This is a genomic window from Streptomyces sp. NPDC002809 (genome assembly GCF_040295435.1).
Lineage (GTDB): Bacteria > Actinomycetota > Actinomycetes > Streptomycetales > Streptomycetaceae > Streptomyces.
The window spans coordinates 1-57671 of sequence record NZ_JBEOVJ010000045.1 but is presented as its reverse complement, the minus strand read 5'-3'; the positions used below and the strand labels follow the sequence as shown (position 1 = coordinate 57671).

Annotated in this window: 48 protein-coding genes and 7 pseudogenes (1 of these 55 running past the window's edge); 26 read left to right on the top strand and 29 right to left on the bottom strand. The window is 70.1% G+C overall.

All coding sequences use genetic code 11. From position 1 onward, the window contains the following. Positions 1-288 carry the 3' portion of a Hint domain-containing protein gene (locus ABT025_RS24715; RefSeq protein WP_350998420.1) on the top strand. Its footprint begins 1800 nt before the window's first position, so 288 of the gene's 2088 nt are visible here — the last part of the coding sequence; its start codon lies beyond the left edge, outside the window; its stop codon occupies positions 286-288. A 224-nt stretch (positions 289-512) separates the two neighbouring features. Here ABT025_RS24715 and ABT025_RS24710 read toward each other — a convergent pair whose 3' ends face one another. Further along, positions 513-1145: a TetR/AcrR family transcriptional regulator gene (locus ABT025_RS24710; RefSeq protein ID WP_350998418.1), complete on the bottom strand. Its 633-nt coding sequence runs from the start codon at positions 1143-1145 to the stop codon at positions 513-515. 101 nt (positions 1146-1246) lie between these two features. Here ABT025_RS24710 and ABT025_RS24705 point away from each other — a divergent pair, with 101 nt between their 5' ends. Beyond that, positions 1247-2161, top strand: a complete 915-nt coding sequence (locus ABT025_RS24705; RefSeq protein WP_350998415.1) for an NmrA family NAD(P)-binding protein — start codon at positions 1247-1249, stop codon at positions 2159-2161. 200 nt (positions 2162-2361) lie between these two features. Here the strand turns inward: ABT025_RS24705 and tpg are convergent, their stop codons facing one another. The 6 genes from tpg to ABT025_RS24675 form a co-directional block, all read right to left on the bottom strand. Further along, on the bottom strand, positions 2362-2916 hold the full coding sequence (gene tpg / locus ABT025_RS24700) for a telomere-protecting terminal protein Tpg (RefSeq protein ID WP_350998412.1): 555 nt from the start codon (positions 2914-2916) through the stop codon (positions 2362-2364). A gap of 3 nt (positions 2917-2919) precedes the next feature. Continuing rightward, on the bottom strand, positions 2920-5151 hold the full coding sequence (gene tap / locus ABT025_RS24695; protein ID WP_350998410.1) for a telomere-associated protein Tap: 2232 nt from the start codon (positions 5149-5151) through the stop codon (positions 2920-2922). Between the two features lie 15 nt (positions 5152-5166). Beyond that, complete coding sequence (locus tag ABT025_RS24690; protein ID WP_350998407.1) at positions 5167-5553, bottom strand: hypothetical protein; 387 nt, start codon at positions 5551-5553, stop codon at positions 5167-5169. 792 nt (positions 5554-6345) lie between these two features. Further along, positions 6346-7431, bottom strand: a complete 1086-nt coding sequence (locus ABT025_RS24685) for a hypothetical protein (protein WP_350998404.1) — start codon at positions 7429-7431, stop codon at positions 6346-6348. Positions 7432-8515: 1084 nt separating this feature from the next. Beyond that, positions 8516-9019: an NUDIX hydrolase gene (locus ABT025_RS24680; protein ID WP_350998402.1), complete on the bottom strand. Its 504-nt coding sequence runs from the start codon at positions 9017-9019 to the stop codon at positions 8516-8518. A gap of 523 nt (positions 9020-9542) precedes the next feature. Beyond that, positions 9543-9758, bottom strand: coding sequence for a DUF6243 family protein (locus ABT025_RS24675; RefSeq protein ID WP_350998399.1), 216 nt, complete (start codon positions 9756-9758; stop codon positions 9543-9545). An 811-nt stretch (positions 9759-10569) separates the two neighbouring features. On the opposite strand from ABT025_RS24675, the gene ABT025_RS24670 reads away from it, so the two are divergent. From ABT025_RS24670 to ABT025_RS24645, 6 genes are all read left to right on the top strand, one after another. After that, complete coding sequence (locus tag ABT025_RS24670; RefSeq protein WP_350998396.1) at positions 10570-10923, top strand: hypothetical protein; 354 nt, start codon at positions 10570-10572, stop codon at positions 10921-10923. A gap of 199 nt (positions 10924-11122) precedes the next feature. After that, positions 11123-11566: a transposase gene (locus ABT025_RS24665; RefSeq protein ID WP_350998394.1), complete on the top strand. Its 444-nt coding sequence runs from the start codon at positions 11123-11125 to the stop codon at positions 11564-11566. A gap of 248 nt (positions 11567-11814) precedes the next feature. After that, a complete protein-coding gene (locus tag ABT025_RS24660) occupies positions 11815-12189 on the top strand; it encodes a transposase (RefSeq protein ID WP_350998391.1) in 375 nt (124 codons plus the stop codon). 248 nt (positions 12190-12437) lie between these two features. Next, entirely contained in the window at positions 12438-12725 is a 288-nt protein-coding gene (locus tag ABT025_RS24655) for a hypothetical protein (RefSeq protein ID WP_350998389.1), read from the top strand. A 662-nt stretch (positions 12726-13387) separates the two neighbouring features. Beyond that, positions 13388-13978: an ATP-binding protein gene (locus ABT025_RS24650; RefSeq protein WP_350998386.1), complete on the top strand. Its 591-nt coding sequence runs from the start codon at positions 13388-13390 to the stop codon at positions 13976-13978. A gap of 541 nt (positions 13979-14519) precedes the next feature. After that, a complete protein-coding gene (locus ABT025_RS24645; protein WP_350998438.1) occupies positions 14520-16256 on the top strand; it encodes an immunity 49 family protein in 1737 nt (578 codons plus the stop codon). A 336-nt stretch (positions 16257-16592) separates the two neighbouring features. Here ABT025_RS24645 and ABT025_RS24640 read toward each other — a convergent pair. Next, positions 16593-16880: pseudogene (locus ABT025_RS24640) on the bottom strand (alpha/beta hydrolase domain-containing protein); the annotation flags it as partial. 339 nt (positions 16881-17219) lie between these two features. Between ABT025_RS24640 and ABT025_RS24635 the strand changes: the two are divergent. Further along, on the top strand, positions 17220-17783 hold the full coding sequence (locus tag ABT025_RS24635; RefSeq protein ID WP_502972015.1) for a potassium channel family protein: 564 nt from the start codon (positions 17220-17222) through the stop codon (positions 17781-17783). Positions 17784-18238: 455 nt separating this feature from the next. Next, complete coding sequence (locus tag ABT025_RS24630; protein ID WP_350998383.1) at positions 18239-18601, top strand: DUF1330 domain-containing protein; 363 nt, start codon at positions 18239-18241, stop codon at positions 18599-18601. A gap of 173 nt (positions 18602-18774) precedes the next feature. On the opposite strand, the gene ABT025_RS24625 is transcribed toward ABT025_RS24630, so the two are convergent. Further along, positions 18775-20598 carry a CASTOR/POLLUX-related putative ion channel gene (locus tag ABT025_RS24625; protein ID WP_350998380.1) on the bottom strand — a complete coding sequence of 608 codons (1824 nt, stop codon included), beginning with the start codon at positions 20596-20598 and terminating at the stop codon, positions 18775-18777. A gap of 763 nt (positions 20599-21361) precedes the next feature. On the opposite strand from ABT025_RS24625, the gene ABT025_RS24620 reads away from it, so the two are divergent. From ABT025_RS24620 to ABT025_RS24610, 3 genes are all read left to right on the top strand, one after another. Beyond that, complete coding sequence (locus tag ABT025_RS24620; protein WP_350998377.1) at positions 21362-23158, top strand: cellulase family glycosylhydrolase; 1797 nt, start codon at positions 21362-21364, stop codon at positions 23156-23158. 87 nt (positions 23159-23245) lie between these two features. Then, positions 23246-23938 (top strand): hypothetical protein, encoded by a 693-nt coding sequence (locus ABT025_RS24615; protein WP_350998374.1) that lies wholly within the window; start codon positions 23246-23248, stop codon positions 23936-23938. Positions 23939-24183: 245 nt separating this feature from the next. Then, entirely contained in the window at positions 24184-25089 is a 906-nt protein-coding gene (locus ABT025_RS24610; protein ID WP_350998371.1) for an NAD-dependent protein deacetylase, read from the top strand. A 322-nt stretch (positions 25090-25411) separates the two neighbouring features. Here ABT025_RS24610 and ABT025_RS24605 read toward each other — a convergent pair whose 3' ends face one another. Together ABT025_RS24605 and ABT025_RS24600 are read right to left on the bottom strand one after the other, a co-directional pair. Continuing rightward, positions 25412-25492 (bottom strand): rhamnogalacturonan lyase family protein, encoded by an 81-nt coding sequence (locus ABT025_RS24605; protein WP_350998432.1) that lies wholly within the window; start codon positions 25490-25492, stop codon positions 25412-25414. Positions 25493-25496: 4 nt separating this feature from the next. Continuing rightward, the gene (locus tag ABT025_RS24600) at positions 25497-26531 is read right to left on the bottom strand and encodes a rhamnogalacturonan lyase family protein (protein ID WP_350998368.1); all 1035 of its coding nucleotides are present in this window, start codon (positions 26529-26531) and stop codon (positions 25497-25499) included. 742 nt (positions 26532-27273) lie between these two features. Between ABT025_RS24600 and ABT025_RS24595 the strand changes: the two are divergent. Further along, positions 27274-27978 (top strand): annotated as a pseudogene (locus ABT025_RS24595) (HEAT repeat domain-containing protein); the annotation flags it as partial. Between the two features lie 9 nt (positions 27979-27987). After that, complete coding sequence (locus tag ABT025_RS24590) at positions 27988-28992, top strand: MerR family transcriptional regulator (protein WP_350998429.1); 1005 nt, start codon at positions 27988-27990, stop codon at positions 28990-28992. Positions 28993-29110: 118 nt separating this feature from the next. On the opposite strand, the pseudogene ABT025_RS24585 reads toward ABT025_RS24590, so the two are convergent. Together ABT025_RS24585 and ABT025_RS24580 are read right to left on the bottom strand one after the other, a co-directional pair. Beyond that, a pseudogene (locus tag ABT025_RS24585) lies at positions 29111-29566 on the bottom strand (thioredoxin domain-containing protein). Between the two features lie 473 nt (positions 29567-30039). Continuing rightward, positions 30040-31563 (bottom strand): catalase, encoded by a 1524-nt coding sequence (locus ABT025_RS24580; RefSeq protein WP_350998365.1) that lies wholly within the window; start codon positions 31561-31563, stop codon positions 30040-30042. 526 nt (positions 31564-32089) lie between these two features. On the opposite strand from ABT025_RS24580, the gene ABT025_RS24575 reads away from it, so the two are divergent. Next, positions 32090-32692 carry a gamma carbonic anhydrase family protein gene (locus tag ABT025_RS24575; protein ID WP_350998363.1) on the top strand — a complete coding sequence of 201 codons (603 nt, stop codon included), beginning with the start codon at positions 32090-32092 and terminating at the stop codon, positions 32690-32692. A 270-nt stretch (positions 32693-32962) separates the two neighbouring features. Here the strand turns inward: ABT025_RS24575 and ABT025_RS24570 are convergent, their stop codons facing one another. After that, the gene (locus ABT025_RS24570; RefSeq protein WP_326734156.1) at positions 32963-33133 is read right to left on the bottom strand and encodes a hydrophobic protein; all 171 of its coding nucleotides are present in this window, start codon (positions 33131-33133) and stop codon (positions 32963-32965) included. Between the two features lie 262 nt (positions 33134-33395). Between ABT025_RS24570 and ABT025_RS24565 the strand changes: the two genes are divergently transcribed. Both ABT025_RS24565 and ABT025_RS24560 read left to right on the top strand, forming a co-directional pair. Continuing rightward, complete coding sequence (locus tag ABT025_RS24565; RefSeq protein ID WP_350998360.1) at positions 33396-34058, top strand: class I SAM-dependent methyltransferase; 663 nt, start codon at positions 33396-33398, stop codon at positions 34056-34058. A gap of 71 nt (positions 34059-34129) precedes the next feature. Beyond that, the gene (locus tag ABT025_RS24560) at positions 34130-35020 is read left to right on the top strand and encodes an LLM class F420-dependent oxidoreductase (RefSeq protein ID WP_350998357.1); all 891 of its coding nucleotides are present in this window, start codon (positions 34130-34132) and stop codon (positions 35018-35020) included. A gap of 179 nt (positions 35021-35199) precedes the next feature. Here ABT025_RS24560 and ABT025_RS24555 read toward each other — a convergent pair whose 3' ends face one another. The 4 genes from ABT025_RS24555 to ABT025_RS24540 all read right to left on the bottom strand — a co-directional run bounded on the left by ABT025_RS24555 (position 35200) and on the right by ABT025_RS24540 (position 39848). Next, positions 35200-35649 carry a spore-associated protein gene (locus ABT025_RS24555; RefSeq protein WP_350998354.1) on the bottom strand — a complete coding sequence of 150 codons (450 nt, stop codon included), beginning with the start codon at positions 35647-35649 and terminating at the stop codon, positions 35200-35202. 252 nt (positions 35650-35901) lie between these two features. Further along, entirely contained in the window at positions 35902-37068 is a 1167-nt protein-coding gene (locus tag ABT025_RS24550) for a serine hydrolase domain-containing protein (RefSeq protein WP_502972016.1), read from the bottom strand. A 419-nt stretch (positions 37069-37487) separates the two neighbouring features. Continuing rightward, positions 37488-38372, bottom strand: coding sequence for a PepSY domain-containing protein (locus ABT025_RS24545; protein WP_350998348.1), 885 nt, complete (start codon positions 38370-38372; stop codon positions 37488-37490). 78 nt (positions 38373-38450) lie between these two features. Further along, positions 38451-39848 (bottom strand): APC family permease, encoded by a 1398-nt coding sequence (locus ABT025_RS24540; protein WP_350998345.1) that lies wholly within the window; start codon positions 39846-39848, stop codon positions 38451-38453. A gap of 368 nt (positions 39849-40216) precedes the next feature. Between ABT025_RS24540 and ABT025_RS24535 the strand changes: the two genes are divergently transcribed. Then, positions 40217-40534, top strand: a complete 318-nt coding sequence (locus tag ABT025_RS24535) for a hypothetical protein (protein WP_350998343.1) — start codon at positions 40217-40219, stop codon at positions 40532-40534. A gap of 25 nt (positions 40535-40559) precedes the next feature. Continuing rightward, positions 40560-40933, top strand: a pseudogene (locus ABT025_RS24530) (helix-turn-helix domain-containing protein); the annotation flags it as partial. Positions 40934-40958: 25 nt separating this feature from the next. Here the strand turns inward: ABT025_RS24530 and ABT025_RS24525 are convergent. Both ABT025_RS24525 and ABT025_RS24520 read right to left on the bottom strand, forming a co-directional pair. After that, entirely contained in the window at positions 40959-42548 is a 1590-nt protein-coding gene (locus ABT025_RS24525; protein ID WP_502972014.1) for a hypothetical protein, read from the bottom strand. Between the two features lie 141 nt (positions 42549-42689). Continuing rightward, a complete protein-coding gene (locus ABT025_RS24520) occupies positions 42690-43418 on the bottom strand; it encodes a hypothetical protein (RefSeq protein ID WP_350998341.1) in 729 nt (242 codons plus the stop codon). A 251-nt stretch (positions 43419-43669) separates the two neighbouring features. On the opposite strand from ABT025_RS24520, the gene ABT025_RS24515 reads away from it, so the two are divergent. After that, positions 43670-44431, top strand: coding sequence for an SDR family NAD(P)-dependent oxidoreductase (locus ABT025_RS24515; protein ID WP_350998338.1), 762 nt, complete (start codon positions 43670-43672; stop codon positions 44429-44431). 26 nt (positions 44432-44457) lie between these two features. After that, a pseudogene (locus ABT025_RS24510) lies at positions 44458-44805 on the top strand (MerR family transcriptional regulator); the annotation flags it as partial. A gap of 42 nt (positions 44806-44847) precedes the next feature. Here ABT025_RS24510 and ABT025_RS24505 read toward each other — a convergent pair. From ABT025_RS24505 to ABT025_RS24480, 6 genes are all read right to left on the bottom strand, one after another. Beyond that, positions 44848-45042 (bottom strand): hypothetical protein, encoded by a 195-nt coding sequence (locus ABT025_RS24505; RefSeq protein WP_350998335.1) that lies wholly within the window; start codon positions 45040-45042, stop codon positions 44848-44850. Positions 45043-45201: 159 nt separating this feature from the next. Then, entirely contained in the window at positions 45202-46077 is an 876-nt protein-coding gene (locus tag ABT025_RS24500) for a phosphatidylinositol-specific phospholipase C/glycerophosphodiester phosphodiesterase family protein (protein WP_350998332.1), read from the bottom strand. A gap of 240 nt (positions 46078-46317) precedes the next feature. Further along, a complete protein-coding gene (locus tag ABT025_RS24495; RefSeq protein WP_350998318.1) occupies positions 46318-47436 on the bottom strand; it encodes an acyl-CoA dehydrogenase family protein in 1119 nt (372 codons plus the stop codon). Next, complete coding sequence (locus ABT025_RS24490) at positions 47433-48620, bottom strand: acyl-CoA dehydrogenase family protein (RefSeq protein ID WP_350998316.1); 1188 nt, start codon at positions 48618-48620, stop codon at positions 47433-47435. Before ABT025_RS24490 ends, ABT025_RS24495 begins: the two co-directional genes overlap by 4 nt. Further along, positions 48617-49585, bottom strand: a complete 969-nt coding sequence (locus ABT025_RS24485; protein WP_350998313.1) for an NADPH:quinone oxidoreductase family protein — start codon at positions 49583-49585, stop codon at positions 48617-48619. Before ABT025_RS24485 ends, ABT025_RS24490 begins: the two co-directional genes overlap by 4 nt. A gap of 176 nt (positions 49586-49761) precedes the next feature. Beyond that, a complete protein-coding gene (locus ABT025_RS24480) occupies positions 49762-52431 on the bottom strand; it encodes a glycoside hydrolase family 84 protein (protein ID WP_350998310.1) in 2670 nt (889 codons plus the stop codon). Positions 52432-52697: 266 nt separating this feature from the next. Between ABT025_RS24480 and ABT025_RS24475 the strand changes: the two genes are divergently transcribed. After that, on the top strand, positions 52698-53633 hold the full coding sequence (locus ABT025_RS24475; RefSeq protein WP_350998307.1) for an SDR family oxidoreductase: 936 nt from the start codon (positions 52698-52700) through the stop codon (positions 53631-53633). Between the two features lie 34 nt (positions 53634-53667). Here the strand turns inward: ABT025_RS24475 and ABT025_RS24470 are convergent, their stop codons facing one another. Together ABT025_RS24470 and ABT025_RS24465 are read right to left on the bottom strand one after the other, a co-directional pair. Further along, a complete protein-coding gene (locus tag ABT025_RS24470) occupies positions 53668-54501 on the bottom strand; it encodes an enoyl-CoA hydratase/isomerase family protein (RefSeq protein ID WP_350998306.1) in 834 nt (277 codons plus the stop codon). 94 nt (positions 54502-54595) lie between these two features. Continuing rightward, positions 54596-55327: a PIG-L deacetylase family protein gene (locus ABT025_RS24465; RefSeq protein ID WP_350998303.1), complete on the bottom strand. Its 732-nt coding sequence runs from the start codon at positions 55325-55327 to the stop codon at positions 54596-54598. Between the two features lie 139 nt (positions 55328-55466). Between ABT025_RS24465 and ABT025_RS24460 the strand changes: the two are divergent. Both ABT025_RS24460 and ABT025_RS24455 read left to right on the top strand, forming a co-directional pair. Beyond that, a pseudogene (locus ABT025_RS24460) lies at positions 55467-56204 on the top strand (MBL fold metallo-hydrolase); the annotation flags it as partial. After that, positions 56195-56576, top strand: a pseudogene (locus ABT025_RS24455) (TSUP family transporter); the annotation flags it as partial. The pseudogenes ABT025_RS24460 and ABT025_RS24455, both read left to right, overlap by 10 nt. 26 nt (positions 56577-56602) lie before the next feature. Here the strand turns inward: ABT025_RS24455 and ABT025_RS24450 are convergent. After that, a complete protein-coding gene (locus ABT025_RS24450; RefSeq protein ID WP_148015298.1) occupies positions 56603-56881 on the bottom strand; it encodes a metal-sensitive transcriptional regulator in 279 nt (92 codons plus the stop codon). A gap of 100 nt (positions 56882-56981) precedes the next feature. On the opposite strand from ABT025_RS24450, the gene ABT025_RS24445 reads away from it, so the two are divergent. Further along, positions 56982-57554 (top strand): rhodanese-like domain-containing protein, encoded by a 573-nt coding sequence (locus tag ABT025_RS24445; RefSeq protein ID WP_350998299.1) that lies wholly within the window; start codon positions 56982-56984, stop codon positions 57552-57554. Positions 57555-57671 lie beyond the last annotated feature (117 nt).

The following is a 57671-nucleotide window of genomic DNA, read 5'->3' as shown; positions in this document are numbered from 1 at the left end:
GTGGCGGGACGTGCCCTGGAGAAGCACGTCAACAAGAATGGGGGCGGGAACCCGCACGGATGGCCCATCCCGTCGGGCAAGAAGGACCCTGCTGCGTGGAACGCCGTTGGGCAGGAGATGCTCGTAAAGATACTGACCCACCCGGGCGCCCGCGTGAACCCTGGTCGCGGGAATGTCAACGGCAAGTATCAGGACGTCATCGACATCCGGATGCCGGACGAACGCGGGGCACGGTTCGACGTGAACGGTAATTTCTCTGGGTTCCTCGACCCGTACGCTGCGCCTTGATGAGGGGACGAGCGGTGCCGAGAAGGCTACGTCCTCCTCAAGGACTGCTCGACGCCCACGCCGACCGGCTCGTCGGCTCTTCCGACCGCCGGCGTTCAACTCGCCAAACGCAACGCTCACTCGCCTGAGCCGAAGCTCAGGAGTTGTCACCGGCGACGCCGGATGAGCTGGCGGAGAGGACCGGTCGGGGCACGTTGGCTGTCACCGATTAGGCATCCCACCTGTCACAACCGCCCGTTCGGCAGACTTTCTGTCGACAGTACCGAAGAGCCTGAGTTCCCGGATACCCCAGCGATGCCGTGCTCAGGGCTGAGCCCTTCCACAGCGAGGCGGAAGAGGCGGTCGGCCTGGGTGTCGGGGTCCTTGTGGTGCTCGGTGGCCAGTGCGATGCCGACGGAGAGGGTCAGCAGGTCGTGAAAGGTGACGTGCGGCGCAACCGCCTTGTCTCGAATGGCCCGCTGGAGCAGGGGAGTTCCAGCCGCTTCGATTCTGCTGCCGCAGCTGCTCGGGGAGGGCTCTTCGGTGGGGGGCTCGTAGCTGAGGATATGGGCGAACCCGCGGGCTGAGACGGCGTACTGGACGAAGGCGTGGAGCCACTCCAAGAGCGCGGTGCGGCTGTTCTCGGTCGTGCTCAGTCGGCGGGCGCGCTCGCATAGGCCCTCGATGCGCTCCTGGAAGACGGCTTCGAGAAGGGCGCGGCGGGTGGGGAAGTGGCGGCGCACGGTCGCCGAACCGACGCCTGCGCTGCGGGCGATCTGCTCCTGGGATGCCTCGGCGCCGTGTGCGGCGACCTCGGCTTCGGCGACGGCGAGGATGCGCTGGTAGTTGCGTCGGGCGTCCGAGCGCTGACCGGTCATGATCTCCTCATTGCTAAACGGCGGGCCCCGCCATATCTTAGCGGCATGCAAAACGGCGGGCCCCGCCGTTTCCTCTCTCCCGTCCGCGAGGAGCAGCGATCATGCCCAGCAACAGCGAAATCGTCCTGGTCACCGGCGCCACCGGCCAGCAAGGCGGGGCCACGGCTCGCGCACTTCTGGCCGCCGAGGTGCCCGTACGTGCACTCGTACGCGATCCGTGGTCGAAGCCCGCCCGGGCGCTCGATGCGCTGGGCGCCGAACTGGTGCGGGCGGATCTTTCCGACCGGGCCTCCCTCGGTCCGGCGGTCGAGGGGGTCCGCGCGGTGTTCTCTGTGCAGATGCCGCCCATGACCGAGACCAGCGTGGACTTCGCGGGCGAGCTCGCCCAGGCCGCCAACCTGGTGGACGCGGCGCAGGTCGCAGGGGTGCGGCAGTTCGTGCAGTCCTCGACCAGTGGAGTCGGTGAGCACACCCGGGTCGCCGGCTGGGCCGAGGGCCGCTGGGCGGCGATGGCGGACTACTTCCACACCAAGCAGGCGATCATGGAGACGGTGCGTGGTGCGGGTTTTGCCCGCTGGACGGTGATCAAGCCCGCCTTCTTCATGGAGAACCTGCCCATGCTGGCGCCCAGGGGTCCGCGAGGCGGACTGCTGACGGTACTGAAGCCGGAGACAGAACTGGCCCTGGTCGCCGTGCGGGACATCGGCACGGCTGCGGCGCACACTCTCCGGGATCCTGACCGGTTCCACCAGGTGGAACTGGAACTGGCCGGTGATCTGCGCACGATGGAGCAGATCGCGCAGACCTTGTCCGCCGCCTGGGGCGTGCCCGTGACCGCACCCTCCATGAGCCTGGAAGAGGCCCTTGATGCGGGCATGCCCGCGTGGGGAGCCGGACACGAGTGGAACAACGCGGTCCTTCAGCCCGCCCGGCCCGAGTTCGCCCGGGAGTTGGGCATCCCGGTCACCACCTTCGCCGCGTGGGCGGATGAGCAGCTGACACCCGTGTCCGGCTAGGGCATATCCGGGACTGTGACGCTCGGCAGCGCCCGCCGGGGCGGACTGGGGCGAAAAGTTGGAGTGGCCTTGCCCCGGCATCCCTGCCGCGGTGGTTGCCGAATCCGCCGGGGCACCTGTTGGCCGGCCTGCCGTTCTTCACTCCGGAGACGCGCTTCGGCTCATCGCCACCGGCGAGTGCTCGCGCGCCACGCCCTGAATCAGTAGTCCAGGTCGAGGTAGTCGATGTCGTTGATGGCGACGTCCGAGATTCCTGTGGCGCGGCTGCCACCGTCTTGGAAGTACACCTCCTTGAATCCTTCGGCGATGATGCCGCGCATCTGCTGGTCGTCGGCTCCGGCGTTGCCTGCGTCGAAGAGGCGTTGTGCGTAGGCCGGGGGGAGGTGGACGGTGAGCCGGCGGAAGCGTCCGTCGTCGGTGGTGCCGATGGGCGCGGTGTAGCCGAAACGGGCTCGGGTCTCCACGGTGATGCCAGTGGTGGCGGCCCGTTTGCGTCGGCGTTTGCGTACCTGGGGCTGCCAGCGGGTGCGGACGGCGTCGTCGATCTTCGCGGCGATGTCCGGAGGCGGGTTCTTGCGGGCACCTCGACGGTAGCGGTTGACGGAGTCGGCGGTGACGCCTAGTTCCGCCGCGACGGCCCTCGCGCTGCCCAGTTGTCTGAGCAGATAGCTGATCCGGCCTTTGAGGGTTCTGGGTGGCTGGCGGGTGAACGCTTCGCGGTCGGCGCGCTCGATGGCGTCCTGGATCTCCCCCACGGGTCATTCTCCTTCGTCCAGGACGGCGTCGCCGCCCTTGATGTGGCGGGCGGGGTTGAGGCCCTTCTCCATGAGGTCGACCGTCCAGAGCATCGTCTGGACACCCTCCAGTTTGGCCAGGCCGGGGCCTGGGCCGAGGCGGAAGCCGCCGAGCCGGGGCTTGCCGGTGGTGGTGTCGTAGGGCAGCAGGTCAAGGGGGCTGTCGCCTGGGCTGGGGTAGACAACGCAGTCGGAGAGCACCGCGAGTGGGTACAGGCCTGTCATCTTGGCCATGTTGCGAAGTTTGCGGTGCATGTTGACGCGTGCTTTGGAGATGACGGCGGCGCGGATGTCGGGGCGCCAGGTGGGGCGCTGAAGGGCCGGCCACGCGTCGCCTTGTTTGTAGCTCTTGCCTTGTGGGCGCTCGCGTAGTTTGCCGACGCCGCCTTTGACGGTGGCTTTGATCGCGGTGAGGACGGCGGCGAGGGCCGGGTCGGCGTCCTTGTGCTGTTCCATCGCCGTCAGGAACTCGGCGTCTGTGAGGTCTTTGGTGACGCCGAGGTCGGCGAGGGTGTCGACGTAGGCGTTCTTGAGGCGGTCGTGCCACGGGTCGAGGTACGCACCGGTCTCGCGGCGCAGGAACGCTCGGGTCGGGGTGATCTGGTGGCCGAGCTCCTGTGCGTAGGCGAGGGTGTGTGTCTGGTACCAGGCAGGTCCGGTCGGGCGGGTGCCGTCCGGGGTGAACGGAGACGGCAGGCGGGGATCCAGCTCGATGTGCGAGAGGTCGACCAGCCAGGAGCCGGGGATCTTCGGGTTGAAGGCCGGGTGGTGGAAGTGGTCCGGGGCGGACAGGCCCACCACGAGGCGGGCGGATGCGGCGAGGAAGGCAGTGTTCAGGTCCAGGCCGACCGCGTACGGCAGGGTGCACTCCTCGTCGGTCAGCAGTTCGACGTCTCGGACCCACTGATAGGCCTCTTCGTCGAGGAACCCGCCGTCCCAGCCGGAGTTCACGACTACGGGATGCTCCGCGGTGGCCTCCGGCGGTGCCGGGTCCACCGCCTCCGGGCCCAGCGAGCCGGGGTTGTAGCCGGACACCCAGTTGCCGGTTGCCTTGTCCTGCACGGCCCGGGTGGGCGGGCGCAACGCGGTCATCAGTTCGAGGCCGCAGACGGCGGTGGAGCCGCGGGGGGTGATGACGCGTCGGGCGTAGATACCGAGGACGCGGGCGATGTCGGCCGGATGCATGTCGGTGACGCCGGGCCAGGAGCGTTCGTCCAGGGCGTCCCAGGACAGGACGGCGAGCTGCACGCACTGTCGCCGGTCCGCGGTGGCTTTGCGGTAGATGCGGGCCCAGGGGCCGAATCCGCGCTGGGTGAGCTGCCACTTGTCTTTGGTGACCTGCTTGATCACGGAGTGGTCGGCGGGCAGACGCAGGGAGCGGCGCTGCTCATGACCCTCCAGGCGCTCGGGCAGTCCGAACTTCACGGCGGCCGTGGCGGTGAGCACGATCAGCGGGTCGGAGTCCCTGCCGCTGCGGTGCAGACGCGGTGCGCCGAGCCCGGACTCGGTGAGTGTCCACTGCACGAGGCCCGGGATCGTGGTCGCCGGACAGTCCAGGACGATGCCGTCGGTGCCGTAGGCGGATCCGTCGCCATCCACAACGGCGAGCGGGCCATGGGGGAAACGCGGATCCGGGGCGGGTGCCGTGGCCGTAGCGCTCTTCGTCGCCGAGCCGTGGCGCGGCGCTGCGGCGCGGGTGGCGGGGCGAGGCGGGGCGGCGGAGGGGCGGGCCGGGCCCTGCCGAGCCGGGACACCGGGCGCAGCGGGTTCGGTGAGTGCAGCGGGTGCGGCAGGTTCGGTGGGTTCGGTGGGTAGCGCAGACGCAGAAGGTTCGGTGTGTGCAGCGCGTTCGGTGGGTGCAGCGGGCGCAGCCGTGGTGGCGGCCCGGTCGGCTGGTGCGGGAGGCGCTTGGGCGGCGGGCGGTGGAGTGGTGGCCGGGTAGCGGTGGGCGAGGCCCTCGAGGAGGCGCCGGTAGGCCTGAAGGCGCTCCCCCTTGGGTTCGGCACGGCCGGCTTCCCAGGCAGTGATGCTCGGCACGCGCACGCCCAGTGCCTGGGCGACGGCAGCCGGTGTCAGCCCGGCCGCCTCGCGCAGGCGCACGCGTTCGGCCGGGGCGGGCAGGACGGTGCCGTCGTCCACGGCCGCGAGAAGCGAGTCGATGGCCGTGAACAGTTCTTGGGGCTGCTGGTTTGTCATGTTCGCGATCTCCCGTTACCGGACGCCCTGGCGGATCTCTTCCAGGCGAGTCACCAGCCGCTGATACCGCTGGGAGGCCGCCTGGGAGGAATTCAGGCCCTGCTGGGCGGCGATCTGACGCCAGTCCATGGTGCGGCGGCGCGCCTCGAAGACGACCTCGGTCTCCAACCGGTCGAGTTGCTCACGCATCGTGTCGAACAAGCCCAGGGCCGCACCGACCTCATTGTCCGTGACAGCCGGTTCCTGCCTGCTGTCGCCCCGGTCTGTAGCAGCAGCGGCGAGCAGTCCCGCCACCAGCAGGACATCCCGCTGCAGCTCCTGTGCCGCCGCCGGCTGCTGCTCCCCTGCTCCCCCGAGCTCGGACAGGAGGTCACGGGCCTGCTCATGAACATCACGCGCCATATCCGTCACTCTACCCCGCACCAGCAATGAAACAACGATTTGTTGTTCCATTGCGGATCGGCCGGTCGCCTCGGCTTCTGCGCAGTCCGCCAGGGCACCTCACTCGGCATCAGCACCCTTCTGCCACCGTCATGCCGCGCACGAGGTACAAGCGGGCGCACACCGACAGACGGACCAGGCCGACGAACCGTGCAGCGTATTGAACCTCACCCGGACCGGTGGCGCAGTGACGCGGTGCCGACAGCCTGGCAGGTCCGCCCCCGGCCTGCTCGTCACCACGCAGTCCCCCAGCTCGTGCATCCAAGCCGGGACCCAGCCGTCGGGCGCCTTGAAGCCGAGGCCGAAGTCGGACCTGCTCAGATGCAGCCTCCCAAGCCGCCGAGAGGCCGCGGAACAACTCCCGCCGGTACCCCGTCTCGCCTGCAAGAGGCTGGGCGGCGTCCGCACGGTGCGCCGCGCTGCTGCCTTGGACGTGGGTCTCACCGACGTCAGCGTCGGCCTCAACTGTGCGCGTACGGGGAGGCCCCACAACTCGGTGCACACCGTCTACTACTGATGACGCTGCTGGTCACGATGTCCTCCGGCGCCGGTCTCGTACCTCATATCCGCGCACGGGGAGCCAGGCGCCCTCCCCCGGCCCCGCCGACCTGTAGGAACGCCCGCTGCCCCTTGCAGTGCCGTCCTGCACTCTTTCGACGGCCCACGCGTGTTCCGCAGGGCCGGACAGCAGCAGGATGGGGCAGCAGCCCAGGTGTGCTGGGGCTGCCGACCTTCACCTGTGCATCATCACCGTCAGCCGCCGAACTCCAGGGCTTCGTCCGCAGCCGGGCCCACGGCGTCCACCTTCATCAGACGGCTCGCGATCGCTCCTTCACCCCGTCCGAACATTTCCGCCAGAGCAGACAGCGAGACTCCCTGGGCACACCGGTCGAGGAGGTCCTCCTCCTCGTCGGGGGTCCACCGCTGGTAGGCGTTGCGGTGAGCCTGCCGCTTCTCGATGACCGTATAGGCCTTGGGCGGCTCCGCCACTGCCGGCCGGGGAGCGGCGGGTTGAGCGGGGGCTGGGCGGGGCGCGAGTTCGAGGGCGAAGAGTTTCCAACGGATGGAGTTCTCACTGCGCCCGAGCTCTCCAGCCAGTTGTTCCGGGGTGCGGCCTTCGCGGTAGCTGTCACCCAAGTAGCGTTCGGCCTCCGATGTCCACGGGTCGCCCGGCCGGGCAGCTCTCACATGGGCAGGAGCCTGCCGTGGGTTCGGCGTGGGGGCCTGGGCGGGTGTGGTGCATGCGTGTGCGGCAGAGGTGACCAGGCGGCCGATCTCCCCGAGGTCCTGGCGTCCGACCCTGCCGGTGAGTTCGCCCTGAACCACCCCGTCAGGTGAGCACACCGTGACCGTGAGATCCATCAGTCCGTCGGCGGCCGGGTCCGCATTCAGACAGTAGCGGCGTTCCGTGTCGCCGATCTCCAGGCGAACCGAGGGCCCGGCTTCCCATGCCGGGCTACCCGTTCGGGCCGGTCGCGCGGCTGGGGCCGACGGGGCTGGGACCGACGGGGTAGGGACCGACGGGGTTGCCGAGTCGTCGGGGCGTTTACGCAAGGCGGCCCAGTCAGGCTCGAAGGCCGCCGGCAGCTGTGCCTGCAGGCGGGTGAGCAGACGCAGGTAGGCAGCCTCGTCGGCGGGATCCGCCATCAGCCGACCGGCCTCCCAGTCCGCCATTTCAGCAAGTTCCTTGCCCAGCGCACTCGCGAATTCCTCGAGGGACGCACCCCATGCCTCACGCACACGGCTGCGTTCCGCCGGCAGCGGCAACTCGACCGCACACCTGCCGCGCTCCACCAACGCATCCACACCCCCAGCCATGGATGTCTCGTGCTCCGCCATCCTTCGCTCTCCATCCCTTCCACGAGCCAGTACTTGACGAACACCAACGGCATGAGGGAGGCGGCATACCCCAGTGACGAACAGCAGTCACACCTGCCCCGCCCCGAGCACGGCGAGCCCTCTGCGCCGCCGCGCACCTGCCGCCGAGAGTGCCCACCAGGGGCAGACGCCGATTTCTATCCCCACCCGCCATCCGGCACACCACAGATCCCATGAACTGGCGGTATTTCGACAGCACTATGACCAAATCCGCACACGGCCCCAACTCGATCAGAGAACCCCGGCCCCACACTCCGTCCCTGCCCTGCCCTGCCCTGCCCTGCCACCCGCCCGGACACCTCCCCTGGTACGGACACGACTGGAATTCCGCGTTCCGGCTGCTGCATGTCCGACAGCCGTGACAAGACCTGACGAACAGTCAAGCAGCTCGCTCTCGACGACTCCGGCGGGACGGCGCCGAGGCCTTGGGCCGACTGCGCCAAGTCCTGCTCAATGGGCTGCAAGCGGTCGACGAACTCGACTGCTCCCTGGCGTGCGCGGATGGTCCCCGCATCCACGCGAAACCCGAAAAGTGGTGGCCGGCACCAGCCCGTCGCAGGTAGACCGGCGGAAGGTGGCAGCAGACCCCATCTGACCCGCGACGGACGCGGCACCCGCTCGAAGACACCGCCACCGCGGCCAACGTCAATGCCGTCCCCCAGCACCTCACCCTGGTCGACGGCTCCCGCACGTCGCGGCCGCCCCGGCCAGTCCCGCCGACAACCGAAAGCCCTCCTCGGCGAAAAGCGCTACGATTCCGACGCCCGCCACGGCAAGCTCCAACACCGACGGGACCTCTCCGCCATCCCGCCAGGGACCCGACACCAAGGGCCTCGCCAAGTTCCGCCATGCCCTCGAGCACGCCTTCGCGCTGCTCCACCACTTCAAACGGGTCGACGCCCACCTCACCGGCGCACCACGGGCACGCGCCCGCCGCTTCGCAGCACTTCGCCCCGCCGGGTAGATCCGACGGGGCGAAGCACGAGGCCCGAATCAATACCCCGGACGCAGATCATGATCTTCACGTGGTGGCCGCTGTCTGGCGTCACCAGCGGGCAACGAGCGTCTCTTCCTTACCCCGGTTGCGATACAGCCAGGTGGTCCCCGGCGCGATGGCGCCGGTCAGATAGCCGACGATGGGGTCCCGCTGCGTTGCGCTGTCCAGCTCGCCGAGCAGGTTCAGCGCGTCGGGCAGAGGGAAGAAGGCGGCCTGTTTGATGTCGTCGTCCTTGGGCGCGACGTCCCCCGACCACGCGTCGATCTCGAAGGCGACGGCCAGCGCCGAAGGGTGCTGCTCGGAGTCGATGTGCATGAGGAACGCGGTCCGTGCAGGGTTGCCCACCAGCAGCCCCGTCTCTTCATGCAGTTCGCGCCGGAGAGCTTCGTTCATGAGCTCGCCGTCCTTGACTCCTCCGCCGGGGAGGGACCAGAGGATCTCGCCGTCGATGCCGAGGCTCTCTTGTACGAGCAGGATCTCGTTGTCTTGACGGATGATACCGATGACCAACTGCACCCGGGGCTCCGGGTCCTTCGAATTCTCTGCCGTCATGCCGCAGACCGTACGTGACGGCCGGTTCGCCGGTAGCCCGGGCCACTGAGGAGAGTCTGTCCGCCGGACGCGGCGCGGAAGCCCATCGGTTCCACGCATGGGCCGTCATCGACCTCACCGCCCGTCGCCGGGCCACCGGCGTCCACTGATCCGCCGCAACCACACAACCGGCGAAATCGCCCTGCGCTGCTATGCCACCTCGCCGGTAGTCCGGGCCGACGGACATACCCGTCGCCCCTGCCCGCACGACCTGTTCCCACCGACCTGCCAAGAGGTCCCGCGCCTACTCTCGGCGTCACCCTCCGGGCGCTGCACAGCCCGCCCACCGACTCGGCCTGTTCGCCTGGCGGCGCCGCCACCAGGCGCAATCACGGGCAGTCGCTACCTCTGACATACCGCAACCCGGACGAGAGGATCACCATCCGCGGCATGGAGCGCCGAACCACAGCGTCCGCGGCGTCGCGGTCCGGACCTGCTCGGTCCGGGCCTGCCCCGCGCACTGCCGCCTTACGGTGGCGATGCGTCAGCTCTGAGCGGCGTCGTCGCCCGCCTGCTCGGCACCCTCAGCGGCGCCTGCCTTCTCGCGCATCTTGCGCACCAGCTCCGCCTTCTGGTCGGCTGCACCCTGGCGGTCGAGGTTGCGGTGCGGACCGTTGTTCTGGCGTTCGGCGCGGGACAGCCGCTTGCGCTGGCCGCCGCCCATGCCCACGGGGTTGTTGATGTTCTTGCTCACGGTCACGGGTTCTCCCGGTAATGATGTGAAGTGATCTACGGATTCATCGGCAGGGGACGGACGGCCACGCCGAAGGACGTCAGCAGGGGCCCGTCACGCTCTCACTCGTAAATCGGCGCCTGGAAGAACATGACAAAGACGTTACCCGGTTCCGTCGGCCCCGCATACCAACCTTTTCGCCGTCCCGGCGTCGGCCGGGCCTTCGGCCAGCGCCCGGCGGCCGCCGTCTCCTTCCGAGAACCTCAGCACCGCCAGCACCACCAATGACCGCCGCAGCCGCCGCAGCCGCCGCAGCCGCCGCAGCCGCCGCAGCCGCCGCAGCCGCCGCCAGGATGGGCTTTGCCGGGCCGCCTCGGGCGTTGTCGGCGGCCGCGAGCCCACTGAGGGCATGAGAATCATCTCACTCGCGCCCCACTGTTACGGAACGACATCGAGGTCGGCCGCAACGTTGTCGGCGCCCTCGCATGTGCCCATGGGCGGCGGTCATGCCTCGCGGCCTTCGTCCTGGTACTCGCCGGAGAGGATGTCGATGTCACCGGACCCGGACAGGGCCGTGTGGCTCCAGCGAGCTGTAGCGAAGTCACTCGTCGACGTGTTCGGGAGGTACCTGGATCAGAGGTCGGCGATATCGACGAGCTCGGGGTTCTGGCACAGATCTTGGGGAGCCGTCGCGGAGCGTTACCTTGATGTTCGATTGCGAGGGAGTGGCTCGTGTGAGACGGCGTACGCCTTGCCGCCTTACAGCCGGAATTGACGCTCCCCCAGGTGCTTGTCGGTTCGATGCCGTGGTCGGCTGTGGACGGTGATGGTGCTGTTCATGCAGGCCGATACATCGTTCTGGGACTCGCTGGTGTTCGACGGGATCGACGAGGTGGATGTCGAGGCGGTCATGGCCGCGTTCGGCACGGTCGAGGTGGTGGTGAGAGGCCGCGTGGCCGGGCTGCATGTGCGGACTGCCCGCCGATTTTCGGACCGAGTCCACGACCGTTTCCAGCCCAGGCTGAAGGACCTTCCGCTCGTTGATCAGCGCTTTGTGATCCGGCTGACGGTCCGGCGCTTCATCTGCGGGTCGGTGGACTGCCGGCGCCGGACGTTCGCCGAGCCGTTCTCCCGGCTGGCCGCCCCGCACGCCAGGTTCACCACTCGTCTCAACCACGCGCTGAGCGAGTAGGGCTCGCCCTGGCCGGGCGGGCCGGCGCTCGGCTGGCGGCCCAGCTGGGCTTCGGCGCGGGAAGGATGACCTTGCTACGCAGGGTCATGGCATTGCCCGATCCACGGTTCAGCACGCCGCGCGTGCTGGGTGTGGACGACGCGCGATCCGCCGCGGCCAGACCTACGCCACCGTCCTGACCAGCGTCGAAGACCACCGCGTGGTCGATGTGCTCCCGACCCGTGAGGCCGGACCGCTGGCAGCTTGGCTGGACCGCCATCCCGGCGTGGAGATCATCTGCCGGGACCGGTCCGGCGCCTACGCCGAGGGCGCCCGCCGCGGTGCACCCGACGCTTTGCAGGTCGCAGACCGGTTCCATCTGTGGCAGGGCCTCGGCCGGGCCGTGGAGACCTGCGTCGCCGCCCACCGCGACTGCCTGCGCAACCCGTCGCCCAGCGGCATGCTGCCACAGGCCACCCGACTGGCTTCCGGGCGGCCGCAGGACAACTTCGAGCCCGTCGGCCGACGGGCCGAGCGGACGAACGCCGCACACGCACTGGTCCACGAGATGCTTACCCAAGGCCACTCACGCCGGGCGATCGCCCGGCGCCTGGGCTGGGGCCTCAACACCGTGCTCCGGTACGCGGCCGCCGCACACTGGTAGGACACCATCCGCGAGAAACGGCCCCGGCCTGCCCAGCAGACTGGACCCCTACAAGCCCTACCTGGAACGGCGATTCGCAGAAGGATGCACCAGCGTCACACGACTGCACAGCAAACTGGTTGCCGAGCACGCTCCCGTCACCTACGCCATGGTCCGCGCCCACATCGCCACCTTGCCCAGGGCTCCGCCCGCCGCACCGGCCCGGCCCGGCCCGGCCCGGCCCGGCCCGGCCACCGACAGTGCGCCAGGTGACCGGCTGGCTCACCCGTCACCCCCCGCCCCTGACCGACGAGGACCGGGCCGGCCTGAAGGACGTCCTGGCCCGCTGCCCCGAACTGGACACGGCAGCCGGACACGTCCGCGAATTCGGCGAAATACTCACCAACCGCCTCGGCTCCACACTCCCCGCCTGGATCGAAGTAGTCGACGCCAGCCAGCTGCCCGGGCTCACCGGTTTCGCACTCCACCTGCTCCGAGACCTCGACGCCGTGACAGCCGGGCTCACTCTCAACTGGAGCTCCGGCAGCATCGAGGGCGCCGTCAACTGCGTCAAGAAGATCAAGCGGCAGCTCTACCGCCGAGCCGGATTCGAACTGCTCCGCAAGATGATCCTGCTCCAGTAACACTCCGAGACGCCCCCAAGACCTGCGCGAGAGCCGGGAAGTAGGAACATGTGCTGCGACGGGGGTCCATGCAGGCACCCAGCCGTGGAAGGATGGCCTCATGTTGATCCGAAAGGGCAATGCCGCGTAGGCGTCCCAAGGCCGTCCGTGCAGAGCGGTGGCGGCCACGATGGCAGTATCCGGTCCTGCGGGTTCATGGTGTCTCCGCGCGGACTCGTGCAGCAATCCGCCGGGTCGAAGACCAGGAGATGTGGCCCAACGCGGTCGCTGGTGCGCTCTCTCGTTTCGAGTGGGCTTTTAAGCAGCCTGGACGCTACCTGAATGCCTCCGAGGCCTATTCGCCTGGGATAGAGGTGGAAGATGCCCGTGATGACCTGGAGTGGGCGATGCTGCACCTTCCTCCCGGAGCCAAACGGGACTTGGGCCGACTGATCACGCGCATCGATGAGGAATTCGAGCGCCGTACCCTGCCGGAGCCCAACAACATCAAGTGGGCAATGATGGGCTGGTGGTGGACCAGAATGCGTGAACGCTGACGGGCCCCGGGGCTTGTGACCCTCCCCTGCAATCGAACGCCACCGTCACCTCCGCGACGACTCCCCAAGATCTGTGCCAGAACCCATTGCAGTCGACGAAGCCAGCCGTTTTCTCGTATAGCTGCCGCTACCCCTCATGCGGCAAAACGTGACTGGCCGCCGAGTTCTGTAGCGGTGGCATGAAGGCTGACGCGGTTCGCGTGCTCGCGTGCTCGCGGCGAGCCGTGCCGGTCAGCCTCGCCGGGTCCGGCCCACCCGGCCACTCCGCGGTCCCGGAACTTGCCGCCTTCATCCGCGAGACCGCCCGTCCACGCGAACACACGAACAGCCCCGAGCAGGATCGTCACGCCGTGGAGCCGGTGCAGTGACCAGCCCCGACGAGGAGGCATCCGGCGATGCGGGAAGGCGGGATGCGGGAGCTGTCATGCTGCCTGACCAGACTGCACGGCGTCCGCGTTTGCCTGCGGGCGGTCGAACGGCACAACGCCATCGCCCAACGGATCCGTGGCCTCCTCGCAGACCTCGGCGAGAGCACCGAGCCCCGCCCTGACGATCACTGCTGAGCGTTTTCCGGCAGCCTGCACGAGAGCCCGCCGGATACTTGTCGGATGGATGGATCAAGGGCTTCTTGGATCAACACCACGCACGATTGGGCGGGCAGCGTGGACACGGACCATCTCGGCCGGATCCGCCAGGGGTCCGCAGAGTTCGCGCCGGGCGGGCCAGAACACCTTGTTCTCGAGGTCGTTGCTTACGCCGCTGACGAGGCAGCAAGCCGGGGCGGCGGACGGTGTGTGATCACGCTGCATACCGACGGCTCGGTGTCGGTGACGGATGACGGACGGGGCACCGACACTCGGATCGACGAGCATGGCCGCGTGGTGAAGAAGCCGGTCATGGCCACGAAGGATCTTCGGTTCTTCGACCTCCCGGAGGCGGAGCGGCTTCCGGACGGACATCCGCGTCGTGGCATGTCCGTCGTCGCAGCGCTCAGCGAGTGGCTGATTCATACCAACCGTCGTCTCAACGGATCCTGGAGCCGGCGCTACGAACACGGCGTCCCGGTGACCGATCTGCAGTCCGTCGAAGACGACGGAGCCACGGGGACCTGCGTCCGGTTCCTGCCGGACAATGCCCTGCGTTCGCGGTGGTCGTTGACCGCCGGCGATCTGGCGCGGTGGTCCGAGCACTGGCCCGAACTGACGGCCCGCCTCGACGATCAGCGCAACGGCGAGCACCGGTCAGGTCGGTGACCACAAGGTGCCGCGGCCGGGCCGCACCGAAGAGAACGGCCCGGTCGACTCCCGAACTGTGGTCCTGGTGCTCGGCCTTGGTGGCATGGAGGTGGCAGGAGTCGGAGTCAGTCCCGATCAGGGTGCATGGGGAGTCGGGCCAGGCCCGCGCACGAAATTCGTCTGACCACCCGGCCCTGCCACTCGTACGGGGTCCACTTCTCGGCCGGTACCTTCACCTGCTGGGCCAGCTGCGCCACCCGCAGTCGCCGGAACCTCTTCCGCGTTCTCCGGGAACCGTGCCTCGGCCTCGGAACATCGTGGCGATGTCGATCACATCTGGTCGGGAAGCGCAGAACCGGATCCTGGGGCCATCACGTTCTGCTTCATGACGGGTAGCGGCAGCTTCACGGGAACACGGCCGAGGAGGATCTCGTCGACCTCTTCCTCAGCGCGGCTTCAGCCCCGTGCCCGGCAACAACAGGGCCTGTCAGATCCCGCGCCTAGGCTGTCCGCAGAGATCCGATCAAGGAGCAGGGCAGTGCGAATAGAGCGTCACCAGGTGGGCGGGCCCGTCGTGTCGGCAGCGCGCGAGGACTTCACGAACCGCATCGGGGGTCAGGTGCGGTCCATGTCGCGGGCCGGCCGGATGACCACCTACGAGTGGCAGCTGATCGCCGACGAGTTCCTCGACTACCTGGGCGCCCTGTCCGTCGAGACACCTGACCTCGACACAGCGGAGGCCAGGGCTGCCCTCAAGGACGCTGCCGAAGCCTCGGCCGGCGCCGTCGCCTACGCGGCGTACCACCCGCACGGCAGCTTCCATGTCTTCCTGGAGTACGTGAACTTCGGCATGAGCTACGACCCGGGTGAGGACGCCCCCGAGGAGCGCGTCACGCCCGGGGCATGGATCGACGCGCTCTGCCTGTCGGTCCTCAGGGACAAAGCCAAGTGGCACGGCGAGGCCTTCCATTTCGCCCGGGAGAAGTTCGCCGCGCAGGTGCAGGGAACGCCCGCCGGTGAGCTCGCCACAGGGTTGATGGCCGTGGTCCTGGACGACACCGGCGATGACGAGGAGTACCCGCCGAGCGCGCAGGCCAAGCTCGCCGCCCTCGACGCGGCTCTGGACCGCGTCCGGATCCGCGCCGAGGAGACGGGCAAGCCTCTCCTGGACCGGCCGGACAGCCTGGCGCTGCACGCGCTGCGCGCGCTGGCCTCCGAGGACCGGGAGGCCTTCGATGCCGGGCTGGCCGACCTCCTGGTCAGGCACACGACCCTGCACGGCCCGGCGGCCTCCCCGAGTACTCTCCTCCCACTTGTCCCCATGGCCCTCGCCGGGCTCGCGTACCGGACCCTGGGCTGGGCGCCTGCCGTCCGCACCGGCTACCTTCCTCACGCGCTGGTCACCGGCTTCGAGACCCAGGGCCCTCGAGTGGCGGAGTTCGGCCGGGACCGGCGGCCGGACGCGGTGGCCGCGCTCGCCGCAGGCCCGCTGGTGGTGGAGCGGCCGGCCTTCGACCGGACTGTGGGACCGCAGATCGAGGCCATGTATCAGGAACACGCTCGGAAGGCGTTCACCCCGGTCGACGGAGAACCTCTCGCCGTCTGGCGGCTCGGCAGTGTCATGGCCGATCAGGAGCGTCTCTTCAAGTGGCGCGCGGGAAGTCCCGGCGGCTCCACGGAAGCCATGCCCGCAAGCCTTCGGCTGGCCTCTCTGACGGGGGCCGCCCTGTTCCGCATCGCCTTGGCGGAGCCGGGCACCGAGGTCGGGGTGACCATCGACGGCCGCACGCTGCGCTACCCGGCCGCGCGAGGCGAGGAGACCGGTGCCGGCAACTGGCAGAAGGCCACTGCCTTCGCCCTGATCACCGGCGCACGAGAGGACCTCGCGCCCTTGGTCCTTGCCGGCCCTGCCTTCGCTCGCCCGGACGGCTCCGCCTTCACCGCGTACCGCGAAGCCCTCCACGCCTACCTGAAGGGCGTCGATCCCGAAGCGGCCGCACAGCGGGCCCTGCAGCAGGCCGAGCGGGCCAAGGACTGGGGCTTCGCCATGCCCCCGGCCGTACTGCTGTCGCAACTGGTGGAGGGCGACGAGGAGAGCTTCAACCTGGCTCTCGCCGACGCGCTTGAAGCCCACCGCGCCTACTACCAGGTCGCCGACCGCGCCGACGATCCGGACGCCTCCATCAACCTCGACATCCTCGCGCTGGCCTGCCACGCTCGCCGCCGCGGCTGGAACATCCGCGTCAGATCCCCCTACCTTCCGCAGGCCCTCCTCCAGGCCGCCGAACCCTTCTAGGGACCGGTCCGGACGCCCGCGCGAATGCGCTGCCCGACGTCCGCGCGGTGCCTGGACCGGGTGCATGGCATCGGCCGGGCGCGGGCCGGATCGCGGCAACCGTCCGCTTTCCGCGCGAACAGCGCCGACCTCGATCCGGGGCGTGGCAGCGCGGTCACGGAGTAAGCCGGCATCGGTCCGGCGGACCACCGGCGCCTCGGCCTCGGCCTCGGCCTCGGCCTCGGCAAGGATCGGACAGCGAGCGCCGCAAGGCGGCTCACGGTCCGCAGACCGCTGCCCCACGCCGCGGTGGTGCCAGGGAGTGGGGTGGCGGACGGCAGGTGAGTCAGCCTCCGGCAGCAGGTATCCAGCGTCGACGGACAGTTGCGCGGCCGCACGCACCTTGCTCACGTAGTCGGCGTGGGTCGGGTAGAGGCGGCTGAGTACAGGTTCCGCGGTGGCCGGGAAGAGCGGGTCGGACGGATCGCCGTCGTCGTGCCGGTCCCAGACGTCGGCGTCGCCGTTCCACGGGTCGCGGGCGCCGTACAGGCCGCAGAAGACGCCGCTGCCCGTGGTGTCGCGCGAACCCGTGAGCGTACGGGTGGGCACCGTGACGTCCGGCAAGCGGACACCACCGGTGCCCAGACCGGTGGCAGAGTTCGGCTTCGGAAGGAGGACGAGACCACTCGAAAGACCGACCCGCCCGGGCTCAGGGGATCGAGCGTCTTCGGGGCTCCGCGCCGGCCGCTCATGCCGACCCGTCGGCGGCTGAGCCGAATGGGCTCATTGGTCCGGATCCGAAGTCGGTCACCCCTGTCCCCCTGCCGTGCTGAGCAGAGCCGGCAGGCCTTTTGCCGACTCTGCGGACGGTGGCGTACTGCTGGGCGTACTGCTGCCGCCCGGTCGGCTCGCGAGCCGAAGCTCCTGTCGGACAAGGCGACGTGCCGGATCCGGAAGCCGATGGTTCCCACTGCTTTCCGGCGTGTGTCGATCCGCCACCGCACGCTCGCGCGGGTAGCGTCGCTGGAACCCTTCTCGTACTTCGGCCCGGGGGATTCGCCGGTGCAGCAATCGTTCTTCCAATGGGTCGGTCGTCTCCTGAGCGACCAGCGTTGGCGCGCCCTCCATTTCCGCGCCGCGCTGGGCGTCACGTCGGCGACCGCCGCAGTTCTGCTGGCCGGTTCAGCACTGGTCGTGCCGGCCGAGAAAGGCGCGGCAGGCGCCAACATCACGTCGTTTCCCAAGGCCATCTGGTGGTCCATCGAGACAGCGACGACGGTCGGGTACGGCGATCTGTATCCGGTGACCGCTTGGGGCCGGGTCATCGCCTCCGTGACGATGCTGGCCGGGATCACCACCTTCGGCATGGTCACCGCGGCCATCGCCACCTGGTTCGTCGACCGTGCGCAGAAGGAGGCTCATGAGGTCGGTACGGCCGTGCGGCGCTACACCCACGAGGGCGAGGATGCCGTCAGCTCGGAGTTGCGGATCCTGCACCAGAGGTTCGACCGCGTCGAGCAGTTGCTGGATCGTCGCGGCGAGCATTGACGGCAACCCTGCCGCGCTCGCTGCGGAGCCGGGCGCCGGACCCGTGGACCGGTCCTGGCCACCGGCGTTGGGCCGCTGAGCGGTTGGGCCTCGCGACGGCACTCTTGCGCTTCCATGGCCGCGGTCGCACGGATGTCGAAACCGACGCCCTGGGCCGTGGGCCGTTTGTGACGACAGCGGATGTCAGCGGGATCGGTCCGGTCTGCGTTCCCAGTGGTACGCACCACCCTCAGCGCCCGGGAACCCGTCGGTGGTGGATCGGTGACCGTACGGGTCAGGTCCAGGTCGTCCCATCTGCTGGTGGCGGCCCTCGTTCCGGCCGGAATTCGAGCCAGGCAGGTGGAGTGGCTGGTCCAGTGCGCGCCGACCATGACCTCTGAGGTAATCGCGCCGCCCACCGTCCTGAACTACGTTCCGGATATCGCTCGTGCCCCTGGACGGGAAGGAACCCCGTAGTGCCCGCTTACGGATTCGCTCATCTCCGCGGCCGTCGAAATCACTCCGACGTCATCGAGTATCTGGATCGCATCCAGGCAACTCTCGATCCCTTCGACGGCCGCTTCGTCATCCATGGTCCGCCGGCGGAGGTCGTCGAGGGCACGTGGCCCGGCAGCATGGTGCTGATCGAGTTCCCGGACCTGGCCGGAGCCCGGGCCTGGTACGACTCGCCCGCCTACCGGGCCATCCTGCGACTGCGGGCCGACCACATCGAGGGCGACTTGCTGCTGATCGAAGGCGTCGGACCGAACTACGACCCCGCCGAGCGAGGTCGGGCTCTGCGCGCAGAGGCCGAGCAGGCGGGCCGGCCGGCCACGTAGGTCCGGCAGCCTCCTGCTCGGGTGCGCGGACACTTCCGACGGCTCGGCCCTCGGGCAGGAGGGAAGCGATGGCAAGGGGGAAAGGTTCGCTCCCTGACGGTGCCTCGCCGTCAGGTGATGGGCGGGCCGCCACGTCATGGCCCGCCCATCACGATCACCTCTCGTCCGCCACGTCAGGACCTGGCCATCACGATCACCTCGTCATCCGCGCTCCAGCACCGGACCTCGGCCTTGGCGGGGTTGATTCGCACCTCGTGGTCCGTTCCCACCCGTGCAAGGCCGCGACTGCGGTATCCGATGGCGCACTCCCCGCGGCGTGAGGCGGCCTCGACGACCGTGGCGAAGGATGCACGCTGTCCTGCCCGGACGTAGTCGCCGAGGGGCTTGAGGTGGATCGTGTTGCCCTGCGGAGCCAGCAGTTCCCCGAACAGGCCGGCGAGATGCCAGTTCTGGGAGATCTGAGCCATCAGCAGGCCGACCAGCTTTCCGCTCACGATGAAGTCGGCGCCGACGCCGGCGGGGGCGAGGGCCCTGTTGCGGTCGTCGGTCATCTCGGTGACCACCCGGACCGGGACCCCCGACTTGCGCTCACGGTCACGCAGGAGCAGCAGGGTAACCAGCGTCCGGTCGTCCGGTGAGTCAAGACCGGGCCCGTGGTCGGGGCCGAGCACGATGACACCGTCGTAGTCGGAGAGGTCCAAGTCGTTCACCGTCCCCAAAAGGGTCGGGTCACCCGGGCCGAAGGTGACGGTCAGCATGGGGGCGGCTTGCGCGGCGGCCTCTCGTACCTCCGCCGCCAAGCTCTCGCTGCCTTGAGCCACGACGTGGACGACGGAACGGGCAGCGACATGGCCGGAGAGGTGACGGAGGATGTGCCGGGCGCGGCGGTTCCATCCCAGCAGAAGCAGCCGTTCGGGGCACGCTGCCGCCGGTGCCCGGTTCACCATCACCGACTCGTCGAATGCGGCGGGTTCATCGGTGATGACCGTGGTGTCGTCGTCCTGCGCGATCACGACAAGCCGGTCGCCCGGGCGCAGGACCGAAGCGGCCGGGGGGTTCAGGTGGAGGGCCCCGTCCATGCTTACGACACCGACCACACTGGACGTGGGGCACGCCCTCAGTACCTCGGCGAAGACACGGCCGGGCCGGGCCGGCGCGTCGACGACGTAGAACTCGTCACCGGCGAAGTCGAGCAACTCCTGGTAGACGAGCGACAGTCCGGGCTGCCTGGCGCACTGGGCCACAAGCCGGGCGGTGACGTCGTCGATCTCGAGCACGACTGCGCCGGGGCCGGCCGCGAGTTCTGCGGCGAGGCGGTACCGGGCGTCCCGCACCACTGCCACGGTCCGCACCCGGCTGTCTGCGTCGACTGCGGTCCGCAGCGCCAACAGGTTCTTGACGATCTCCGCGTCCTCGTCCGGGTGGTCACGGGGCAGGACCAGGACGACGTCCGCCGTGGCGGGGCTGACTCGTGCGAGCGCGGCCGGATCGGTGGGGCGTCCGTTGCGGCAGACGATCCTTGTCCGGCCGGTGTCCCCCACTTCGCTGCGCAGGTCCTCCTCCATCTCGGTCACGTCCCGGTCGGCCAGGACCGCGACGGCGCCGCGGCGCTGGTTGGCATTGGCAGCGACGAGCTCGGTCACGACGGTGAAGATCTGGTCCGACCAGCCGAGCACGACGGTGTGACCGCTCTCCAGCACCGTGGAGTGGCCACGCCGCAGGGCGATGAGTTCCTCGGTGATCGCCGTGGTGATGAGGCCCACGATGGTGGAGACGTAGAAGAGCGCCATCAACGCCAGCAGGACCGACAGCACGACGCGCAGCGGTGAGCCGACCTCTCCTCCCAGCCTGAGGGTCTGTCCGACGCTCCGCCACACCGCCGCCGTCTTCGCCCATGCCGTGTCCGGGGCCTGGTCGTCCGTCCACACCAGCAGTGCGCTCACCGGGATCACAACAGCCAGGCAGGCGACGGCAAGCCATCCAATGAGAACGGTCACCCCCCTCGCCAGCGTGTTGTCGAACCAGTACCGGGCGCGCTCGTACGACGGAGCCCGTGGCGCTCTCCTCCGCGCCGGGCGCGGCACTTGGACCGGTGCCTGGGCCGGTGTGCTCCGTGGCTGTCTCTGCTTCCCCACGCGGGCGCCGTCCGCGCTCCGGCGCCGGCCCTGATTCTTGATCATCCTGTGCACAGCAGCAGCGTGGGGAATCGCCTCCTCCGCCACACGGGTATCCGGCGGCGTTTCATCCGATAGGGATCAGAACCGGGAAGACGGCAGTGGGCCGGTGCCCGAGGGCACGGACACGACGCGCTCGCTCCACGCCCGGCGAAGGCCGACGAACCGGCACTGGCATCCGGCCAGGGCGGGGCGAAGACGGTGCGAGGGAGGGACCGCACCACCTTCGAGCGCGGGCAGGGCGACCGCGAGGCGGCGAGGGCGGGACTCGGGCCCTTGATCACCTCTCTCGGCTGCCGCAGCGGACCGCCCCCGGGGTCGGCGCCCGGTCCGGCGGCACGCCTTCAAGTGATGAACACTGCGCACCCCATTGACATGCCCATTACTCAATCGCTTTTATGGCGCCGGGTCGCAAGCCATCGACCCCCACCCCCGGGCAGAACGAAAGTTCGACCCGGGGCCGGGAACGGCGATCGCCCGCGACATCACCATCCCCCCATGTCATCGGCGGCACGGTGCGCGACAGAATGGGAGCGCTCCCATGATCATGTCGCCGGACCTTGCCCACGAGAGAGGAACCAGCACCGTGCTTCACCCTCTCCCTCTTCTCCGCCTCCTCCGACGAGCGGCCAGAACGGCAGCCGTTACCGCGGCCGCCCTGCTCCTGCCCCTCGCGGGTTCTCAGGTGGCAACCGCTGCCGACGTCGCACCGGGCACCGGGTACTGGCACACCAGCGGCCGTCAGCTCCTGGACTCCGCCAACCAGCCGGTCCGCATCGCCGGAATCAACTGGTTCGGCTTCGAGACGTCCAACTACGTTCCCCACGGCCTGTGGTCCCGCGACTACAAGAGCATGATCGACCAGATGCATTCGCTGGGCTACAACACCATCCGGCTGCCCTACAGCGACGACATCTTCACCGGCACGGCACCCACGAGCATCAACTACTCCGCGGGCATGAACAGCGATCTGCAGGGCCTCGACTCGCTCCGGGTGATGGACCGGATCGTGGAGCATGCGGGCAGCGTCGGCATGAAGGTCATCCTGGACCGGCACAGGCCCGACGCCGCCGGCCAGTCGGCACTCTGGTACACGGCGTCCGTCCCGGAATCGACATGGCTGGCCAACCTCAAGGCGCTGGCCGGACGCTATGCCGGCAACGACGCGATGATCGGCATCGACCTGCACAACGAACCGCACGATCCAGCCTGCTGGGGCTGCGGCGACACCACGAAGGACTGGCGGCTGGCAGCACAGCGCGGCGGCAACGCCGTACTGTCCGTCAACCCCGATCTGCTGGTCTTCGTCGAGGGCGTTCAGACCTTCAACGGCGTGTCCGGCTGGTGGGGCGGGAACCTCATGGGAGTCGGCCAGTATCCGGTGGAGCTCAGCGTGGCGCACCGGGTGGTCTACTCGGCGCACGACTACGCGACCAGCGTCGCCCAGCAGCCCTGGTTCAGCGACGCGGCCTTCCCTGACAACATGCCCGGCGTCTGGGACAAGTACTGGGGCTACATCTTCAAGCAGAACATCGCACCCGTCTGGGTGGGCGAGTTCGGCACGACGCTCCAGTCCGCCATCGACCAGAAGTGGCTGAAGGCACTGGCCGACTACCTGCGCCCGACGGGCCAGTACGGTGGCGACAGCTTCTCCTGGACCTTCTGGTCCTGGAATCCCAACTCCGGCGACACCGGCGGCATCCTCAAGGACGACTGGGCCACCGTCGACACCGTGAAGGACGGCTACCTGGCGAGCATCAAGGCGCCGGGGTTCGGCGGCGGAGGTGACGGAGGCGAGACCCAGGCTCCCTCGGTTCCGGCCGGCCTCACTGTCACCGGAACCACCGGCGGTTCGGTCTCGCTGTCGTGGACGGCAGCATCCGACGACACCGGGGTCACGGGCTACGACGTCTACCGCGGCTCCACCAAGGTCGGCACGGCAACCGGCACCAGCTACACGGACTCCGGTCTGACGGCCGGGACGTCGTACGTGTATTCCGTCCGGGCACGCGACGCGGCGGGCAACACCTCCGCGGCCTCCGCCTCCGTGACGGCCACCACCGCCGGCGCCTCCGGCGGCAACGGCGGATGCACAGCCACCTACACCGTCAACGGAGACTGGGGGAACGGCTTCGGCGTGGACGTGACCGTGACCAATACGGGCACCACGAGCGCCGCTGCGTGGAAGGTGAGCTGGGCCTGGACGGGAAGCCAGCAGGTCACCAACATGTGGAACGCGGCCCACACCCAGACCGGGTCCGCGGTCAGCGTCACGAACACCCCCTACAACGGCAGCCTCGCCCCCGGTGCGCACACGAGTTTCGGCTTCCAGGGAACGCCGGGCGCGGGCGGCGTTCCGACAGTCAGCTGCGCCCTGTCCTGACGCGGGAGGGCACAGCCGCCCCGGCCGGCAACAGGTCGGCCGGGGCATCCCCGCACGAAAGGCGGTCAGGCCCATCGCTTCGCTGAGGTGGCCACAGCCGCCGAGGGGCATCGGCCGGAAAGCCCCGCGAGCGCGGTCGGCACCGGATACGATCTGCCCCCGTCGGCCGACGGTCGCCGGGGGCTTCTTCATGGGGACGTACACGGGGAGGGTGCGGTGGCTGCGACAGCGACGGCGTGGGGGCTCGGGCACGGCCTCGGCCTCGGGCGTGTGCTGGTCCTGGCAGGATTTCTCGCCGTGGCAGGCTGCTCGGCATCCGAGCCGTCCGACAGCGGTGAGAAGGCTGCACGTCCTGCCGTGAAGGCGACCGTGTGCTCTCTGCTGAACGCCGACGATGTCCGGCAGGCCTTCGGCTCAACGGAAGCCTTCACGGGAACACAGCCCGACCCCGTTGGCGGGAAGCGGCCGTGGGGCTGCACGTGGGGCAGCCGGAGCTCCTACGCGAGCGTCGGAGAAGTGAGCCACGAAGACTACCGCGCAGGGATCGAAGCGCCCGGAGTGCTTCTCATCCCCCAGAACATCGGCACAGGAGACTCCTTCGCCGTCCACCCGGCGGACGACGCCGAGCCCATGGAATTCGCCTTCACCACGGGTGACCGGTTCTACCGCCTGGAGGTGATCCCGGCGCGCGACGGGGACTACCCGAGGTACAGGCAGGGCGACATCGGCACGACGCTGCTCCGGCTGCTCATCCCAGCGATCGAGAACACCCGGAACTGATGTCCCGAGCGCGCGGAGCGCTCGTCCTGCAGGAAGCCTGCCGCCGGAAGTCTTCCTCACAGCCGCTGCTGCCCGATGCCACGGTTGGTGAAGCGCCGGCAGATACCGAGGCGCCCGTCCTTGCCGGGCTTGCTCGCACAGCCGGAGCGGGCCATCGACGGCGCCGCGAGCAGGCGCGAGCAGGCGCGAGCAGGCGCGAGCAGGCGCGAGCAGGCGACGGCCGCCTTGTTCCGTACCCTGAAGACATGCGCATGCGCCCCACTCTGAGCTGGTCCCCCACCGAAGACCTGCCCCCTGCCACCACGGACCTGGAGCCGGTCACCGATGCGCTGAGCGCCGGTGGTGTCCTGGTGCTCAGCGGGGCGGGCATCTCCACGGAGTCGGGCATCCCCGACTACCGGGGCGAGGGCGGGAGCCTGAGCCGGCACACGCCGATGACCTACCAGGACTTCACCGGCAGCGCCCAGGCCCGCCGCAGGTACTGGGCGCGCAGCCACCTCGGCTGGCGTACCTTCGGCCGCGCCCTCCCCAACACCGGACACCGGGCCGTGGCGGCGTTCGAGCGGCACGGCCTGCTCTCGGGTGTGATCACCCAGAACGTCGACGGTCTGCACCAGGCCGCCGGCAGCAGGGACATCGTGGAACTCCACGGAAGCCTGGACCGGGTCGTCTGCCTTTCCTGCCACACGTTCAGCCCGCGCCGCGACCTCGCCCGACGGCTGGAGCAGGCGAACGCGGGCTTCGAGCCGGTGGCCGCCGCGATCAACCCGGACGGGGACGCCGACCTCTCCGACGAGCAGGTCGGGGACTTCCGCGTAGTGTCCTGCACCGTCTGCGACGGCGTCCTCAAGCCGGACGTGGTGTTCTTCGGCGAAGCCGTGCCCCCTCCACGGGTCGAGCACTGCCGCGAACTGGTCCAGGAAGCAGCCTCGCTGCTGGTCCTGGGCTCCTCACTGACGGTGATGTCCGGACTCCGGTTCGTCCGCCAGGCGGCCCAGGCCGGCAAGGCGGTACTCATCATCAACCGGGACCTGACCCGGGGCGACCGGCATGCCGTCACCCGCATCGCACTCCCGCTGGGAACGGCCCTCACCACCGTGGCCGGCCAACTGGGCATCCTCGCCGACGACGAGACGGCAGACCCCGCGTAGACGCGTGGCGGCCCGTCGTCGGCACCCCACGCCCGCCGGCAGCTCTGGGCGACACCGCACAGGAACCCGACCCGCCGTCCTGGCGGAAGGCCGGGCGCAACGGCAAGTGGCTGTCCGGCTTGGTTCAGATGCCGCGGCACCCCAACCAAGCCGGGACCGTACGCAGGCCCACCGCATAGGCGGAGGTATCGGCCGATCGGACCGGCCGGCTTGCGCGGTGCCGCCGGTCAGCCCCGGCGGAGCCGGGCCGCCGCAGCGGGGCCGCCGTGCCGCCTCGGCCGGCTGTCACGGCCCTCTCCCCGCCGAGATGGCGGATGCCGGTCTACTTCGTCCCGAGGTAATAGCTGACCTGCGGCGGCTGGTTGTAGCCGGTGTTCTGCCAGGCCACGCCCGTGCGATACACCGGATCAGCGCCGGGTCAGGTGCGAGCCGTTCCAGTCGTACGCGGCCAGCGCGGTGCGCTCGTAGATGCCGCGGGTGAAGACCATGCTGGGCTTGGTGCCGTCGAGGTAGGCGGTGGCGGAGAGCAGTCGGCCCTCGCGGTTGCCCCAGGTGTCGCCCCAGTCGGCTACGGAGCCGCGGGCCGGCTCGAAGGGCACGGAGTCCATCACGTTGCCGTTCTCGCCGTTGAAGACGGACAGGTACTCGGCACCGCTGATGACCGCGCAGTTGCCTGCGAGATGTGAGGCGTTCCCGTCGCCGATGACGGCGCCGGCCGCGTCCTTCGACCCGTCGGAGGTGCGGACCGCAACCTCTGCCTTGCCGTCGCGGTCGTAGTCGAACACCTGGAACGAGTCGTAGTGGCTGCCGCTGCGGACGTTGGTGCCGAGGTTGACCCTCCAGAGCAGCCGGCCGCGGAGTTCGTACGCGTCGAAGACCGTCGGCCCGGTGCAGGTGCCGGAGTTGGCGACGTCTGTTGCGTTCGACGGCACCCATTTGACGACCAGTTCGTACTGGCCGTCACCGTCCAGATCGCCCGCCGAGGTGTCATTGGCCGAGTAGGCGTAGGCGACGCCGTCGCGTGTGGAGCCGCCTGCGGGCTTCCGCAGGGGTATGTCGAGGCGCCCCGAGCCCCACACGCCCGCCTCCTCGCCGGGCTGTTCCGTGCCGTCCACGACGGCACGGATCTCGTACGTCGACGACGAACTGCCCCCGCTGTCGAGGTAATTCGTCTTCAGCGTCTCCTCGATCAGTTCGCCGTCCCGGTAGAGCCTGAAGGAGACGCCCTCGGGGTCGTCGCCGAACATCCGCCAGGTGACGAGTGTTCCCCCGTCGGCGGGTACTGCCACCAGGCCGCGGTCCAGTTGCTCGGCGACCCGGGCGGCGGACAGTGCCTTCGTGGCCGTGTTGGCGGGGGCGGACAACGCGGGGGCGGCATCCGCGGTCCGGTTCGCGGCCAGGGTGCCGCCGGTGCCTACGAGGACCGCGACGAGGGCTGCCACCAGGAGCCCACCTGTGCGGCTGCGCCGGTTCGATGAGTGAAGGGCTGAGGACATCGGTACCTCACAGTCGGGGGGCGGGGACGCCCGTTGGTCGCCGCGACTGTCCGGAAGGTTGCCGCGTCCGGGGAGATTCGACGACTCGCCAGCACGGCCCGCTGCCAGGCCGCCACGAGAGCGAGAGCCGGCTGCCTGCCCTGCTCGGCATCGGCATCGGCATCGGCATCGGCATCGGCATCGGCGAGAGCCTGATCAAGGGCTGTCAGAACCCGCGCGGTCCCCTCGAGGTCACGGCCGCCGCGTCGCGGTGAAGGAGTCCCGGATGCCGCCGAGTTCAGGCGGTCCCACGGCAGGCCGCGCGCAGCTCCAACGCGGCCAGGAGATCTCCGTACGGATGCTCAGCCAGCCGGCAAGGGCATCCTGCCGGCATACGGACGGGGAAGTCGTCCCCGCCCTCTCACGGTTCGGGCGACCCGCGAACGCACCGAGTCGACCGCCATGGCGACCGGTGAGATCCAACTGCCGAAGCGGCGACCGACTACGCACTCCACGATCTCCCGGGCTTGCTCCCGGTCGATGCTGTTGTACGTGAGGAACCATGTGAGGACCTGCACGCAGTGCCCGTACCAGCCGCTCTCGGCCTGACTCCGTTCGGCCAAAACGGTGACCAGCCGCGTACATGCCCGCTCTCGGTGCCAGGGATCGCCCCGTGATCACGCATCAGGCCCGGCTTGACCTTGACACGATGACAAGGCGTTCACTGCTCGCCGAGGAGGTGGTCCAGATGACGATCACAAGACGGGACACGGATTCGGGCCGGGCGCTCCAAGGATTGGAGAACGGCCGTTCGTCCGTGCGGCTGCGGGCTGCTCTGGAACTCGGCACGACGCCTGACCCGCGATTTGTGGACACGCTCGTCGAGCGTTGTGCGATCGAGCCCGAGTTCTTCGTCCGCGACATGCTGACCTGGGCGCTCACTCGCCACCCGGTGTCCATCACACTCCCCCGGCTGGTTCACGAAGTCCGCTCGGAGCGTGCGCAGGCACGGAGCCAGGCCCTGCATACGCTGTCCAAGATCGGGGACCGTCAGGCGTGGCCGGCGATCACACGGTCGCTGCTGTCCGACGCCGACCCCGAGGTGGCACGCAGCGCCTGGCGGGCCGCTGTCGTGCTCGTGCCGGACGGTGAGGAGTCCGCTCTGGCCGCGGTCCTGGCGACGCAGCTCGGGCGTGGTGGGCGGGAGACGCAGCTGAGTCTCAGCCGCGCACTGATCGCGTTGGGTGAGGTGATTGTGCCGGCTCTGCGCGCCGCGACGGCAGTCCCCGAGCCGCACGTGCGGGTACACGCGCTTGCCACACAGCGACTGCTGCGGGACCCGGACGCCGGATTCGAGTTCGCGGTCGAGGAGGCGAAGCGCGTCGTGGCTCTCGGCGGGGCCGGCCAGGAGGGACGACAGTGCGTGTTGATCGGTGAGGTGGCGCGACGGTCCGGGGTGAGTGCCCGCATGCTCCGGCACTACGAGTCGCTCGGCCTGGTACGGCCTTCAGGGCGTACGGGCTCCGGATATCGGGAGTACTCCGGCGAGGACATCCGGCGGATCTTCCATATCGAGAGTCTGCGGTCGCTGGGGCTGTCGCTGCGTGAGATCGGGCGCGCGCTCGATGATCCCGGTTTCGCCCCCTCGGTGCTCGTCGGCGACCTCGTCCGCCGGACTCGCGAACGCATCGAAGCCGAGACCGAGCTGCTCACGCGGCTGCGACGGATCGACGCGGCGGACCCCGCCCGCTGGGAGGACGTTCTGCAGGTGGTTGCGCTCCTCCAGGCACTGGGTTCGAAGAGCGCCGGCGTGCGCCAACGCGCGGCCCTTTCCTCGGGATACGAGACTCCGGTGCCCGTCGAGGCCCTGGTGGAGGCGGCACTGCGCGAGACGGAGCCGAACGTCGCCGGTGCCCTCAGATGGGCCCTCGCGCAATCGGGGGAAGGTGCCTCGGCGCTACTGGCGGAGGGCCTCGCCGCACCGGTGGCCGCGGTGCGGGAACGTGCGGTACGGTCCCTCGCCGAGATGCCTGGCGAAGAGGCCGGCGCACAGCTGCGGCAGGCCCTCGCGAACCCCGACATCGTGGTCCGCAGATATGCGGCTCTGGCGCTCGGGTCACGTGGAACGGCCGATGCCGTCCCGACGCTCATCGACATGATCACGGAAGGAGAGAACGACACCGATGCGGCCGATGCGCTGAATCTCCTGGCGGGCGACGCCGCGACGGCGGATCGGATCGCGGCCGGGCTCGTCGCGCGCCTCGCCCAGGACACCACGAAGGCGCCTGCACGTGGACGGCTGACCCAGGCACTGGCCGCCGTCCCGGGAACAACAGCGTCACGCGCGCTCGTAGAGCTGTCGCATGACGAGGACCGTGCCGTTGCAGTGACCGCGGCCTACCTTCTTCAGCTACGCGACGCGCGGTGACATGTCTCCCCGGAGGGAGCTCCGTACGTGCCCCACGGGGCGGGCAGTCCCCGCGACCTCCCGGCAGGCGACTCGAGTCGCTGTGGCAGTCGTCCTTCGGCCTGGGCAGGGTGCCCGATCACTCCGAGGAGCCGATCTGTTCACGCACCCATTGCGGGTCGGGATCGATGTGCGGACGGCCCGCCACGAAGACCGTCGGCACGGTCTCGTCGCCGTTGCATGCCTCCCTCACCACCGCCGCTCCGGCCGGGTCACGCCAGATGTCGACCCAGTGCACTCGATGGGCGCCGCGCCCCAACCGCATGCGCAGTCGCAGTCGCAGTCGCAGTCGCAGTCAGAACTTGCAGCCCGACCGCCAGAACACGACCGGCCTCCCGTCGGCCGCACTGCGACGCTGTGCCTCAAGCGCACCGATGGACCTCGGGAACATCAGGGGCGAGTGCACACCTGCGAGCAGCACGAACACCAGCAGGATCGCTGCGCCTTCCGCGTAGCTTCCGCCGAGGATCAGCCCGGTCGTAACCAGTGAGCCGCAGAGCACGAACAGCATCGGCAGGATCCACGAGCGCATCATGATGACGCAGGCTATCGATGAGTCGAGGTGCTTCTCGATCCGGGCTCCGGGCGTCAGGGCTCTGCGGGACGCAGGACGCCGGCCGCGTGCTGCATCCGATCAGGTGCTCCAGCCGGCGGATCGGAGTGCGCGGCGCAGCATCCGTGGGGTCTGGATGCTGCGCCGGCGCCCGGGATACAGTCCTCGCGGTTCGGTGCCGCCTGCCGCGGCGGCAGGGGGCGGTTCCGGCCCGGTGCGGCACAGAAAGGCGACCGCCCCGGACGGCCGGACTCCGCCAAGGGCAATTGATGACGGGGCCCGAGGGCCTTCCGCCGGTCGATGGATGTATCTCCGCCCGCACCGGCCTTGGAAGGCCCTCAGCCCTCATTCATTCACGATCACCCGGCGGTGATCGCTGTCACCTGTCTCCGCTGCCTCCGCGAACAGAGCGACGAGTGCGGGTGACGGCCGCCCAGAGGCTCCGTCACCTGCCATCAGGCTTTGGCCTGCATGTCCCGTCGTGCGGGGTTGCTCTGCTCCGCCGCCTTCGGATCCTTCTCGCCCGCCTTGGCACGCACCCCTCGTTCGATCCGCTCACCGATCGACTTGTCGACGTTGGACCAGTACTCGAAGGCTCGTCGCAGAACGGGCTCTGTCACCCCGTTGAGGAGGTGGCCCACGACGTTGTCCACCAGACGTTCCCGCGCGGCGTCGTCGCAGACCTCACGCACCATGGTGCCGGCCTGGCCCCAGTCGTCGTCCTCGGCGTGGGACACGTAGGCGGCCCGGGTGATGTCTCCGTCGGCGTACCAACTGGGCGGGCTGCCGTAGCGGGCGGTGTCGGCCGCGGGCCCGCCCTTGGAGTTCGGCGCATAGACGGGATCGGCCGTCTTGCGGTACGCCATCGCCCCGTCCTTCGAGTACGTGTTCACGGGGACGACGGGCGCGTTGACGGGAAGCTGCTGGTAGTTGGCTCCGATCCGGTAGCGGTGGGCGTCCGCGTACGAGAACAGCCGGGCCAGCAGCATGCGGTCCGGGCTGGGGCCGATGCCGGGGACCAGGTTGTTCGGCTGGAAGGCCGCCTGCTCGATCTCGGCGTGGTTGTCGGTGGGGTTGCGGTCCAGGGTCATCCGGCCGACCTCGATCAGCGGATAGTCGCTGTGCGGCCACACCTTGGTCAGGTCGAACGGGTTGAACCGGTACTCCGCGGCGTCCTCGTACGGCATGACCTGTACGTGCAGGGTCCAGCTCGGGAAGTCGCCGTCGCGGATGTGCTCGAACAGATCACGGGTGTGGTAGTCCGTGTCCGCCGAGGCCATCTGATCGGCCTCGTGCTGAGTGAAGAACTCGATGCCCTGGTCGGTCTTGAAGTGGTACTTGACCCAGAAGCGCTCGCCCTGCGCGTTGATCCACATGTAGGTGTGGGAGGTGTAGCCGTTCATGTGGCGCCAGCTGCGGGGGATCCCTCGATCGCCCATCAGCCACGTGACCTGGTGGGCCGACTCGGGCGAGAGGGTCCAGAAGTCCCACTGCATGTCGTGGTCGCGCAGGTTGTTGTCCGCGCGCCGCTTCTGGGACCGGATGAAGTGCTGGAACTTCATCGGATCCTTGACGAAGAACACGGGGGTGTTGTTGCCCACCATGTCGTAGTTGCCCTCGCTGGTGTAGAACTTCACCGCGAAGCCCCGGGGGTCACGCCAGGTGTCCGGGCTGCCCCGCTCGCCGGCGACCGTGGAGAACCGGGTCACCAGGTCGGTCGTGGTCCCGGGCTGGAACACGGCCGCCTTGGTGAAGGCGCTGACGTCACCGGTGACCGCGAAGTGCCCGAAGGCCCCGCTGCCCTTGGCGTGGGGCTGGCGTTCAGGGATCCGTTCGCGATTGAACTGCGCCATCTGCTCAATCAGGTAGGCGTCCTGCATCAGGATCGGGCCGCCCGGACCGACGGTGAGCGAGTGTTCGTCGCTCTCCACCGGAGCCCCGGAATCGGTGGTGGTCGGCTCACGTGAAGCGTCGGTCATCAGGCTGCCCTCCATCGTGTTGCTGTGAGTACATACCCGGTCACACCAGAGGGGTGGAACCGGTGTCGCGTTAGCTCGATTAGCCCGGCTTGAACGACGCTAAACCTGGACGAAAGGAACATTTCGCCATTCTGCCCGACTCCTCAGCACAAGGCGCGCCCGCCCGCACAGTCCCCGCTCGTCCCGAATCGGCCGACGCACTCGGGTCTGGTCGGGGCGGATGGGCCGGACGCCAACCGGAACCCGGAGGGAGCGCCGTCGGCGCATCGCCGCTGGGACGGGGCGCGCCTGCGGGAGGCAGCTCCCAGCTCCTCCCGCTCCTGGACGTGCTGGTCCGCCGTTCGGGCGAGACGAGGCCCGGACATCGGGCTCGCGAACCAGATGTCCGGGCCTGACCCGGCTGTCACGGGCCGGCTGTCACTGACCGGCTCACGCGGCCCTGCGCCGGCACCCACTGAATGAGGCGACGGTCCTGCGTGGTGAAATGGCGTGCGTCGGCACCCCAGGGCCCGGCATGATCTCGGTCATGCTGATCGCTCACGAGGGCTGCTCTCCGACGGTCCACCCCACGGCCTATGTCGCTCCGACCGCAACGTTGTGCGGCGACGTGCGCGTGGGAGCGGGTTGCCGGGTTCTGTTCGGTGCGGTGCTCACCGCCGAGGGCGGCCCCGTGGTACTGGACGAGGGCTGCATCGTGATGGAGAACGCCGTTCTGCGTGGAACCAGGCGGGATCCGCTGGTTCTGGGACGTCAGGTACTGGTGGGCCCCACGGCCTACCTGACCGGCTGCCGAGTCGAGGACGAGGTCTTCCTGGCCACAGGCAGCCGCGTCTTCAACGGTGCGCTGATCGGGGCCCGCTCCGAGGTGCGGATCAACGGCATCGTGCATCTGCGCACGGTGCTGCCCGTCGACTCGACGGTGCCCATCGGCTGGGTCGCCGTCGGCGACCCGGTGCGCATCCTGTCGCCGGCGGACCACGAGGAGATCTGGGCGGTCCAGAAGGACCTGGACTTTCCCGGCTACGTCTTCGGTCTGGACCGCCCGGCAGACGGCGAGAGCCTGATGCCGGCCATTTCCGAACGCTTCGGCCGAAGCCTCGGCCGCCACAACGATGACCACCGGATCTGAGCGTGGATTCGGGCAGGACGGTCGACGCCCTGATTTCCTCCGGCGGAAATTGCAGCGCGTGGCCTGCCCTGCGAATGCGGACCGGGCGACAGCGCATCTACGTGTTGCGTGCGTCAATCCCTGCACGGACTTTCACTCCTGCGTCGGAACGTTCGCTGTCAATCCCATGCCTGTGCCGGCGGACCGGATACAAGCACCTTCTGGCGCCCACGCACGGGTGGCCCCGACATTCGGTCGGAGCCACCCCGTGCGTTGACCGGTCTCCGGCGCCTACCAGCGGTACCAACGGCCACGGCGGCCACCCACCCCGGCGGAACGCATGACGAAGCCGAGCAGCCAGACAGCCAGCACGATCACTGCCACGATCCACAAGGCCTTCAGAGCGAATCCGGCACCGAAAAGGACGAGAGCGAGTAGCAGAACGAGAAGCAGGGGAACCATAGTTATCAACCTCCAGAACATCGTGTGCCCTGACCGACTCCTGTCATGCATTTGATTTCGAGTGTTTCTCGCCTTGGAATACGGGCAATAGACTTCGCCCGGCCGGCAGCATCACCGGCTCAGGAATCCGTACAGGGCATGCCGGAACATGAGGCGCCCGGCGCATGCTTCCGTGAACCGACCGCAGCCCCGGCCGACTGGCAGGAGCGGAGATCGCGGTTCACTCCGCTGCGGCTCCGGGCCAGGAACTACTCTCGCGAGCATGGTCGAACACAATGCCCTCAGTGCCACCCGCGAGGCGTACGACGCTGTCGCCCTCACCTATGCGCAGCTGTTCCGCGACTCGCTGCACGACAGCCCCCTGGACCGTGCGATCTTGGGCGCCTTCGCCGAACTCGTCAGTACGAGCGGGGGCGACCAGGTTGCGGACCTGGGGTGCGGGCCCGGTCATATCACCGCCTATCTGAACGAGTTGAGCCTGCCGGCATTCGGTGTTGACGCCTCTCCCGCGATGATCGAGCTGGCTCGACAGGCCTATCCCGGCCTGCGGTTCGAAGTGGGCTCGATGTCCGCTCTGGACATCGCTGACGGCGCGCTGGGCGGCGTACTCGCACGTTGGTCCGTCATCCACACTCCGCCGCCGGAACTCCCTCTCATCCTGGATGAGTTCCATCGCGTACTGGCACCTGGCGGCCACCTTCTGATCGGCTTCTCGGCGAGCGACGATCCGTCCCACCCGGCGCAGGTCTTCGACCACACCGTCGCGCCCGCCTATCGCTGGTGGCCCGATCACCTCGCGGCGATGCTGCGCACGTGCGGGATGACCGAGGTGGGCCGGATGGTTCGGGAGCCCCGGCCCACCGACCGGCGGCAGTTCCAGGAGGTTCAACTGCTCGCCCGCAAAGCCCCGGCAGGAGCTGCCTGACCGAACACACGACCGTGCGCGGTCAGCCGGAGACGGAGGAATAGTGGGCGCGCGTCGCTGTTGATCACACCATGACTTCTGAGACACGTGAGACGTTCGGACAGGTCGGCATCTGGAGCAGCGCCCTGCACTGGTCACGGGCGGACGACGCGGGGAAGGCTGCGATCGCGGAGGCGGTCACCGAGCTCGAGGACCTGGGATACGGCACGCTCTGGATCGGGGGCAGTCCCTCGCCCGACGACGCGGCCGCTGTCGTCGCCGCCACCCGTTCGGTCACCGTGGCCACGGGCATCCTGAGCATCTGGGACCACACCGCTGCGGAGGTGGCGGCCCGGATCGCTTCGCTCGACGCGAGCGCCCGCGGGCGCCTCGTCCTCGGCCTGGGGGTCAGCCACGGCCCGATGGTGCCGCAGTACGCGAAGCCGTACAGCGCGATGGTCGCCTACCTCGACGCACTGGACTCCGCCACCCCGCCCGTGGACTCCGGACATCGTGTACTGGCGGCGCTCGGCCCGAAGATGCTGAAGCTCGCGTCCGGTCGGGCGCTCGGCGCCCACCCCTACCTCGTCACCACCGAGCACACGGCGGAAGCCCGCGAGGCGCTCGGTCCCGAAGCGCTGCTCGCCCCGGAACTGTCCGTCGTGCTCGACACCGATCTCGACCGGGCCCGCATCACCGCGCGGACCATGCTGGCGATGTACCTCCGGCTGCCCAACTACACCGACAACCTGCTGCGCCTGGGATTCGCGGAGAGCGACTTCGAGGGCGGCGGCAGCATTCGCCTCCTCGACTCCCTCTTCGCCCTGGGCGACACCGAGCAGGTGAAGGCCCGGACTCGGCAGTACCTCGACGCCGGCGCCGATCATGTCGCCCTTCAGGTCCTCACCGCCGACGAGGGCGGCGCCGGCCTTCCGCGAGCCGAATGGCGTGCTCTGGCCGAGGCCTTCGGTGATGAGTTGTAGCGGGCAGTCCCGAAGAAGGCGCCGCCGGGCCACGTACATCGTCGCCGCCGCCCCGCACCTCCGGCCCGGAGGCATCCGGCGGCGGCGCCGTGACCGGCTACGGCGGTCCGCCGGCCCCCTGGAAGGCCGGCGTCCTCCCACCTCCCACAGGCCCGGCGGACCGCCTCGGGACGCCCGGATCAGCGAACTTCGGTGACCCGGCGTTCGACGCGCGCCGCGCAGTTGGAGTTGTCCACCGACACGTACACGTTGGCGATGCTGCCACCCCAACTCACGCAGTGGCCCTTCCCGTACACGTAGGCCGGCCCCGCATACGACGTGTAGTTCCCGGAGTCCCCGGCCCACTCGTCGGTGTCCGGCACGTAGATGTACGTGGACACCTCCTTGGCCGTGCCCGGGTTGGCGCGGATGGTCGCGACGCAGTTCTTCCCGTTCGAGGAGTTGTACGTCAGGTAGACGGTGCCCAGCGAGCCGACGGGTACCGAGTTCACTGTCTTGTAGGCCTTGCCGCAGACGCCCTGCGGCGTGACGTTGGGTGCGGCGGAAGCGGCCGTGCCGCACACGACCGTGGCGCCCACGACCAGAGTGCTCAACGCCCCGGCGACCGCGATATTACGCATGCTTCCCATTTATCCCCCTTGTATCTTTGAGAGCGGAATACTCCCACTTGATGTGACCCACGGGCGGCGGGGATGGTTGTACCCGGCGCGACGCGAGGTGCCGCGGGCCCCGTGCACGGCTCGATCGGGCCGGGCGAGGCACGACGGATCGCGGGATCGGGGCAGGTCCCGCGCGGCACCGCGAAATACTCTTTCCCCGGCAGGAGCGGGATGAGCGGCAGGGGCGGAGCCGGACAGGGAGTCCCGCCGCCCGTCTCCGGGCTACTGCTCACGCAACAGCGCGCAGACGAAGTTCTCCTCCACGGCCCGCACTCGCTCCAGCAGCACGGGCTTGTTCGTCTTGTTGACCTGGGTGGTCAGGGAGAAGGTCAGCGACCGCTTGCCGTCCGGGGTGGCCGCGATCAGTTGTGTGTAGCCGGGGAAGTTGCCCGTGTGGCCGTACACCACACCGCAGCGGGTGGTGTACCGGAAGATCGCTAGGCCGGCCTTGTTCTCGCCCGGGCCTGCCGGTTCGGATGCACCGTCCACCCACTTCAGCTGCTGTCGGCGTGTCCGGTCGGAGCCCAGGCTCCCGCCGGCGTAGCCGCGGATGAAAGCCGTCATGTCCTTCGGCGTCGAGATGATCCCGCCCGACGCCCACACGCCCGACGCGCTCAGCGCCTCGCTGACGTCCTCGGGCGGGTCCGGCGGGGTGACGTCGTATCCGTGCATGTACGGCTCGGGCATCCGGTAGCTCTGCGGCAGGGTGGTGCTCCGCAGGCCCAGCGGGCGGTACACGAGCCGGGCGAGCAGCTCCTCGTAGCGGCGGCCTGTCACCGCCTCGGCCATCAGCGCCACGGCGATGTTGTCGGAGTTGGAGTAGGCGTACCGGGCCCCGGGGCGGAACGCGAGCGGCTCGGCGGCGACGAAGTCCAGCAGCCGGCGGGAGTCGAAGTGGCGCCGCGGGTTCGCGGTCAGCAGGTCCAGGAACTCCGGGTCTTCGGTGTAGTCCGGCAGTCCGCTGGTGTGGTTCAGGAGCTGACGCAACGTGACCCGGTGCCAGGCACGCGGCAGCCGCGGAAGCACCCGGCCGATGGTGTCGTTCAGTCGCAGCCTCCCGCGGTCGACGAGCTGGAGGGAGACCGCGCCGCTGTACGCCTTGGCCGTGCTGGCGATGCGCATGTGGTCGGTGACCGCGATCGCGCGGCGGGTGCCGGTCTCGGCCACTCCGGCCCGGAAGACTTCGGTGCGGGAGCCTCGCTCGAGTACGGCGATCGCTCCGGGTGGCCCGCCGGGCGCGGTGGTCAGTTCCTGCAACTGCCGTCGCAGTGCGCGGTCGTGGTCGGCGGAGGCGTCCTCGGCATGGGCCGGGACGTGTGCCGACCCGGCCACGCATGCGGCGGCCAGCAGGGCGACGAGGGGCAGGCGGACCCGCGGGAAGCCGGGAATCAGCACGGAAGGACTCCTGAGACGTGAGCACGTGGAACGTCCAGCTTCGCCCGCCGGTCCGCAGCCTGCGCGCGGCTCTGCTCCATCCGGCCGAGCGCGACGAGTCCGCCGGTGCGGGCGGCCGCCGGACACCCTCGACCCGCCGGTGGACCGCCCCTCTCTCCCAACCGGAACGCAGCCCGGATCCGGTCCGGCGACGGCTCGGAAGCACTCGGAAGTACGCCGATCACACGGTGAGTTCAAGGGACAGCCTGCGGGCACACCACGCCCACTACTCAGCGCGTTCAACGAAGGATCAGGGGCGTGCGCGCCCGGAATCCGGTGGAGGCCCCGCCTCCGACGCGCGACATGAGAGTGCCCCCGGTCCGTGCGAACCGGGGGCATGCATGCGTGCGTACGGCGGGCCGGGCGTACCCGGGTCAGTCGGTGTCGGTCTCCTCGCCGGTGACGGAGCCCGTGGCGGCGTCGATGTCGACCGTGGTCTCGTTCCAGTCCTTGTCGACGACGTCCACCGACCAGACGAGGACGTTCTTGTCGTTCTCCTCCAGGTCCAGGGACGTGACCGTCCCCTTCTTCTTGTCCGTGGCCGCCTTGGCCGCCTGCTGCGGGGTCTGCTTGGCCTTGGCGATCCAGTCGGCCGTACGGCTCTTCTCCTCGGCGTCCTGTTCGGTGTCCGCGGTGGACTTGATCACCTTGCCCGAGACGGCGTCGATGCGCACGGAGTGCTCGGTCCCGTCCTTCACCGCGACCGTCGCGACCCATTCCGGGCCGGTGGCGGCGGGCGATTCACTCGCGCCGCCGGGCGAGGGGGAGGCGCCGGTCGGGGAGGCGGCGGTGCCGGTCGGGGAGGGGCTCGGGCTCCCGGAAGGCGAGGCGCTGTTGCCTGACGGCGAGGCGCTCGCGGTGGGCGACGCGCTCTCCCGGTCGGTGTCGTCGTCCGACTCCCCCGGACCCCGCAGGTCGAGTTCGACCACCTTTCCGCCGCTGACGGCGCCCTCGGCCGTCGTGACGGCCTTGTCGAAGGTGATCTTGGTGGAGTCGATGAGTGTCTTGCGGTCCTTCTGGTCCTTCGTCAGCGCGGCGCTCGGCGAAGCGCTCTTGCTCGCGCTGTACGAGGGGGTCGTCGTCCGCTCCGGGACGGCGCGCGCCGCTTCCGAGGTGGCCGTGCCGGTCGAGGTGTCACCGTTGTCCTGGCCGCAGCCCGTGAGCAGGGCCGCAGCCAGGAGGACGCCGGCGGCGCCGGCGGCGCGAAGGCGCTGGGTGCGGAGGAAACCCGTGTTCTTCGGTGGCGAGTCACATGTCATGCCCGCATACCTAACCGCGCCGCAGGTCCGGCATGACGTGCCACGCTCCGGTGTCACCCGATCACCGGAGAACCCGTCTCAGGCCTGTTCGTCCTCGGGGATGCTCACCAGCCAGCGGGTCGAGCGGCGGGGCCTCAGATACAGGGCCCAGTAGAGCGTGGCGACGGCGGTGATCCCCCCGGTCCAGAGCAGGTACTCGGTCTCCTGCCGAGTCAGGATGTACGCGAGGACGAGGATGAGCAGCACCGGGATCGAGGGCCAGAGCGGCATGCGCCAGGCGGGTGCGCCGCGGTGCGAGCCGCGCCGGCAGAGCAGCGCCGCGACGGCCACCAGCAGGTACATGGCGGTGACGGAGACCCCGGTGACGCCGTACAGGGTGTCGAGGTTGACGAAGCAGAGAGCCGCACCCGGAATGCCGACGACGAGCGTCGCCACCCACGGCGAGCTGAACCGGCCGAGCCGGGACAGGGCCCTGTTGACGGGGGCGGGCCAGGCCTTGTCGCGGGCGGAGGCGAACAGCACCCTGGAGTTCTGGATGACCATGACGATGCCGGCGTTGATGATGGCGAGCGCGACGCAGAGGCTGACGAACGTGCCCACGGCCGAGTTGGACCACGCCTCGACCATGCCGCTGAGGTCGCCGGAGGTCAGGGCCGCGAGGTCGGGTGCGCCCATGGTGATGGCGATGACGGGGACGAGGATGACGGCCGTCGAGATCGCCAGCGTGGCGAGGACGGTACGGGCCACGTTGCGCCGCGGGTTCTCCAGTTCCTCCGAGAGGTAGACGGCGGTGGAGAAGCCCTGCGTGATGAAGAGGGCGATGGCCAGCCCGGAGACGACCATCATGGCGGTGACGTTCGAACTCGTGCCGCCCGGCGCGGCGACGGACCCGTGCACGAGCGCGGAGGCTCCCCGCTCGGAATGGGCGAACCCGAGCACGGCGACGACACCGGCGGCGATCACTTCCAGCACCAGGAAGATGCCGGTGATCCACGCGTTCGCACGCAGGTCGAGAAGGCCGGCGAGGGTGGCCAGAAGCATGACGCCCGCCCCGGCGAGGGAGGCGGGGATGTGGACGAGGGGCGCGAGGTAGTCGGCGGTACCCATGGCGATGACCGGGGGCACGATCATGACGACGAGCAGGGAGAGCACGAACACGAGCCAGCCGGCGAGCCGGCCCGCCATCGTCGACACCATGGCGTACTCGCCACCGGCGCTGGGGATGAGGGTGCCCAGCTCCGAGTAACAGAAAGCCACCGCGATACAGAGCAGCGATCCGATGGCGATGGTGAGGGCGGTGTACGTGCCGAGGCTGGAGAACAGGTCCGGCACCACCACGAAGAGGGTGGAGGCGGGAGTCACGCAGGAGAGCGTGAGCAGGGTCCCCCCGACGACGCCGATGGAACGCTTGAGCTTCTGCGGGGTGGGGCCGGTCGCGGGGGCGAGCGCCTGTGGAGCGCTGAGCGTGTCGGTCATCGAGTCGGGTTCCGATCAACAGGTGCGATGTCTGAGCGTGGGAGCGGTATCGCCTCCGGACGAGGTGTGATGGATGGTTCCGGTGCTCCCAGCGCGTCATGCAATACCGACGCGTTCCGCAGGTCAATAGCAGTTTTCCTTCGGAATTCGTCGCTAGGAGATCACTTTTCAACGGTTTGCCGTCAAGATCGTGTCAGGGCAACGGAATCGGCCGCTGCGGGAACCGCAGCGCGGGCGCTCGGAAAACTTCATTCAAATCCACCCGCGGTTCACCGACGGGCCCCACCGGCACGGCCGGCGAACCATGCCGCTCGGGGACTCATCGCCCGTGGGTCGCGTGACGCGGGCTTTGGTGCGAGCCTGGATGCATGACCTGGGCGTCCTGGACGACACGCGGAGTTTACTCGGGGCACGGCGGAGTGCTCACCGAGGAGGTCGGGCCGCTGTCCGGCGACTTGACCGTCCACACCACGTGGGCGGAGGGCACGGCGCAGATCACCGTGCAGTACACCGATGCGGCCGACTGGTTCACGATGGCGGGCAGCCCGGTGCCGTGCCCGTCGGAGGAAGCCAGCCGCACGCTGCACGAGGCGGCGGTGGAAGCCGTCCGGCGGGGCTCGCAGGCCACCGTCCCGGCCGCGCAGTCCGGACCGGAGCACGCGGCGGGGGAAGCCGCGGCGGATTAGTACGCGAGCCGTTCGGCTTCGCGTAGCTCTCCGGTCGAAACCGGAGAGTTACGCGAAGCTGTGCCGTACCCCGGAGGGTGTGGAGGGCGGCCGGGCGAGACCGGGCAGGAGCAGGCCGACCAGATCTTCGGAGCCCTGCGCACCACGGAGTCCGTGCCGGCGGCGGGTCTGCCGGAGGGGCATTCGACCCCCACCGCCGACGTGATCTGCCAGGTGCTGTCCTCGGCCGTGGGCCGCTGTCCGCGCACGAGGTGGCGTCCCGGGCAGGGCTGAGCCGCTCCACCGCACATCGGTATCTCAAGCACGTGGAGGCAGTGGGCCGGATCAGCGCCCCACCCTGGAGCGCGGCGACACCGGCCACGGCCCGAGCACCGCCATGCCCGGGCCGTGGCCGGCTGAACACCGCCTTCCGCCCGGGCCGGGGTCACCGGGTGTCGCGGACCGCCACGATGCCGTTGAAGACGCCTACGTAGGCCGTTCCGTCGGGGCCGATGGTGACCGGCGCCCAGTTGTTGTCGTACGAGAGTCCCGTGCCGGTGAGCTTCGACCAACGGCGTTCCCCGGTGCGGTAGTCGACGGCGGTGAGATACCAGGCATCGATGCCGAGAGCGTTGGGCTGCTTCTCGTAGAAGTAGAGAAGGCCGTTGGCGGTGGACAGTTTGGGCACGGTGGAGGGCGAGCGGACGGCGCTTTCCCAGACCGTGTCGCAGCCGCTGCCGTCGGGGCGTACGTCGATGCGGGCGACTCCGCCGACGACGCTGCGGCCGAGAAGGAGCGTGCTCACGTTCTCGTAGCCGTAGTTGTTCTCGACAACGAGGCTGTTGCCGCGGCTGATCATGGAGTTGTCGGTGGTGGAGGCTCCGGAGCCGAAGACCGGGACCTTGCAGACGAGACGGCGGTCGTCGGGGACGCCCGGGGCGCGTCGGTAGACGAGCACGTTCATCCGGTCGTCGGCGTTGTCGGTGATCGCGACGTAGTCGTCGCCTTCGCCGAAGAGGTCGGGGGTGGTGCCCGAACCCTGGTTCACCGAGCCGGGTTTGGTGCCGGTCCCCCGGTCGTACGTCTGCCGCCACTGGACGCGTGGGGTGCCGTCGGACGTGACCCCGAAGCTGTAGAGGGCGTGGTCGGTGACGATCGAGACGCCGTCCTCGGCGACGGAGAACGAGTTCTGGATCTCCTCGCCGGTGAGTTGCACGGACCGGACGGCGGAGGTCTGCGGGTCGACGGTGCCGACCCGGCCGAGCCGGGTCACCCACCAGATGCGGCCCTGCCAGTCGGGCATGACGGAGGTGACGGGATCGCAGGTGCCGCTCGGGTGGAGGTTCGTCCAGCTGACGCAGTCGTGCGGCACCTGGCCGGTGAGGTCCCAGTCGTCGACGACGGTGAACCGCCAGCTCCCGTCGGCCGCCTGTGCGTGCGCGATCCGTTGGATGTGCTGGCGTGAGTCGGCGAGGACCACCCGGTCCTGGTTGTCGAGGTAGAAGTAGGCGCCGCCCGAGGTGTCCTTGAATATCTTCGAGAAGTCGAGCTGTGTGATGGCCTCGACGGTCGAGGAGCGCTGCGGCAGGGCGTACTCGGCGAGGGTGTCGAGGGTGCGCGGGTCCAGGAGTTTGAGCAGGAATCCGGTGAACGTGCCGCACACCGTGATCAGCCGGCCCGCCGCGTCGAAGGTGGCGGTGGCGCATTCGCCGCCCACCGGCGCGATCTGTTCGCTGCTGACCTCCAGGTCACGGCCGAGCGGTCCCGCGTACGGGTAGGTGCCGCTGCCCGCGGCGTCGGCGTGCATGCCGCTGCGGCCGTTCGGGGCGAGGAAGGGGTGCTGCGGCGGGGCCTGTCCCGGCACGGGCGCGGCAGTGGCCGGCCCGCCCGTGTAGTCACTGACCAGCCGGTGCCCGGGGGCCCTGGGGATCTCGGCCGCGACGGCCGGCGTACCGGACACCATGAACACCGAGGCACAGAGGGCAAGCACCAGGGCAAGGGCTCGGAAGGGTCCACTTCTGGACTGCGGGGACATCGGACTCCTCGGTCGGGGGCGGGGGTCGCGCCGCCGCCCGACGCTAGGGCGAGGCCCTTGAGGTGTCCATGGAAATGCACTGCGTTTCATGGACACTTCACGAAGGCGCAATGCCGCCGGGCAGTGCAGCGCCCCGGGGACTCAGCGCCGCCCGCCGGTACGGCGGTCGAGCATCTCGCGCCTGATCGCGGCCGCCGTGGTCCTGGCCCGGTCCGAGGCGGCGCCGCGGTCGGCCTGGGCCGGCACGAAGCGGTGCAGGGGATTCACGCAGCGCGAGCACGGGGAGTCGGTGGTGATCAGTCTGCCGTCCTCACAACCCGGCTCGGCGCAGAGTCCCGGCCGCAGCAGTTGTTCGGCGATCTCCCAGGGCTGTCGGCGGCGTCCTTCCTCGTCCTTCTCCTGAAGCGTGTGGGACCAGCGGGCGTTCCACCGTCGCTCGACCCGGTCCAGGAGCTGGTCGGGGGTGCGCCGGCCGAGCTCCCGCCTGATCAGCACCACGAGCTCGTTCGGATAACGGCCGCGGAACTCCCGTATGAGGGGCGGCGGCAGCGCATGGAGGAGATAGCCGATCGGATCGGCCCCCGGCCGCTGCCATCGCGGACACTGGCATTCGCCGTCGGCCGCGAGCGGCGTACCGCAGCGGCCGCACAGTCCGCGGCAGTCACCGCAGAGCCCGTGGTCGAGACCGTCCAGGTGCGGGGCGGGCGCCCGGCCGCACTCCCGGCAGCAGGAGGCGCAGAGCCCGCAGAGGCGTTCACTGCCGACGGCCGTCGCCCAGGGCCGCTGCTGACACCGGCAGCAGCGACTGCTCCTGCAGTGCTCGTGGTGGACGGCGCCCGGATCGCGACCAAAGGGAGGAGGGAATGACATGGGTGCGCTCTCCGGGTCCCGGCTCGGTGCGGCGCCCGGCGGCCGTTGCCGCGCTGGGCGAGGCCGCGGTCCGACCCTCCCCGCGCCCCACCGGACCGTTTCACATCCGGATGCCCAGGGACCCCAGCCGGCATCACTATGTGACGATTCGACCGCAATAATTATGTTCCGGCGTCCGCCGGGATCGTTCGTGCGCATTTCCGTGCCACTGCTTGACCTTGCCACTGACGGCAGGGTTGCACGATCACGGCATGAACAGCAGCCCAGCAGCTCCTCTCAGCCGGATCGTCGCCATCACCGGAGCCGGAACCGGCATCGGCCGCGCCACCGCCCATGCCTTCGCCGCCGACGGGGCCTCCGTGCTCGCCGTGGGCCGGCGCCGCGGACCGCTCGAAGAGGCCGCCGCCGGCAACGACCGGATCGTGCCGCTGGTGGCGGACATCACCGGGCCCGGTGAGCCCGAGCGCATCATCCGGACCGCGCAGGAGACGTACGGCCGACTCGACGTGCTGGTCAACAACGCCGCCGTGGTCCGCAGCGGCGCACTCGGCACCCTCTCCACCGGAACGATCGAGCCGCAGATCGCCACCAACCTGGTCGCACCCATGCTGCTCTCCCAGGCCGCACTGCCCCTGCTGGAGGCTTCCCGCGGTGTCATCGTGAACGTCAGTACGTCGATCGGCCAGCGGGCCTGGCCCGGCAGTTCCGTCTATGCGGCAACCAAGACGGCCCTGGAACTGCTCACCCGCAGCTGGGCGGTCGAGCTCGCACCACGCGGCATCCGCGTCGTGGCGGTCGCACCCGGCGCGATCGCCACACCGAGCGGGAAGCACCAGGGACTGACCCCGGACCAGCTGACGGCGCTCCGGGAGTGGCAACTGGCACACACGCCACTGGGCCGGATCGGCAGGCCAGATGAGGTGGCCCGCTCGATCGTCCATCTCGCCTCACCGGACTCCTCGTTCATCACCGGTGCGATTCTCGCGGTCGACGGTGGCGCGGTGGTCGCGTGATAGGACTGAACGGGGAGGTGGTGGGGGTGCTGATCGGTGAACTGGCCGAGGCCACCGGCACGACCGCGCGGGCGTTGCGCCACTACGAGCAGGCCGGGCTGATCACCTCGCGGCGGGCGGCCAACGGATACCGCGTGTACGAGAAGCCGTCGGTGGTCCGGGTCCGCAACATCCGTCATCTGCTGGCTGCCGGGCTCACGTTGGACGACGTACGGATGTTCCTGCCCTGCCTGGACGGCGACGTCGCCGCGGCCCCGCACTCAGAGCGGGGACTGCGCATCGCCCGCGAGCGGCTGGCCGTCCTCGAAGCGCGGATCGCCGCCCAGACCGCGGCCAGGGACCGGCTGGCCACGGCGCTGCGGACCCTGTCGGGCGGCCCGGCCCCTCAGGACGGAGCCGCCGGCCCGGTGGTGCGGTCAGGGCCTGATGCTGCTGACGACATCGGCGGTGGCAGTGAGGCCTTCCTGGATGGTGGGGGCCATGCTCGTGCCCGCGAGGAAGAACCCGAGGAGGGCGCAGACCAGGGCGTGCGAGACCTTCAGTCCGCCGTTGCGGAGGAAGATCACCGCGAGAATCAGCAGAAGCAGCACCAGTGAGATCGAAATGGCCATGGCCAACCTCCTCCGCCGCGCCGGAATTGCGGCATTCGGCGTCAGTTTGGCGCAGCGGAGGAGCCATCCGGCGCACTGGCGTGTCCGCCAAACGGGTACGGATGAAGCGGCCCTGACGGGTCGAGAGGTCTCAGATCGCGCCGTGGGCCACGGGCAGGCTCACCGCGCGACCCGGTCGTGGGTACGGAGGAAGCGGGCGAGTCCCGCGAGGTCGTCGGTGTTGAGGTGGTCCACCCCGGCCGCCAGCAGCTCGGCCCAGACCGCTTCGCGCTCGGGGCCCGGCGCATCGGGCGTGGCCCAGAAGCGCACGCGCTGCCCCTCGCGGTGCGCGGCGGCAGTGATCGCGCGCAGGGCGTCCCGTTCGGCGGGCGGGACGGGGCCGGTGCCCAGCCAGCCGAACGTCCCGGTCCAGCTGCTGCTGATGAGAGGGATGAACGAGGCCGTGGCCGCGGTGCCGAGGTCGTCGAGCCTGCCGTCGTAGAAGGCGTACCGGGTGCGCTGGGCCTCCATCGGGGCGCGGGCGGCCCGGTCGCCGGAGATGACGGGGGTGACGGCTCCCGGCCGCACCCGGCCGTGCTGGAAGGAGGTCAGCATCTGCCGGTGGCGTCGGAGTTGGCGGTCGAGTTCCGCGTAGGCGGCCTCGCCGTCCGTCTTGATGTCGATCAAGAGCTGAACCGGTGCCGGGTCGCCGCGGAACACGGTCCCGTGGTTGGCACGGACCCTGGCGAGGAGTGGATCGAGGTAGAGCGCGGAAAGGGTTCGGGCGGGGTCGAGGTCAGTGGCCTCGTGGGCGACGAGCAGTTCGCCGTCCACGAGGAAGATGTCCGCCTCGACACTGGTGAATCCCTGCGCCAGTGCGTCATGGAGCGGGCGGGAGTGCAGATAGTCGTTGTGCGCGTGAGCCCGGAGCAGCGGCCGGGAGACCCGGGCGGGCCGGGCTTCGTCGGCCGTGGCCGTTCGAAGGGGTACGAAGGTGCCTGCGGCCGCGGTGGCCAGTGCGGTGGTGACGACGCGGCGGCGGGTGGGGAACGCCATGGAATCTCCCGGTTGCGAGGCGTGCCGGACGGGCGGACGCGACCGAGTATGGAAGCGTCGCGCCTCAACAGGAGGACGGTTGAGGAGAGTTGTCTCGTTCGCCGCCCGTCCGTCGACCCGCGTTCCGCCTGCCGTGGCGGGATCCGCACGAAACGGCCGTGCCGCCCGCATCGGTACGCCGCGACACCGCGGAGCGGGGGTGCGTGAGCACGCACCCCCGCTCCCGGTCCGCCGATGCCGCTACGGCGCCGGCAGCTCCATCAGTGCGGCGACGGATTCACGATGGCGGCCCGCCGTGCCGAAGGCGGTCGCATCGGCCTTGGCCCGCTTCAGATACAGGTGCGCCGGGTGCTCCCAGGTCATTCCGATGCCGCCGTGCAGCTGGACGCACTCCTGCGCCGCGTGGACGGCGACCCCGGAGCAGTACGCCTGAGCCACGGCCACCGCCAACGGCGCGTCGGGGCTGTCTGTCGCCAGGGCGTCGGCGGCGTTCCGTGCCGCCGCCCGGGCCGACACGACTTCCAGCCAGAGCTGCGCCATGCGGTGCTTGAGCGACTGGAAGGAGCCGACCGGGCGGTTGAACTGGTGGCGCTCCCGGGTGTGCCGGACGGTCTCGGTCAGGCACCACTCGGCGAGTCCGAGCTGCTCGGAGGCGAGGAGCCCGGCACCGGCCAGCAGCCCCCGGTCCACCGCGGCCCGCGCCGCCGCGGCATCCGCGAGGCGGGTTCCGGTGGCAGCCGTGAGGGTGACGGTGGCGAGCGGGCGGGTGAGGTCGAGCGGGACGAGCGGCTGGACGACGACACCGGGCGCGTCCGTGGTGACCGCGTAGAGGCCGTCGGTGGTGGGCACCAGCAGCACGTCGGCGGCTGCCGCGTCGGCGACCGGTCCGAGTGTTCCGTCGAGGGTTCCGGTCACCACCGGCGTGTCGGACGCCGCGGCGGAGAAGGGCACGGCGAGCACGGCGACCTTGCGGCCCGCCGCCAGATCGGCGAGCAGTCCGCCCACCGGCCCGTCCTCGGCACCGAGCGCCAGGAGTGTCTCGGTGGCGACGACGGAGCTGGTCAGGTACGGCGCGGGGGCGACGCTGCGCCCGAGTTCCTCGATGACGACGGCGGCCTCCCGGTGGGTGGCGCCCTGTCCGCCGAGCTTCTCGGGCACCAGCAGGCCGGCCGCGCCGATGTCGGTGGCGAGGCCCTTCCAGAGCTGCGGGTCGTACGGCGTGTCGGACTCGGTGCGGGCGATCACCGTCGGCGCGTCGCACCGGTCGGCGAGCAGGGAGCGGACCGCGGCCCGCAGGTCCTCCTCGGCCTCCGAGTACAGCATGTCGGGCGCCTGGCTCGGTTCGGTCTGTGCGCTCATCGGGAGAGGTCCTTCCAGGCGACGTCCTTGTCGTTGCGCGGCTCTGCGGGCAGACCGAGCACGCGTTCGGCGACGATGTTGAGCAGTACCTCGCTCGTGCCGCCCTCGATGGAGTTGCCCTTGGAGCGGAGGTAGCGGTAGCCGGCGTCACGTCCGGTGAAGTCGACGTGATCCGGGCGTCGCATGGTCCAGTCGCTGTACAGCAGTCCTTCGTCGCCGAGGAGTTCGACTTCGAGGCCGCTGATCTCCTGGTTGAGGCGGGCGAAGGCGAGCTTCATGCCGGAACCCTCGGGTCCCGGCTGCCCCGCGACGAGCTGCTGGCGCAGCCGCTCGCCGGCGAGACGGGCGACCTCGGCCTCGACCCAGAGGGTCAGCAGGCGCTGGTGCAGGTCGTGGGTGCGCAGTTCCGGACGTTCGCGCCAGGTCCTGGCGACGGGGCCGATCATGCCGCCCTCGCGCGGGATCCGGGATCCGCCGATGGAGACACGCTCGTTCATGAGCGTCGTCTGCGCGACCTTCCACCCGTCCCCGACCGCGCCGAGCCGACGGCTGTCGGGGATGCGCACCCCGGTGAGGAAGACCTCGTTGAACTCGGCCTCACCGGTGATCTGGCGCAGCGGTCGCACCTCGACACCCGGGTCGGTCATGTCGCAGATGAAGTAGCTGATGCCGCGGTGCTTGGGCACGTCCGGGTCGGTGCGGGCGATGAGGATCGCCCAGCGCGCCACATGGGCGCTGGACGTCCAGACCTTCTGTCCGTCGACCACCCAGTCCTCGCCGTCGCGCACGGCGCGCGTGCCGAGGGCGGCCAGGTCCGAGCCGGCACCCGGCTCGCTGAAGAGCTGGCACCACACCTCCTCGCCGACCCACAGGGGGCGCAGGAACCGCTGCTTCTGCTCCTCGGTGCCGAAGCCGAGAACGGTCGGCGCGGCCATGCCGAGGCCGATGCCGATGCGGCGCGGGTCGTTGTCCGGGGCGTTCGCCGCGGCGAGCTCGGCGTCGACGACGGGCTGGAGGGAGCGCGGTGCGTCGAGGCCGCCGAGGCCGGTCGGGTAGTGCACCCAGGCGAGTCCGGCGTCGAAGCGCGCCTTGAGGAAGTCGGTGCGACCGGTGGTGGACGGGGGGTGTGCGGCGAGGAGTTCGCGGGTGCGGCGGCGCAGTTCGGCGGCGTCGGGGGCGGTCATCGGGCGGCTCCTGACGGGAGGACGACGATGCGGCCGGTGCTGGTGCCGTCGGCGACGCGCTGGACGGCGGCCGCTGCCCCGTCCATCGGGACCCGTTCGCTGATGAGCGGCTTGATGACGCCCTGTGCGGCGAGCCGGGTGAGCTCGTCGTGGCAGTCGCGGACCGCCTGCGGGTCCTTCGTGTTGTACAGGCCCCAGTGGAGCCCGACGACCGAGTAGTTCTTCACCAGGGCGTGGTTGAGCCCGGGGGTGGGGATGACCCCGCTGGCGAAGCCGACGACGATCACCCGCCCCTCGAAGGCGATGCATTTCACGGACTTGGCGTACGCGTCACCGCCGACGGGGTCGTACACCACGTCGGCGCCACGGCCGGCGGTGAACTCCTTGACCGCGGCGACGATGTCCTCGGTACGCCGGTCGATGACCAGGTCGCAGCCGAGCTCGGCGGCGGTCTTGGCCTTCTCGGGACCACCGACCACACCGATGACGGTGGCCCCGGCGGCCTTGCCGAGCTGCACGGCCGCACTGCCGACGCCACCCGCCGCTGCGTGGACGAGAAGAGTCTCGCCGGCCTGGAGGCGCGCCCGGCGGTGCAGTCCGAACCAGCCGGTCTGGTAGCCGATGTGCAGGGCCGCCGCCTCGGCGTCGTCCAGGGCGTCCGGGGCCGGCAGCAGGGCCGTCTCGTCCGCGACGACGTACTGGGCGAATCCGCCGTTCGGCAGGGCGGGGGTGGCGAGCACCCGGCGGCCGTCCTCGGTCCGGCCGCAGATCTCGACGCCGGGCGTGAACGGCAGCGGGGGCCGCACCTGGTACTGGCCGCGGCAGAGCAGCGCATCGGGGAAGTTGATGTTCGCCGCGAGCACCTCGATGAGCACCTGTCCGCCGCCGGGCGTCGGACGGTCCGTCTCTTCGAGCCGCATCACCTCGCTCGGCTCGCCGTTCCGGTGCACTCGCCATGCCTGCATGAGGGGCCTCCACAACACTGTCGGCATTTCCACTGCTCCGGCGCATACTAAGCGGTCGCTTGCCCCTCTGGGAACAACCTGCGGGTGACCGGTTCGGCCGGGCCGTGGCATGGGCGTGCGCCCGGCCCCGCCCCCCAAGGGTGCGGCGGCGCCGGGCGCACGGTGGAACGGGGCCACTACTTGCCGACCACGACCTCCGCGATGCTGGGCGCCGCGGAACCCGCGTGCCAGGCGAGACGTACCGCGTCGGCGGTCCGGCCCGCCGCCTCGACCCTCGTGTACGGGCCGTCGAGCGAGCCGATGGTCTGCCAGCTCCCGTCCGCGCTCCGCAGCTGGATGTCGGCCGCGGCCTTTGATCCGGCCGGCTGGAGGACCGTGACCGCGCCGACCGCACGCTCGGCGACGAGGCCCACCTCCAGGGATTCGCCGGCCTCGGGCACGCGCGCGGCCCGGTACACGCTGGCCGGGTCTCCGTCGGCAGCCGAGCGCAGAGCGGATCCGGCGGCGGCGGGCGGGTTGCCCGTGATCTCGCCGTCCGTGGTCGCCACGCCGAACTCGCGGACGACGAGCCAGCTGTTCTGGCCGGCGGTCGCCCTGGCCCGCACGTAGCGGGCCTCGGTGCCTGCGGGGACGGTCGCGGTGACGTCCGGCTTCCCGGAGAACTCGGTGAGCTGTGTCCAGTTCTGCCCGTCCGTCGAGTACTCCAGCACTCCGCTGTGGAGGTAGTCGTCGGTGCTGCCGGGCTTGGCCATCGCGAGGGTGACGTCGCCGATGTCCCTGGCCTCCCCGAGGTCCACGGTGAGATGGTCGCCCGCGGCGGGCGCCCCGTCGCTCCAGAAGTAGGTGGAGTCGTCGCCGTCGAGAACCCTGGCGAGGGTGTTGCTCTGGTACGTACCGAGGCTCGTCGACGCCGTCGGCCGGCCGCTCACGCCGAGGATCCGGTCGTACTCGGCGGTGGCCGAGTCGATCAACCCGTCCAGCTTCCCGTCACCCACGAGGACCGGCACCTTGCGCCCGTCGAGCCCGGTGTACGTGAACGACTTGGCGTGCTCGACCTGGGCGGGCAGTTGCTGCCGGAGCTCCCAGGCCCGGTCACCGTTTCCGGCACGGGCCGCCTCGACCATCCGCAGGGCGGTGCCCGACGCTGTCGCCCAGGACTCGGTGGCGTCCAGCCAGGGGCCCGAGTCCTCGATGAAGCCGCCGTCCGGGAGGTCCGCGCGCAGCCGGGCGGGCGCGGCACCGAGGTCGGTGAGCACCGAGGTGAGCCGCTTCGCGTCACCGGACTTCCAGTAACCCGCGATCTCCGCGGCCAGTTCCGGCGCCTTGTCGATGTTGAGGGCCGAGCTGTAGTTGACGTCGGCGAAGGCGCGCAGGGCCCGCTCGGTGCGCGGGTCGCCGCCCGCGTACTCCTTGAGTCCCCGGCCCCACGAGGTGCGCGGGTCGTACGCTCCGTCGTTCCAGGCATAGTCCGCGACGGTGTACAGCGAGAGCTTCGAGGCGTACGGCTGGATCATCGGATTGGCGGTGATCCCGGCCAGCCGGCCCGGCAGTCCCTTCTCCCGGCCGTTGAACGGGCCGAGCAGCAGCCGGTTGGTCGCGTAGTCGTTCACCGGGTAGTTGTCCCAGGTCAGGATCGGGTGTCCGAACACCTTCCGGGCCGCGTCCGCCTGAGCGACCGTCATGGTCGGGGCGACCACGCCGACACCGGTCCACTCGACGAGCACGTCCGGGTCGAGCTGTTCGGACAGGGCCGTCTTGTACGGGGACTCAGCCACGTTGTAGTACTCGGTGGGGACCATCTGGAGCGGCTCGGCACCGGGGTGGGTGGCGATGAACTCCTGGTTGACCTTGTTCAGCAGATACGCCTGCGCGGCGCCCGCCGCACCGCCCCCGGTCCCCCATTTCGCCTTGTCGGCGTCACAGTTCCAGTCGGTGTAGCTGATGTCGTCGAGCGGCACTGCGAAGGTGCGCACGCCGATGTCCCAGATCGTCTGGAACTTGTCGACGAGCGCCTGCGCGTCCTCGTCGGAGCTGTAGCAGACCGACAGGCCGGGAGAGAGCGCGTAGGTGAACTCCACATGGCGTCGGACCGCCCGGTCGGTGAGGTCCTTGATCTGCGCCAACTGGTCGGCCGGATACGGGTCCCGCCACTTCTCGCGGAGGTAGGCGTCGTCCTTGGGCGAGTACACGTAGATGTTCATCTTGTGCTCGCCGTAGTAGTCGAGCTGGTCCAGGCGGGCCTCGTGGGACCACGGGGTGCCGTAGAAGCCCTCGATGACGCCCCGCAGCGCGGTGCCGGGCCAGTCGCGCACCGCCAGTCCGGCGACCCCGGCTCCCGGGTGCGCCTGCTGCGGCAGGATCTGGCGCAGGGTCTGCGCGGCGTAGTACGTGCCGGTGGTGTCCTTGCCCGCGAGGACGATACGGCCCGCCCCGATGCCGAGGACGTATCCGTCGGCGGGCAGGCCCGACGGCCCTTCGAGCTTCTGGGCGGCCAGCGCGCCGGCGTCACCGACGTGCACGTTGAGCCCGTTCGCGGCCGGCCGCGTGGCGCGGACGACCCGCTTCGCACCGGCCTTGCGCAGGGCGGCCGTCACGACGTCGAGCGTCGGCCCGTCGGCCGTCTCCCCTGTGACCAGAGTGACGGTGGGAGTGATCGTGATCCGGTCGGACCGGTTCGTGACGGACTGCGGGGTGGGGGTGATGGCCGGGGTGTCCTGGGCCTTGGCCGGGGTGCCGCCCGGTCTGTTGTCGGCCGCCTGGGCGGCGGGCCCGGTGGTCAGCAGACCACCGACGAGCAGGGCCGCGGCCGCGGCGATCGCGGTGAGGCGGGGTGGGCGAGGCGTCACAGGTCCTCCATCGGTCACTCAAGTCACCAGAGTCACGCAACACAACATCACCGAATTCAACATCGTGTCGCTTACATGTCAATGGTCTGGACAACGTCAGCGCGTGTACCTGGACTTTCGTCTCGCAGACCTGGATTTTCGTCCCGCGGAAGCCCGGCCTGCTTGCCCGGCCTTTCGCCTCTCCGGCCTGGCTTTTCGCCTCTCCGGCCTGGCTTTTCACCTCTCCGGCCTGGCCTTGTGCCGATGGAAGCGGTACTCATGCGTCCATGACGGAGAGCATGCACACTCCCGGAATCGCCGCCCCTCCCCCACTGGGCGCGAGCGCCCTGCCGGCAGGCACGTACGACGGCAGCGTGGTGCTGGTGACCGGCGGCGGCTCGGGCCTCGGCAAGGCAGTCGCCGCCGAGTTCGCCCGGCTGGGGGCCGATCTGGTGATCGTCGGCCGGAACGCCGAGCGACTGGCCGCCGCCCGGGAGGAACTGGCGCCGCTGACCGGCGGCCGGGTCCTGGCCGTCCCCGGCGACATCCGGGACCCGGACAGGGTCACGGAGGTGTTCGACGCGGTCGATGCGGAAACGGGGCCGCCCGATGTACTCGTCAACAACGCGGCGGCCAACTTCCCGTCACCTGCCGAGGACCTGTCGCCCAACGCCTGGCGGGCAGTCCTCGACATCACCCTCACCGGGACCTGGTTCATGACCCGGGAGTTCGCGAGGCGCCACCTCGCGGCCGGGACCGCCGGCTCGATCGTGTGCGTCGGCGCCTCGTACGCCTGGACGGGCGGCCCCGGATATGCCCACTCGGCGGCCGCCAAGGCCGGGGTGAAGAACCTGGTCGAGACCCTTGCCGTGGAGTGGGGACCGTACGGAATCCGCGTCAACGGGCTGGTGCCCGGACTGATGCCGCACGAGGACATGACCGGTGACATCCGTGGACACCTCGACCGGGACGGTGCCGCGGCAGGGAGCGGGAACCGGGAACTCGACGCGCGGCAGCCCGCGCTGCGGGTGGGGCTGCCGCGCGAACTGGGCTGGGCGGCGACCTTCCTGGCCTCGCCGTACGCCGCGTTCGTCTCCGGCCATTCGCTTGTGGTCGACGGTGCGAACTGGCAACGGCGCTCCCTGGTCGCACCGCCCGTGGTGCCGGTACGCGAACAGCTGGGCCGCGGGCCCTTCACCCTGCCGGGCACCGACGGGCCGTGAACCGGGCCGACGAGGGCTGCCCGGAGCGGCGGGATCAGGTCCCGTCGAAGTGCGGCGGGCGGCGGGCCGCCTTCGCGGCGTAGCCCTCGGCGGCGTCCTGCGAGGTGAGGGTGAGCGCCGCGGCAAGGGCCGTGCGGTCCAGCGCCTCGCCCATTCCGGCATCCGCGTAGGCGTCGACGGACCGCTTGATGTGCCGCACGGCCAGGGGCGCGTTCGCCGCCACGGCCTCGGCGACCGATCGTGCGGTGCCCTCCAGTTCGCCGAGGGGGGTGACGGCCTGGAGCAACCCGATCCGCTCCGCCGTCGCCGCGTCGATCCGACGGCCGGTGAGCGCGAGGTACTTCGCCCAGCCCGCCCCCGCTTCGCGCGCGATCCGCATGTCGCCGCCGGCGTCGACCGCCACTCCGATCCCGGCCTCCGGCAGCGCGAACACGGCGTTGTCCGCGGCGATCCGGATGTCCGCCATGAGAGCGAGTTCGAAGCCGAAGCCCAGGCAGTAGCCCTGTACGGCGGCGATCACCGGCTGCGGAAGCCCGGCGAACGCGGCGAAGCGCTCGTGCACCCAGCGGATGCCCTCGTAGTAGCGCTGGGTACGCTCGGCGGGCGAACGGCCCGTGATGTCACCCCCGGGCGCGGTGACATCGATCCCGGCGCAGAAGGCCCGGCCCTCGCCCCGGAGCAGGACCGCCCGGACCGAGTCGTCGAACCGGAGCCGGTCGGCCATGACGCCGAGCTGCCTGCTGGACTCCCAGCTCCAGCCGTTGAGCTGCTCCGGCCTGCAGAGCGTCAGCAGACCGACGCCGTTCTCGATCCGAAGCGACATCCGCTCCCGGCCGGGCGGGATGTCGTGGTCCAGGATGTCTAGCACGCGACCCCTCCCCATTGGCTTACGCAACGTCAGATCCAGGTGCGCCGCCCAGCGTACGACGGCGCGCCCGCATGGAGCCAGGGCCGGTCCGGGCTCAGCGCGCGAAGAGTTCGAAGGTGACCGCCGGGCGGCCCCCGAAACGCTCGGCGGCCGCCCGGGCGTAGCCGGTGAGGAAGCTACGGCAGTACGCCTCGGGGTCCTCGTCCGTGAGGACTTCGATGTACGTGCGGTGCGCGAGGAGCGACTGCACCGACCGTTCGAGGCCGGCCGTCGCGTCGACGGCGTGTGTGGGCGTCGAGGATCCGGCCACAGCCACCCAGCGCACACCGCCCCACGGCTCGAGGCCCTGCTCGGCCAGCTCCGGGAAGATCCAGCGGTTACCGGCGTCGGCGGCCGCGTCCAGCGTGGCCCGGCCGACCGCACGGTGGTCCGGGGTGTTCCAGGCGACACCGCCCCAGGTGTCGCGGTGATTGAGGGTGATCACCAGCTCCGGCCGGTACCGGCGAACGGCCGCCGCGATGTCGCGGCGCAGGCCGATACCGTACTCGATCACTCCGTCACGGTGATCGAGGAACTCGACTCGGGAGACCCCGACGACCGCCGCACTCGCGCGCTGCTCCTGCTCGCGCAGCGGCGCGCACCTGTCCGGATCCAGCGTGTCGATCCCGGCCTCGCCCCGGGTGGCCAGGACGTAGGTGACGTCACGGCCGTCGTCGGTCCACCCGGCGACGGCCGCCGCGCAGCCGTACTCCAGATCGTCGGGGTGGGCGACGACAGCCAGGGCGCGCTGCCAGTCCGTGGGCATGGGTTCCAGCTGCTCCGTCATGTCGGCAGGCTAACCGCCCCGACGGCGCGAGGCGCCGTGTCGCGCGCGCCTCGCGCGAGCCGAAATATACCCCCTGGGGTATCAGGGTCGGTCTCGTCCGAAATACCCCCGGGGTGCATCGAATGGAGAGGAGGGTGTCGTGTTCTTCGTCGACACCGTCGAGACACCGGGCCTCGGCAACCGCAGCCATCTGGCGGGAGGGCCGCGGTCCGCCGTGGCGGTGGACCGGCCGCGCGACATCGACGGCTTCATCGCGGCAGCCGCGGTGCGCGGAGTACGGATCGTCTCGGTGGCCGAAACGCAACTGCACAACGACTGCGTGACCGGCGGACTGGAACTGGCGCGCATCATCGGCGCCTCGTATCCGGGGTCCGCCGCCGCAGCGGTGTCCTTCGCCCGGACCCCCGTGGCCGACGGCGACACCGCACCGGTCGACGCCGGTCTCACGCTGCGCGCACTGGCCGCCCCGGGACACACCCCGCACCACATGGCGTACGTCCTGGAGGAGAGGGGCCGCGCCGTCGCGGCGTTCACCGGCGGCTCGCTGCTGATCCGCGGCGTGGGCCGGCCCGATCCGGTGGAGCCCCGGCTGACCGGCACGCCGGCGCGGGCCCGGTACGCCTCCGTGCACCGGCTCGCCGGCGAGCCGGCCGACACGGTCGAGGCGCTGCCGACGCACGGCTTCGGCGGTTTCTGTCCCTCCTCCCGCGCCGAGGGCACCTCGTCGGCCATCGGCGCCGAGCGGGAACGCAGCGCCGCACTGGTCAAGGACGCGGAGGCCTTGGTCGTCGACCTCCTCGCCGACCCGGACGACGTGCTGGCGCACTACGCGCACATGGGGCCCGCGAACGCGGCGGGCCCGTCCCCCGTGGACCTGCGCCGTGCCGGTCAGGAGGGGCCGCCGGGGCAGGGGCCGGGCTCGGCGCGGTGACGGGTCTGCTGGGGTGGGCGGTGGCTTCCTCGCCGTCCCCGCGCTGGTCACCGTCCTGGCCGTACCGATGTCGGCGGCCGTTCGGGACCAGTCTGCTGGTCATCACGGTGAACTCCACGGCCGCACCGGCCGCCCGGCTCGCCACCCCCACGGTGCTGGACTGGGCGCTCGTCGTCCCGTTTCACGGTAACGGCGGTACTCGGCGCCCGGGACGGGAAGCGGCTGGCGGCCAGGGTCTCCACGGACTGGTTGCAACGGATCTTCGGCGCGGTACTGCCGGCCGTCGCCGCGTCCATGCTCGTCGACTCCGTCGTGTGAACCGGTGCGGCGCGCGCCATTCGCTCTCAGGCCAGCGAGAGAAAGAGCTTCTCCAGCCGGGCGCGCATCTGGTCCCGGTCCGCGGGTTCGCTGCCGCCGTCGGCCATGCAGTGCTGAAGCCCCGTCGCGATGATCGCGAAGCCGGCCCGGTCGAGTGCGCGCGAAACGGCCGCCATCTGCGTGATGACGTCCTCGCAGTCTCGCCCTTCCTCGATCATCCTGATGATTCCGGTGAGCTGGCCCTGTGCGCGGCGCAGGCGATTGAGCACCGATTTGAGTTCATCGGCCGCCATGTCGAGTTCCACACATCCTCCTTTTGATACCCCAAGGGGTATTCTAGCCCGTCCGGGGCAGGAGAGACCCAGTCTCTGCCTCACACCCGGTGAACGAAAGGAAACACTGCTCGTGACCAGCCCCGTATCCCTCTCCCCCGCCCAGGCAGCCGCCCGTCTCGCGGAGTTCACCGTGATCGACGTACGCGCCCCCGGCGAGTACGCCTCGGGGCACGTCCCCGGCGCCCTGAACATCCCCCTCGACCGTCTCTCCGAGGCCGTGGCCGCCCTCAAGTCCGCTTCCGCCCGCGGCGCCCTGCTCGTGGTGTGCGCCTCCGGCGTCCGCTCCACCAGGGCCTGCGACATCCTCTCCGCGGCCGACATCGATGCCGCGACGCTCTCCGGCGGCACCTCCGCCTGGGAGGGCGAGGGCCACGGTCTCGACCGTCCGGAAGGCGGCCGGACCACCTGGCCGATGGAGCGCCAGGTGCGGCTCGCCGCCGGTTCGCTCGTCGTGACCGGCCTGCTGGCGGGTGTGCGCCACCCGGCCGCGCGCTGGCTGTCCGCCGGCGTCGGAGCCGGTCTCGTCTTCTCGGCCGTGACGAACACGTGCGGGATGGCGGCGGTGCTGTCGAAGCTCCCGCACAATCGCGCCCCGCGCTCGGCCGCGAACCTGGACGCGACGCTGGACGCGCTCCAGGGCTGAGCCCACAAGCAGGCGGGAGCCGGTCGCCACAAGCGGGGCGTACGGGTACCCCCAATAGGCGGCGCGGTTGGTACCCCCCGCGGCCCAGCGGCTGGCGCGCGTCGAGAACGGTTAATT

Bases quoted from the DNA above. Each gene is read 5' to 3' on its own strand.
- ABT025_RS24520 (WP_350998341.1), bottom strand. From the start codon at position 43,418: ATGTCATTCCCTCCTCCCTTTGGTCGCGATCCGGGCGCCGTCCACCAC.
- ABT025_RS24710 (WP_350998418.1), bottom strand. From the start codon at position 1,145: ATGACCGGTCAGCGCTCGGACGCCCGACGCAACTACCAGCGCATCCTC.
- ABT025_RS24580 (WP_350998365.1), bottom strand. From the start codon at position 31,563: ATGACCGACGCTTCACGTGAGCCGACCACCACCGATTCCGGGGCTCCG.
- ABT025_RS24540 (WP_350998345.1), bottom strand. From the start codon at position 39,848: ATGACCGACACGCTCAGCGCTCCACAGGCGCTCGCCCCCGCGACCGGC.
- ABT025_RS24535 (WP_350998343.1), top strand. From the start codon at position 40,217: ATGACCTGGGCGTCCTGGACGACACGCGGAGTTTACTCGGGGCACGGC.
- ABT025_RS24525 (WP_502972014.1), bottom strand. From the start codon at position 42,548: ATGTCCCCGCAGTCCAGAAGTGGACCCTTCCGAGCCCTTGCCCTGGTG.
- ABT025_RS24555 (WP_350998354.1), bottom strand. From the start codon at position 35,649: ATGGGAAGCATGCGTAATATCGCGGTCGCCGGGGCGTTGAGCACTCTG.
- ABT025_RS24575 (WP_350998363.1), top strand. From the start codon at position 32,090: ATGCTGATCGCTCACGAGGGCTGCTCTCCGACGGTCCACCCCACGGCC.
- ABT025_RS24570 (WP_326734156.1), bottom strand. From the start codon at position 33,133: ATGGTTCCCCTGCTTCTCGTTCTGCTACTCGCTCTCGTCCTTTTCGGT.
- ABT025_RS24500 (WP_350998332.1), bottom strand. From the start codon at position 46,077: ATGGCGTTCCCCACCCGCCGCCGCGTCGTCACCACCGCACTGGCCACC.
- ABT025_RS24475 (WP_350998307.1), top strand. From the start codon at position 52,698: ATGACGGAGAGCATGCACACTCCCGGAATCGCCGCCCCTCCCCCACTG.
- ABT025_RS24505 (WP_350998335.1), bottom strand. From the start codon at position 45,042: ATGGCCATTTCGATCTCACTGGTGCTGCTTCTGCTGATTCTCGCGGTG.
- ABT025_RS24515 (WP_350998338.1), top strand. From the start codon at position 43,670: ATGAACAGCAGCCCAGCAGCTCCTCTCAGCCGGATCGTCGCCATCACC.
- ABT025_RS24655 (WP_350998389.1), top strand. From the start codon at position 12,438: ATGTGGCCCAACGCGGTCGCTGGTGCGCTCTCTCGTTTCGAGTGGGCT.
- ABT025_RS24680 (WP_350998402.1), bottom strand. From the start codon at position 9,019: ATGACGGCAGAGAATTCGAAGGACCCGGAGCCCCGGGTGCAGTTGGTC.
- ABT025_RS24490 (WP_350998316.1), bottom strand. From the start codon at position 48,620: ATGACCGCCCCCGACGCCGCCGAACTGCGCCGCCGCACCCGCGAACTC.
- ABT025_RS24670 (WP_350998396.1), top strand. From the start codon at position 10,570: ATGCAGGCCGATACATCGTTCTGGGACTCGCTGGTGTTCGACGGGATC.
- ABT025_RS24545 (WP_350998348.1), bottom strand. From the start codon at position 38,372: ATGACATGTGACTCGCCACCGAAGAACACGGGTTTCCTCCGCACCCAG.
- ABT025_RS24565 (WP_350998360.1), top strand. From the start codon at position 33,396: ATGGTCGAACACAATGCCCTCAGTGCCACCCGCGAGGCGTACGACGCT.
- ABT025_RS24685 (WP_350998404.1), bottom strand. From the start codon at position 7,431: ATGGCGGAGCACGAGACATCCATGGCTGGGGGTGTGGATGCGTTGGTG.
- ABT025_RS24485 (WP_350998313.1), bottom strand. From the start codon at position 49,585: ATGCAGGCATGGCGAGTGCACCGGAACGGCGAGCCGAGCGAGGTGATG.
- ABT025_RS24705 (WP_350998415.1), top strand. From the start codon at position 1,247: ATGCCCAGCAACAGCGAAATCGTCCTGGTCACCGGCGCCACCGGCCAG.
- tap (WP_350998410.1), bottom strand. From the start codon at position 5,151: ATGACAAACCAGCAGCCCCAAGAACTGTTCACGGCCATCGACTCGCTT.
- ABT025_RS24560 (WP_350998357.1), top strand. From the start codon at position 34,130: ATGACTTCTGAGACACGTGAGACGTTCGGACAGGTCGGCATCTGGAGC.
- ABT025_RS24690 (WP_350998407.1), bottom strand. From the start codon at position 5,553: ATGGCGCGTGATGTTCATGAGCAGGCCCGTGACCTCCTGTCCGAGCTC.
- ABT025_RS24610 (WP_350998371.1), top strand. From the start codon at position 24,184: ATGCGCATGCGCCCCACTCTGAGCTGGTCCCCCACCGAAGACCTGCCC.
- ABT025_RS24465 (WP_350998303.1), bottom strand. From the start codon at position 55,327: ATGACGGAGCAGCTGGAACCCATGCCCACGGACTGGCAGCGCGCCCTG.
- ABT025_RS24495 (WP_350998318.1), bottom strand. From the start codon at position 47,436: ATGAGCGCACAGACCGAACCGAGCCAGGCGCCCGACATGCTGTACTCG.